Origin of the sequence: Streptomyces sp. NPDC002884 (assembly GCF_040295245.1) — a bacterium.
In the GTDB taxonomy this organism is placed as follows: domain Bacteria; phylum Actinomycetota; class Actinomycetes; order Streptomycetales; family Streptomycetaceae; genus Streptomyces.
On the sequence record NZ_JBEOVB010000001.1, the window covers coordinates 1 to 57671 of the forward strand.

Sequence of the window (57671 nt, forward strand, 5' to 3'; positions counted from 1 at the left end):
GGCCCCCCCGGCCGGGGCCGCGCACCTGCCCGGGGGGGGGGCCCTGCCGGTACCGGCAGGGCCCCCTCGCGTGCCTGTTGCGGGGAGCGGCGGCCCGCTCCCCCGCCGTGGCTAGTGCGCCGCCGACTCCCAGTCCGCGCCCGCGCCGACCGACACGTCCAGCGGGGCCCTGAGCTGGACGGCGCCGGCCATCTCACGGCGGACCAGCTCCTCGACCGCCGCACGCTCACCGGGGGCGATCTCCAGCACGATTTCGTCGTGGACCTGGAGCAGCATGCGGGAATCCAGGTCCGCCGCGCGCAGGGCCGCGTCCACCTTGAGCATGGCGATCTTGACGATGTCCGCCGCCGTGCCCTGGATCGGCGCGTTGAGAGCCATGCGCTCGGCGGCCTCACGGCGCTGCCGGTTGTCGCTGTTGAGGTCGGGCAGATAGCGGCGGCGGCCGAAGACCGTCGCCGTGTAGCCCGTCGCGCGCGCCTCGTCGACCGCGCGGCGCAGATAGTCCCGTACGCCGCCGAAGCGCTCGAAGTAGGCGTCCATCAGGCCACGGGCCTCGCCCGCGTCGATGTTCAGCTGCTGGGACAGGCCGAACGCCGACAGACCGTACGCCAGGCCGTAGGACATCGCCTTGATCTTGCGCCGCATCTCCGCGTCCACCGCGGTGGGCTCGACGCCGAAGACCTGGGAGGCGGCCGTGGTGTGCAGGTCCTCGCCGGAGGTGAACGCCTCGATGAGGCCGGCGTCCTCCGACAGGTGCGCCATCACCCGCAGTTCGATCTGGCTGTAGTCGGCGGTCATCAGGGACTCGAAGCCCTCGCCGACGACGAAGCCGCGGCGGATCGCCCGGCCCTCGTCGGTGCGGACGGGGATGTTCTGGAGGTTCGGGTCCGTGGACGACAGCCGGCCGGTCGCGGCGACCGTCTGGTTGAACGTGGTGTGGATACGGCCGTCCGCGGCGATCGTCTTGATCAGGCCCTCGACGGTGACCCGCAGCTTCGCCTGCTCGCGGTGGCGGAGCATGATGACCGGCAGCTCGTTGTCCGTCTGGCCCGCGAGCCAGGCCAGGGCGTCGGCGTCGGTGGTGTAGCCGGTCTTGGTCTTCTTCGTCTTCGGCAGGCCCAGTTCACCGAAGAGGACCTCCTGGAGCTGCTTGGGCGAGCCCAGGTTGAACTCGTGCCCGGCCGCCGCGTGCGCCTCCTTCACCGCCTGCTGGACGGCGCCCGCGAACATCTGCTCCATGGCCTCCAGGTGGGCGCGGTCGGCGGCGATGCCGTGCCGCTCCAGGCGGGCCAGGAGGGCGGAGGTCGGCAGCTCCATGTCACGCAGCAGGTCGGCCGCGCCGACCTCCTCCAGCCGGCCGCGGAACGCCTCGCCGAGGTCCACGATCGTGCGGGCCTGCACCATGAGGGCCTCGGCCTCGGCGCCGTCGTCCGCGCCGAAGGCGAGCTGGCCGTCGGCCGCGGCGGCGGGGGCCAGCTCACGGCCCAGGTACTCCAGGGACAGCGCGTCCAGGTCGAAGGAGCGGCGGCCCGGCTTGACCAGGTAGGCGGCGAGCGCCGTGTCCATCCCGACGCCGGCGACGGACCAGCCGTGCTCGGCGAAGACGCGCATGGCGCCCTTGGCGTTGTGCAGGACCTTGGGGCGGTCCTCGGCGGCGATCCAGGCCGCCCACGCGTTCTCGTCGGCCTCGTCCAGCTCCGCCGGGTCGAACCAGGCGGCCGCTCCCGCGGCGGCGGCCAGCGCGATCTCGGCGACCGAGCCCGCGCCCAGCGCCCACGTGTCGACGGTGGCGACGCCGAGGGTGTCGGTGCCGTGCTCGGCGAGCCAGCCGGCCAGCTCGCCGGTGCCCAGCACCGTGCCGTCCAGCTCGACCCCGCCGGTGACCACCGGCGACGCCTCGGCCTCCTCGCCGCCCGGGTCGACGGCGAACAGCCGCTCCCGCAGCGACGGGTTCCTGATCTCCAGGGTGTCCAGGATCATCACGACGTTCGTGCGGTCGTACGGGGCACGCTCCAGCTCGACGACCGTCTTCGGCAGCTCGACGGTGGTGACCATCTCGGTGAGGCGGCGGTTGAGCTTGACGGCCTCCAGGTGGTCGCGCAGGTTCTGCCCGGCCTTGCCCTTGACCTCCTCGACCCGCTCGACGAGCTCCGCGAACGAACCGAACTGGTTGATCCACTTCGCGGCCGTCTTCTCACCGACCCCGGGGATGCCCGGCAGGTTGTCGGACGGGTCGCCGCGCAGCGCCGCGAAGTCGGGGTACTGGGCGGGCGTCAACCCGTACTTCTCGACGACCTTCTCCGGGGTGAACCGGGTCAGCTCCGAGACGCCCTTCGTCGGATACAGCACGGTGGTGTGCTCGGACACCAGCTGGAAGGAGTCGCGGTCGCCGGTGACGATGAGCACCTCGAAGCCCTCGGCCTCGGCCTGGGTGGCCAGCGTGGCGATGACGTCGTCCGCCTCGAAGCCGTCCACCGCGAACCGGGACACGTGCATCGCGTCGAGCAGCTCGCCGATCAGCTCGACCTGGCCCTTGAACTCGTCCGGCGTCTTGGACCGGTTCGCCTTGTACTCGGTGAACTCCTCGGAGCGCCAGGTCTTGCGGGACACGTCGAACGCGACCGCGAAGTGCGTGGGCGCCTCGTCACGCAGGGTGTTGGCCAGCATCGACGCGAAACCGTAGATCGCGTTCGTCGGCTGGCCGGTCGCGGTGGTGAAGTTCTCCGCGGGCAGCGCGAAGAACGCGCGGTAGGCCAGCGAGTGCCCGTCCATGAGCATCAGGCGGGGCCGGCTGCCGGCGGGGGTGTCGGTCTTCTTCGCTGCTGTCTCTGCCACGCCCCCGATCCTGCCACGCCCCACTGACACTCGGTCCCGGCCACCACGGCTCACGGGGTCCCCGGGCCGCCGGCCGTCCGCCGCAAGCTGTGTTCCCGCCCACCGACCGGACCGCGCGCAAACCCTGCCGGTGCCTCGTGCGAGGATCGTGCGAATGTGCCGCACAGGCGAGTGAGGGAGAGCCCGATGGCAACGAAGCCGCCCAAGGCCGATCCGGTCCAGGACGCTCCGCAGGTCGCCGACCCGAAGCACGTGGCGGCGGGCCTGCCCGCCGTCGGGCACTCCCTGCGAATAGCCCAGCAGCAGATGGGTGTGAAGCGCACCGCCCTGACCCTGCTGCGCGTCAACCAGAAGAACGGCTTCGACTGCCCGGGCTGCGCCTGGCCCGAACCGGAGCACCGGCACACCGCCGAGTTCTGTGAGAACGGCGCGAAGGCGGTCGCCGAGGAGGCGACCCTGCGCCGGGTCACCCCCGAGTTCTTCGCCGCGCACCCCGTCGCCGACCTCGCCGGCCGCAGCGGCTACTGGCTCGGCCAGCAGGGCCGCCTCACCCACCCCATGTACCTCCCCGAAGGCGGAGAGCGCTACGAACCGGTGACCTGGGAGCGCGCCTTCGGCATCATCGCCGAGGAGACCGCCGCCCTCGCCTCGCCCGACGAGGCCGTCTTCTACACCTCGGGCCGCACCAGCAACGAGGCCGCGTTCCTCTACCAGCTCTTCGCCCGCGAACTCGGCACGAACAACCTGCCGGACTGCTCCAACATGTGCCACGAGTCGTCCGGCTCGGCCCTGTCGGAGACCATCGGCGTCGGCAAGGGCAGCGTTCTGCTCGAGGACCTCTACCGGGCCGACCTGATCATCGTCGCCGGGCAGAACCCGGGCACCAACCACCCGCGCATGCTGTCCGCGCTGGAGAAGGCCAAAGCGGGCGGCGCGAAGATCATCAGCGTCAACCCGCTGCCCGAGGCGGGCCTGGAACGCTTCAAGAACCCGCAGACCCCCAAGGGCCTCACCGCGGGCGCCTCGCTCACCGACCTCTTCCTCCAGATCCGCATCGGCGGCGATCAGGCACTCTTCCGTCTCCTCAACAAGCTCGTCCTCGAGACCGAAGGCGCGCTCGACGAGGCGTTCATCGCCGAACACACCCACGGCTTCGAGGAGTTCGCCGACACGGCCCGTGCCGCCGACTGGGCCGAGACGCTCACCGCGACCGGCCTCACGCGCGCGGAGATCGAGGAGACCCTGCGCATGGTGCTCGCCTCCGAGCGCACCATCGTGTGCTGGGCCATGGGTCTCACCCAGCACAAGCACTCCGTGCCGACGATCCGCGAGGTCGTCAACTTCCTTCTGCTGCGCGGCAACATCGGCCGTCCGGGCGCGGGCGTGTGCCCGGTGCGCGGACACTCGAACGTGCAGGGCGACCGCACCATGGGCATCTTCGAGCGGCCCGCGCCCGCCTTCCTGGACGCCCTGGAGAAGGAGTTCGGCTTCGCGCCCCCGCGCGAGCACGGCTTCGACGTCGTGCGCGCCATCCGCGCACTGCGCGACGGCGAGGCGAAGCTGTTCTTCGCGATGGGCGGCAACTTCGTCTCCGCCTCCCCCGACACCGAGGTCACCGAGGCGGCCATGCGGCGCGCCCGGCTGACGGTGCACGTGTCGACCAAGCTCAACCGCTCGCACGTGGTGACCGGCGCGCGGGCGCTCATCCTGCCGACGCTCGGCCGCACCGAGCGCGACGTCCAGGTCGGCCCGAACGGGAAGAGCACGGAGCAGTTCGTGACCGTCGAGGACTCCATGGGCATGGTGCACGCCTCACGCGGCCGCCTCGCGCCCGCGAGCGCCCACCTGCTGTCCGAGCCCGCCATCGTCTGCCGCCTCGCGCGCCGCGTGCTCGGCGAGGACAGCAAGGTGCCGTGGGAGGAGTTCGAGAAGGACTACGCGACGATCCGCGACCGCATCGCGCGCGTGATCCCCGGCTTCGACGACTTCAACGCGCGCGTGGCCCGCCCCGAGGGCTTCACCCTCCCGCACGGCCCGCGCGACGAGCGCCGCTTCCCCACCGCGACCGGCAAGGCCAACTTCACCGCCGCGCCCGTCGAGTACCCGCGGCTGCCCGAGGGGCGGCTGCTCCTGCAGACGCTGCGCTCGCACGACCAGTACAACACCACGATCTACGGCCTCGACGACCGCTACCGGGGCATCAAGAACGGCCGCCGGGTCGTCCTGGTCAACGCCGAGGACGCGCACGCCCTGGAACTCGCCGAGGGCTCCTACGTGGACCTGGTGAGCGAATGGCGCGACGGCGTGGAGCGGCGGGCGCCCGGTTTCCGGGTCGTGCTCTACCCGACCAGCCGGGGCTGCGCCGCCGCGTACTACCCGGAGACCAACGTTCTGGTCCCGCTGGACGCCACCGCCGACACCAGCAACACCCCGGCCAGCAAGTCCGTCGTCGTCCGTCTGGAACAATCGGCCACCGACTGAGCGTTTGCTTAAGTCACGCTGGACTGTGATCGACGAACGGAGCCGGGCCCCATGGGCGAGCAGCAGCACGTGAAGTTCCCGCAAGAGGTCATCGACGAGTACGCGGCCCTCGGCATCGACATCCTGGCCCTGTTCTCCGCAGGGCACCTGGGCACCCGCATGGGCGTCGAGATCATCGAGGCCTCCGCGGACCGGGTCGTCGGCACCATGCCGGTCGAGGGCAACACCCAGCCCTACGGCCTGCTGCACGGCGGCGCCTCCGCGGTCCTCGCCGAGACCCTCGGCTCGGTCGGCTCCATGCTGCACGGCGGCAGCTCCAAGATCGCCGTCGGCGTCGACCTGAACTGCACCCACCACCGCGGAGCCCGCTCCGGCCTGGTCACGGGCGTGGCCACGCCCGTGCACCGGGGGCGGTCCACGGCGACGTACGAGATCGTGATCAGCGACGAGGAGGGACGGCGCGTGTGCACCGCGCGGCTCACCTGTCTGCTGCGGGACGTACGGGCCGGCGACGCGGCACAGGCGCGCCCTGCGGGCTGACGGTCCCGCCGCTCCGGAGGGTCACGCGCGCGTGCCCGTTGCTCACCGCCACCGCGGCGGCCTAGCGTCGGGGCATGACCACGGCAGGAGCCCCCCGGGCGGGGGCGGCGGGGCGGCTGCTCGGACCGGCGTGGCCGGCGGCCTTGTTGGCGGGCCTGCTGGCGACCGGCTGCGGAGTCCCGGGGAGCGCCGGCGCGAGCGGCACCCCGTCACCGCCCCCGCCCCCGTCATCGCCCCCGTCCCCGTCCCCGTCCGCCGTCTCGCCCGTGGAGCTGTGCACCCGCATCGTCGCCCACTGGTCCCGCGAGGTCCTGGACAGCACCACCTACGGGGACTACCAGTCGATGGGGCTGTCCAACGGGCAGTACGAGATCCTGCGGACCGTCGTGGACGCCGCGCGGGTCGCGAAGAAGAGCCAAGGGGCCGACGCGGCGGACGAGTTGATCGACCGCGCGGCGGGCGAGGGCTGCGCGGACCGGTACCGCTCCGGCGGCCCGACGGGGGGTCCCTGGCAGTGAGCGGCGTAGGCCCCGTGGAGCCCGGTGAGGGCACGCACGCGTGGGACGTCCACGAGTACGGCCGCACCACCGACGCCGGCCGAACCACCGGCTCCGGCAGCGCCGCCGGAGCCGGCCGCGTCCCCGCTCACGCCGACGCTCTCGACGCGGGCGCTCCAGCTCCAGCTCCAACTCCCGTCGTCCGCCTGCTCCGTGGGCTCGCCCGCCGCCACGCCGCCCACCGCCGGGCCGCGTCGGCCGCCCTCGCCGCGGCGGTGCTCCTCGCGGGCGGCGGCTACCTCTGGGCGACCCGGCCGCACGACACCGAACAGGCGGCCCCCGCACCGCCGTTCCCGTCCCAGGTGGTGGACGTCAGCTACCTCGGCGAGGTCGCCGTGCCGCCCGGCACCCGCCCTCACACCTTCGCCTTCGAAATGCTGGTCGGCGTGGACTCCGGCCCGCCGGTCACCGTGACGCGACTCGCCCAGCCGTACACCGGGCTTTCCCTGACCTCGACCCCCCGGGCGCCCTTCAGGACAAAAGCGGGTTCCGTCCGCAAGGTCGTCGTCACCATGCACGTGACGGAATGCGGAAAAGTGCCGAAGAACGTCGGACTCCCTTTCGTAGACGTAACTCTACGTAATGCGCGCGCAATACAAGTCCACAGTTTCATCCTCGGCACGCGCTATGCGCACGACCTCTCCGAGGCCCTACAAGTCGCCTGTAGCAACGAATCCGGTCATCAGCAAAACGCCTGAGACGCCTGAACGTACCCGGGTTCGTCCTGCACGTTCTCAACATGCGGACAGGGCGAATCGGCCGGAATTCAGCTGTTCCACCCACCAAGTACCGCTCTGCATTACCTCGTGTCATAACAAGAGCGTCACAGCATCGGCCAGACCCTCCTCCCCGTCAGCTTCACCCGCTTAGAGTCACGCCCAGTCACCGCGCGGCTGGAATACCCCTTCGGCTCAGCGCTCGACTCGGCCTCTTCCAGGGGGGAGGGCCGCCCAGGGAAAGGACTGGAACGTGCGTCAACGTTCGCTCATCGCCATTACCGCCGCGCTGTCCGCGGGAGCTCTCACCCTCACCGCCTGCGGCTCGCGTGACAGCGACGACAAGGGCTCCGACTCCGCCGACGGCACCGTCGTCACCATCGGCGTCGACGCCCCGCTGACCGGCGACCTGTCCGCGCTGGGCCTCGGAATCAAGAACTCCGTCGACCTCGCCGCCAAAACGGCCAACAAGCAGAAGTACGTCGACGGCGTCACCTTCAAGATCGTCGCCAAGGACGACCAGGCGCAGCCCTCCGCGGGCCAGCAGAACGCCACCGCCCTCGTCGCCGACAAGAGCGTCCTCGGCGTCGTCGGCCCGCTGAACTCCTCCGTCGCCGAGTCGATGCAGAAGGTCTTCGACGACGCCAAGCTGGTCGAGGTCTCCCCGGCCAACACCAACCCGGCGCTCACCCAGGGCACCGACTGGGCGACCACCAAGAAGCGCACCTACTCGTCGTACTTCCGTACCGCGACCACGGACGCCATCCAGGGCCCGTTCGCCGCCCAGTACGTCTTCAACGACGCGAAGAAGAAGAAGGTCTTCGTCATCGACGACAAGAAGACCTACGGCGCCGGCCTCGCCGGTACCTTCACCGCGGAGTTCAAGAAGCTCGGCGGCACCATCGCCGGCACCCAGCACATCAACCCGGACAGCAAGGACTTCTCCGCGGTCGCCACCGAGGTCAAGAACTCCGGCGCCGACGTCGTCTACTACGGCGGCGAGTACCCGCAGGCCGGCCCGCTCAGCAAGCAGATCAAGGCCGCCGGAGCCAAGATCCCCGTCGTCGGCGGCGACGGCATCTACGCCGAGGACTTCATCAAGCTCGCCGGCGCCGACGCGGCCGGCGACCTCGCCACCTCCGTGGGCGCCCCGGTCGAGGAACTCCCCTCCGCCAAGGAGTTCGTGGCCAACTACAAGGCAGCCGGCTACAAGGAGGAGTACGCGGCCTACGGCGGCTACTCCTACGACTCCGCCTGGTCGATCATCGAGGCCGTCAAGAAGGTCGTCGACGACAACGACGGCAAGCTCCCCGACGACGCCCGCGCCAAGGTCACCGCCGCCGTCCAGAACGTCTCCTTCGACGGCGTGACCGGCAAGGTCTCCTTCGACGAGTTCGGCGACGCCACCAACAAGCAGCTCACCGTCTACGCCGTCGAGAACGGTGCCTGGAAGGCCGTCAAGTCCGGCACCTACACCGGCTGACACTCCCCACCCGCACCACAGCCGAGCCGCGCGGGGCGCTGTTCCACAAGCGCCCCGCGCGGACTCGCATCCGGCCCCCCGTCGAAACATCCGAACCGTCTCGGAGGACATGCGGTGAACGAACTGCCGCAGCAGCTGGTCAACGGCCTGCTACTGGGATCCATGTACGGCCTTGTCGCCATCGGCTACACAATGGTCTATGGCATTGTCCAGCTCATCAACTTCGCCCACGGCGAGATCTTCATGACCGGAGCGTTCGGCGCTCTCACGGTCTACATGTACATACTGCCCGACGGCACATCCATGGCCATCGCCCTGCCACTGATGCTCGTCGGAGCCGTGATGGTCTCCGTGACCGTCGCCGTGGGAGCGGAACGGTTCGCCTACCGTCCCCTCCGCAACGCACCCCGCCTCGCCCCGCTCATCACCGCGATCGGCCTCTCCCTCGCCCTCCAGCAGGCCGTCTGGGCCTGGTACCCCGAGGCCAAGTCCGCCCGCGTCTTCCCCCAGATCGACGGCGGCCCCTTCGAGATCGGCAACGTCACCATCCAGACCGGTGACGTCTTCCTCCTCGTCGCCGCCCCGATCAGCATGGCCGTCCTCGGCTACTTCGTCATGAAGACCCGCACCGGACGCGGCATGCAGGCCACCGCCCAGGACCCCGACACCGCGAAGCTCATGGGCGTCAACACCGACCGCATCATCGTGATCGCCTTCGCCCTCGGCGCCACCTTCGCAGCCGTCGGAGGCGTCGCCTACGGCCTCAAGTACGGCCAGATCTCCTTCACCATGGGCTTCCTCCTCGGGCTCAAGGCCTTCACCGCGGCCGTCCTCGGCGGCATCGGCAACATCTACGGGGCCATGATCGGCGGCATCGTCCTCGGCATCGCCGAAACCCTGGCCACCGCCTACATCGCCGACATCCCCGGCATGGGCCAGTTCGGCAGCAACGCCTGGGCCGACGTCTGGGCCTTCGTACTCCTCATCCTCGTGCTCCTGCTGCGGCCACAAGGCCTGCTGGGCGAGCGCGTCGCGGACAGGGCGTGACACCGATGACGACACAGACCACCACCGCCGAAGCGCTCGGCAAGCCCGCTTCCGCACCGGCCGGCCTCATCGCCATCCCGGCGCACATCGCCCGCGGCCTCGCCACCGGCGGCGGCATCCTCAGCATCATCTCCACCTTCCTCGCCTGGACCTGGACCTCCGCCTTCCCCGGCGACCTCACCGTCTACGGCTACCCCGGCGGCCTCCAGGTCCTCGTCCTCATCGGCGGCGCCCTCACCACCCTCTTCGCCCTCTCCTCCTACGGCGTCAAGGGCCTCGGCTGGCTCGCCCCCTCCGGCGCCGACGGCGCCATCAAGTTCGCCGCCCTCGCCACCTTCGCCACCAGCTGGTACACGGTCATCGCGATCAGCGCCGACCTCGGCGGCGTCGTCAACCTCGAAATCGGCGGCTACCTCGTCGCCATAGGCAGCCTCGCCGCCTTCCTCGGCGCCCTCGCCCTGCCCTTCGAGCACCCCGAAGCCGACCCGATCGACCCCGACGACACCCCGTGGGAGCACCGCAAGCACAAGGCCGCCCACCAGTGGGACACGGTCAAGGCCGCCTTCGCCTCCGGCACCGCCAAGCCCGTCGGCAAGCTCCCCTCGTACGCCGAGATCCTCATCATCGTCGCCGTCCTCGGCCTCGGCCTCACCGTCTTCACCTACGGCATCGGCACCGAGTACGACGAACTCTTCGTCGGCTTCCTCATCACCGCCGGCTTCGGCTTCGCCGCCCTCAACAAGTCCGGCCTCGTCGCCCAGGCGAGCCAGATCACCGCCCGGCACCAGAACATCACCACCTGCGGCGCCTTCGTCGCCGCCGCACTCTTCCCCTTCACCCAGACCGACGACCAGTACGCGACCGTCGGCGTCTACATCCTCATCTTCGCCACCGTCGCCCTCGGCCTGAACATCGTCGTCGGCCTCGCCGGACTCCTCGACCTCGGCTACGTCGCCTTCCTCGGCGTCGGCGCCTACGCCGCCTCGCTCGTCTCCGGCTCCCCCAGCTCCCCGTTCGGCGTGCACTTCCCCTTCTGGGCCGCCGCACTCGTCGGCACCGGCGCCTCGCTCGTCTTCGGCGTCCTCATCGGCGCCCCCACCCTGCGACTGCGCGGCGACTACCTCGCCATCGTCACCCTCGGCTTCGGCGAGATCTTCCGCATCACCGCCAACAACCTCGACGGCACCTCCGGCCCCGACATCACCAACGGCTCCAACGGCATCTCCTCCATCCCGAACCTGAACATCCTCGGGTTCGACTTCGGCGCCGTCCACGACATCGCCGGCTTCTCCATCGGCCGTTTCGCCAACTACTTCTTCCTGATGCTGATCATCACCGCCATCGTCGTGACCGTGTTCCGACGCAGCGGCGACTCCCGCATCGGCCGCGCCTGGGTCGCCATCCGCGAAGACGAGACCGCCGCCCTCGCCATGGGCATCAACGGCTTCCGCGTCAAGCTCATCGCCTTCGCCGTCGGCGCCTCCCTCGCCGGACTCGCCGGCACCGTCCAGGCCCACGTCACCTACACCGTGACCCCCGAGCAGTACGTCTTCGCCGGCGCCATCCCGCCCAACTCCGCCTTCCTGCTCGCCGCCGTCGTCCTCGGCGGCATGGGCACCATCAGCGGCCCCCTCATCGGCGCCTCCCTGCTCTTCCTCATCCCCAACAAGCTCCAGTTCCTCGGGAACTACCAGCTCTTCGCCTTCGGCCTCGCACTCATCCTGCTCATGCGCTTCCGCCCGGAAGGCATGATCCCCAACCGGCGTCGCCAGCTCGAGTTCCACGAAGACGCGGAAGCGCCCACCGTCCTCACGAAGGCAGGGGCCTGACCACCATGACCACCGACACCACCACCCAGCACGCCCCTGTCGGCGAAACGGTGCTCGACGCCCGCGGCGTGACCATGCGATTCGGCGGCCTCACCGCCGTCCGCAACGTCGACCTCACCGTCAACAGCGGTGAGATCGTCGGCCTCATCGGCCCCAACGGCGCCGGCAAGACCACCTTCTTCAACTGCCTCACCGGCCTCTACATCCCCACCGAGGGAGAGGTCCGCTTCAAGGGCAACGTCCTGCCGCCCAAATCCTTCAAGGTCACCGCCGCCGGCATCGCCCGCACCTTCCAGAACATCCGCCTCTTCGCCAACATGACGGTCCTGGAAAACGTCCTCGTCGGCCGCCACACCCGCACCAAAGAAGGCTTCTGGTCGGCCATCCTCCGCCTCCCCGGCTTCCACCGGGCCGAAGCCGCCTCCCGCGAACGCGCCATGGAACTCCTCGAGTTCGTCGGACTGGAGAAGAAGGCCGACCACCTCGCCCGCAACCTCCCCTACGGCGAACAGCGCAAGCTGGAAATCGCCCGCGCACTGGCGAGCGAACCCGGACTCCTCCTCCTGGACGAGCCCACCGCCGGCATGAACCCCCAGGAAACCCGCGCGACCGAAGAACTCGTCTTCGCCATCCGCGACCAGGGCATCGCCGTCCTCGTCATCGAGCACGACATGCGCTTCATCTTCAACCTCTGCGACCGCGTCGCCGTCCTCGTCCAGGGCGAGAAGCTCGTCGAAGGCGACAGCGCCACCGTGCAGGGCGACGAACGAGTGGTCGCCGCCTACCTCGGCGAACCCTTCGAAAACGCCCCCGGCGAAGAAGAACTAGCCGAAGTCGAGGCCGCCGAAGCGAACGCCGAAAGCGCCGCCACCCCGACGGACGCCGCGCCCGGCAAGGAGAACGACCGATGACCGCACTGCTCGAAGTCGAAGACCTCCGAGTCGCCTACGGCAAGATCGAAGCCGTCAAGGGCATCTCGTTCAAGGTCGAGGCCGGCGAAGTCGTCACCCTCATCGGCACCAACGGCGCCGGCAAGACCACCACGCTGCGCACCCTCTCCGGACTCCTCAAGCCCGTCGGCGGCCAGATCAAATTCAACGGCAAATCGCTGAAGAAGATCCCCGCCCACAACATCGTCTCCCAGGGACTCGCCCACTCCCCCGAGGGGCGGCACATCTTCCCCCGCATGACGATCGAGGACAACCTGCGCCTCGGCGCATTCCTGCGCAGCGACAAAACAGGCATCGACAAGGACATCCAGCGCGCCTACGACCTCTTCCCCATCCTGGGAGAGCGCCGCAAGCAGGCCGCCGGCACCCTGTCGGGCGGCGAACAGCAGATGCTCGCCATGGGCCGCGCCCTCATGTCCCAGCCCAAACTGCTCATGCTGGACGAGCCCTCCATGGGCCTCTCCCCCATCATGATGCAGAAGATCATGTCCACCATCGCCGAGCTCAAGTCGCAGGGCATGACGATCCTGCTCATCGAGCAGAACGCCCAGGCCGCCCTGTCGCTCGCCGACCACGGCCACGTCATGGAGATCGGCAAGATCGTGCTCTCCGGCACCGGCCAGGACCTCCTCCACGACGAGTCCGTCCGCAAGGCGTACCTCGGCGAGGACTGAACCGCCCCTCGCATACGACGAGGCCCGCGCCCCTTCTCCGGGCGCGGGCCTCGTCGTCTGCTCCGGCCGGGTGGCTCAGCCCTTGGACGACTTCTTCTCGTCGGCGTCCTGGATGACCGCCTCGGCGACCTGCTGCATCGACATCCGCCGGTCCATCGACGTCTTCTGGATCCACCGGAACGCGGCCGGCTCCGTCAGCCCGTACTCCGTCTGGAGAATCGACTTCGCCCGGTCCACCAGCTTGCGCGTCTCCAGCCGCAGCGTCAGGTCCGCGACCTCGTTCTCCAGCTCCCGCAGCTCCGTGAACCGCGAGACGGCCATCTCGATCGCCGGGACGACGTCACTCTTGCTGAACGGCTTCACCAGGTACGCCATCGCACCGGCGTCACGCGCCCGCTCGACGAGGTCGCGCTGCGAGAACGCGGTCAGCATGAGGACGGGCGCGATGCGCTCCTCGGCGATCTTCTCGGCCGCCGAGATGCCGTCCAGCTTGGGCATCTTCACGTCGAGGATGACCAGGTCCGGCTTGTGCTCGCGGGCGAGCTCGATGGCCTGCTCACCGTCACCGGCTTCGCCGACGACGCTGTAGCCCTCCTCCTCCAGCATCTCTTTGAGGTCGAGGCGGATCAGCGCCTCGTCCTCGGCGATGACGACACGGGTCGTCAGCGGAGGCACGTGCGACTTGTCGTCGTCGGGCGCGTCTACGGGCTGGGGCGACTCGGGGGCGGTCACGGGGGCTCCTCGTTCAGGGCACATGGGTACTGCTCACAAGAGCCTACCTAGCTGCGGTAAGGTAGTGACACAGCGGGTGACCGCTGACCTTCATTTCGAAGGGGCCCCGGTAGCCCAGCGGTAGAGGCCATGGATTCAAAACCCATCCAGCGTCGGTTCGAATCCGACTCGGGGCACTTTTCCTTGGTTCCCAAGGTCACGACAGAAAAGCGGATGTTCCCGTTCTCGTGAACATCCGCTTTTTGCTGCGTGTCGTCGCGAGCACGCTCACAGAGTGGGCACATGTACGACGTCAGTACACGCAAGCGAGCAATCGCGCTGGTTGCACAGGGCCGCAGTCTGAACTCCGTCAGCCGAGAAACAGGCATCTCGCGCGCCGCGATTCGCTCATGGCAGGAGCGACTTGAACCGCTGCCCCGAATGGCGGCCCCGTTTCCCGACCCGCCGAGCGACCGAGTCGCTTACTCGTACCTGCTCGGTCTCTATCTGGGTGACGGATGCATCAGCCCTCATCCCCGCGGCGGCCACTACCTCCGCATCGCGTGCGCGGATGCCTGGCCGGGCCTCATCGACGCCTGCGAAGCCGCCGTCCGCACGATGAGCACTGACCCGGCTGTCCGACCCCTACTTGGGGCTGTCGTCCTCTCCGACGTGGTGGACGCGGACCAGGTTGGTCGAGCCCGACACGCCGGTGAGTGAACCCGCCGTGATGACCACCACGTCGCCCTTCTGGCAGCGGCCGTACCTCAGGAGCAGCTCGTCCACCTGGTCGACCATCGCGTCCGTGGAGTCCGCGTGCGGGCCGAGGAACGTCTCGACGCCCCAGGTGAGGTTCAGCTGGGAGCGGGTCGCCGGTTCCGGGGTGAAGGCGAGGAGGGGGATCGGGGAGCGGTAGCGGGAGAGGCGGCGGACGGTGTCGCCGCTCTGGGTGAAGGCGACGAGGAATTTCGCGTCGAGGAAGTCGCCGATCTCGGCGGCCGCGCGGGCGACGGCGCCGCCCTGGGTGCGGGGCTTGTTGTTGTGGGTCAGGTCGGGGAGGCCCTTGGCGAGGATGTCCTCTTCGGCAGCTTCGACGATCTTGGCCATGGTGCGGACGGTCTGGACGGCGTATTTGCCGACGCTGGTCTCGCCGGAGAGCATGACCGCGTCGGTGCCGTCGATGACCGCGTTGGCGACGTCGGAGGCTTCGGCGCGGGTCGGGCGGGAGTTCTCGATCATGGAGTCGAGCATCTGGGTGGCGACGATGACGGGCTTGGCGTTGCGTTTGGCCAGCTTGATCGCGCGTTTTTGGACGATGGGGACCTGTTCGAGGGGCATCTCGACGCCGAGGTCGCCGCGGGCGACCATGATCCCGTCGAAGGCGGCCACGATGTCGTCGATGTTCTCGACGGCCTGGGGCTTCTCGATCTTGGCGATGACGGGGAGGCGGCGGCCTTCGTCGTCCATGATGCGGTGGACGTCGAGGATGTCGCGGCCGCTGCGGACGAAGGAGAGGGCGATGACGTCGAAGCCGGTGCGGAGTGCCCAGCGGAGGTCTTCTTCGTCCTTTTTGGAGAGGGCGGGGACGGAGACGGCGACGCCGGGGAGGTTGAGGCCCTTGTGGTCGGAGATCACGCCGCCCTCGATGACGCGGGTGTGGACGCGTGGTCCGTCGATCCGGGTCACTTCGAGGCAGACCTTGCCGTCGTCGACGAGGATGCGTTCGCCGGTGGTGACGTCGGCTGCGAGGCCGGCGTAGGTGGTTCCGCATCGTCGGCGGTCGCCCTCGACGCCTTCTTCGACCGTGATGGTGAAGGTGTCGTCGCGTTCAAGGAGTACGGGGCCTTCGGTGAAGGTGCCGAGGCGGATCTTCGGGCCTTGAAGGTCGGCGAGGAGGCCGACGCTGCGCCCGGTCTCGTCGGAGGCCTTGCGGACGCGGTGGTAGCGCTCCTCGTGCTCGGCGTGGCCGCCGTGGCTGAGGTTGAAGCGGGCTACGTCCATTCCGGCGTCGACCAGGGCTTTGAGCTGGTCGTACGAGTCGGTGGCGGGGCCCAGGGTGCAGACGATTTTCGCTCGGCGCATGTTTCGAGCTTATGTCTTACCGGTGGGTAGGGAATTTGGAGGGCGTGGCCGCTCAACAACCTTTGGGTGAAGGGTTGTTGTCAGCTGCTGTCAAGCAATAAATTGTGCGGGCTGCCGCTCTGATGAGCACATTTCCGTTTTCCGGATTCCGTGGCCGCCTCAGGATTCTTCGGTTTCCCCGAATGGGTGTATTCACAGGCTCGGCGGATTCATCGTGAACTGTGCGCTGACCTCGGCCCGGACCTGCATCCGCTGTGGTTCGAGGTCGAGGGGTTCGGGTGTCGCGGTCTCGGTGTCGGCGGCGGCCATGGAGAAGCGGACGGCGCGGCGGTCGAAGGCGGCGCGGGGGTGTCCGCCCGCTGTGCCGGTGTCGGCGAGTTCGAGGAGGGCGGCGACGGTGGTGCCGAGGGCTTCCGCGTATTCGTTGGCGCGTTGTACGGCTTCGTGTACGGCTTGGCGGCGGGCTCGGCGGTGGACGGGTGAGGTGGGGCGGAGTTCCCACCAGGGGCCGTCGATCCTGGTGAGGTCGAGGTCGGCGAGGCGGGTGGTGAGTTCGCCGAGGGCGGTGAAGTCGGTTAGTTCGGCGGTGAGGTGGATGGTGCCGTGGTAGGTGCGGACGCGTTCGCCGCGGCCGCGGTGGGTGAGTTCGGGGGTGAGGGACACGGCGCCGGTGGAGAGGTTCTCGACCGCGTCGCCGTAGGACTTGATCAGGTCGAGGGCGGTGGTGTTGCGGCGGGTGAGGTCGTCGAGGGTGGTGCGGCGGTCGCGGCCGCGGGCGGTGATGGTGATGCCGATGCGGGCGATCTCGGGGTCGACTTCGAGTTCGGCTTCGCCGCGGACCGTGAGGAGGGGGGCGTCGGGTGTGCCGTACGGGGGATTCCGTGGGGAGGTCATACGTCCTACCTTGTCATGGCTTTCCCTGGTCCCTGGCGGGAGTTGACCGTGCTGGTCACCAGATCGAAACCTCCTGGACCTGTTGCCGTCGGTCGTGCCCGGGTCAGAATCTACGCGCGTCGTTGGCCTTTCCCCGAGGAGCATGAGACATGCCGTTGAATCGCCGGAAGTTCCTGAAGAAGTCCGCTGTGACCGGGGCGGGGGTGGCGATCGCGGGTGCTGCAGCGGCTCCGGCGCGGGCCGCCGAGGCGAAGAAGCCGGGGAAGCCGGTCAAGCAGCCGAAGCGGTACGCGCTGACCGTGCTGGGGACGACCGACCTGCATGGTCACGTTTTCAACTGGGACTACTTCAAGGACGCGGAGTACAAGGACGCGGCCGGCAACGCGCAGGGGCTGGCGCGTATCTCGACGCTGGTGAACCAGATCCGCAAGGAGAAGGGGCGCGAGAACACGCTGCTGCTGGACGCGGGTGACACGATCCAGGGCACTCCGCTGACGTACTACTACGCGAAGGTGGACCCGATCACCGCCAAGGGTGGTCCGGTGCATCCGATGGCGCAGGCGATGAACGCGATCGGGTATGACGCGGCGGCGCTGGGCAACCACGAGTTCAACTACGGCATCGAGACGCTGCGGAAGTTCGAGTCGCAGTTGCGGTTCCCGCTGCTCGGGGCGAACGCGGTGGACGCGAAGACGCTGAAGCCGGCGTTCCAGCCCTATGTGATCAAGACGTTCTGTGTGAAGGGTGCGCCGCCGGTGAAGGTGGCCGTCCTCGGGCTGACGAACCCGGGTATCGCGATCTGGGACAAGGCGTATGTGCAGGGCAAGCTGGCGTTCCCGGGGCTCGAGGAGCAGGCGGCGAAGTGGGTGCCGAAGCTGAAGTCGCTGGGTGCGGACGTGGTGATCGTGTCGGCGCACTCGGGTTCGTCGGGTACGTCGTCGTACGGTGACCAGTTGCCGTATGTGGAGAACTCGGCGGCGTTGGTGGCGCAGCAGGTGCCGGACATCGACGCGGTTCTGGTGGGTCACGCGCATGTGGAGATCCCGGAGCTGAAGGTCGTGAACGCGAAGACCGGGAAGACGGTCGTGTTGTCGGAGCCGCTGGCGTATGCGGAGCGGTTGTCGGTGTTCGACGTGGAGCTGGTGTTCGAGAAGGGGCGGTGGACGGTCGAGTCCGTTGCTTCGAAGGTGCTGAACTCCAACACGGTCGCGGACGATCCGAAGATCACGAAGTTGCTGGGTGACGAGCACGCGAAGGTCGTGGCGTACGTCAATCAGGTGGTGGGTTCGGCGACGGAGACGTTGACGACGGTGGAGGCGCGGTACAAGGACGCTCCGATCATCGACCTGATCACGAAGGTGCAGGAGGATGTCGTCAAGGCGGCGCTGGCCGGTACGTCGTATGCCTCGTTGCCGGTGATCGCGCAGGCGTCGCCGTTCTCGCGTACGTCGGAGATCCCGGCCGGCGAGGTGACCATCCGGGATCTGTCGAGCCTGTATGTGTACGACAACACGCTGGTGGCGAAGTTGCTGACGGGTGCGCAGGTGCGGGCGTATCTGGAGTACTCGGCGCAGTACTTCGTGCAGACGGCGGCGGGTGCGGTGGTCGACACGGAGAAGCTGACGAACGCGGCGGGGCGTCCGGACTACAACTACGACTACGTGTCGGGTCTGGTGTACGAGATCGACATCGCGCAGGCGGCGGGTTCGCGGATCAAGAACCTGACGTTCGGCGGGGTGGCGTTGGACGATGCGCAGCAGTTCGTGCTGGCGGTGAACAACTACCGGGCCAATGGTGGTGGCGCGTTCCCGCATGTGGCGTCGGCGCAGGAGCTGTGGGCGGAGTCGACGGAGATCCGTACGCGGATTTCGGAGTGGGTGACGGCGAAGGGTGTGCTGGATCCGAAGGACTTCGCGTCGGTGGACTGGAAGCTGACGCGTGAGGGTACGCCGGTGTTCTAGGGGTTCTTGAGCTGTGTCGCTCCGCGGGGCGGTGTTTCATGCGGTGGTCCGGTCGGCCACTGGGTGAGCACCGCCTTTCGCGTTCGGGCGTCGGTCGACGAGGGGGGTGAGGGTGGGGGCTTGTCGGGCTTGGGGGACTCGGGGTTGGTGTTGTTCGAGTCCGAAGGTGGTGAAGGCGGTGCGGGTGGGGAGGGGGTGGGTCTCTTTGCCGGTGAGGGTGTTGAGGATGGTGGCGCTGCGCCAGGCGGCGAGGCCGAGGTCGGGGGCGCCCACGCCGTGGGTGTGGCGTTCGGCGTTCTGGACGTAGACGTTGCAGCCGGTGGCGGTGACGGAGGGGTCGAGGACGAGGCGGAAGTGTTCGTCGACGCGGGGGCGTTCGCTGTTGTCGCGGCGGATGTAGGGGTCGAGGCCGGCGAGGATGCGGTCGAGGGAGCGTTCGCGGTGGCCGGTGGCGAGGACGACGGCGTCGGTGGTGAGGCGGGTGCGGGTGTTCTGCTGGATGTGTTCGAGGTGGAGTTCGATCTTGGTGGTGGCGATGCGTCCCGCGGTGCGGACGCGGACGCCGGGGGTGAGGACGGTGTCGGGCCAGCCGCCGCCCAGGGTGCGGTCGTAGAGCTCGTCGTGGATGGCGGCAAGGGTGGTGGCGTCGATGCCTTTGTGGAGTTGCCATTGGGCGGTGGTGAGGCGGTCGCGGGTGTTTTCGGGGAGGGCGTGGAAGTAGCGGGTGTAGTCGGGGGTGAAGTGTTCGAGGCCGAGTTTGGAGTACTCCATGGGGGCGAAGGCGGCGGTGCGGCCGATCCAGTGGAGTTGTTCGTGGCCGGCGGGGCGGTGGCGGAGGAGGTCGAGGAAGACTTCGGCGCCGGACTGGCCTGATCCGACGACGGTGATGTGGCCGGCGGCGAGGAGGGTGTCGCGGTGGGTGAGGTAGTCGCAGGCGTGGACGACGGGTACGCCGGGGGCGTCGACGAGGGGGCGCAGGGCGTCGGGGATGTGGGGTTCGGTGCCGATGCCGAGGACGACGTTGCGGGTGTGGGTGCGGCCGAGGGCTTCGGCTTCGCCGGCGGTGTCGAGTCGGGTGTGGTCGACCTCGAAGACGTCGCGTTCGGGGTTCCAGCGGACGGCGTCGACCTGGTGGCGGAAGTGGAGTCCGGGGAGTTGGTCGGCGACCCAGCGGCAGTAGGTGTCGTATTCGGCGCGGGGGGTGTGGAGGCGCTCGGCGAAGTAGAAGGGGTAGAGGCGTTGGTGGGTTTTGAGGTAGTTGAGGAAGGTCCAGGGGCTGGTGGGGTCGGCGAGGGTGACGAGGTCGGCGAGGAAGGGGACCTGGACGCGGGCGCCGTCGATGAGGAGGCCGGGGTGCCAGTCGAAGCGGGGGCGTTGTTCGTAGAAGACGGCATCGAGTTCGGCGAGGGGGTGGGCGAGGGCGGCGAGGGAGAGGTTGCAGGGGCCGATGCCGATGCCGACGAGGTCGCGGGGGGTGTCGGTGCCGGGTTGTGGGGGTGTGTTCATCGGGGGGTGTGTCCTTCCACCAGGTCGAGGAGGGCGGCCAGGTCGTGGGGGCGGGTGTGGGGGTTGAGGAGGGTGGCTTTGAGCCAGAGCCGGCCGTCGAGGCGGGCGCGGCCGAGGACGGCGCGGCCTTGGGTGAGGAGGTGGCGGCGGGTGGCGGCGACGGTGGTGTCGGTGGCTTCTGCGAGGCGGAAGAGGACAGTGCTGATGGTGGGTGGGGCGTGGAGTTCGAAGCGGGGGTGGGCGGTGACGAGGGCGGCGAACCGGTGTGCGTGGGCGCAGACCTGGTCGACGAGGGTGCCGAGGCCGGTGCGGCCGAGGGTTTTGAGGGTGACGGCGATCTTGAGGGCGTCGGGGCGTCGGGTGGTGCGCAGGGAGCGGCCGAGGAGGTCGGGGAGGCCGGCTTCGGTGTCGTCGTCGGCGTTGAGGTAGTCGGCGTGGTGGTGGAGGGCGGTGAGGTCGTGTGCGTCGCGGGCGGCGAGGAGTCCGGCGGCTACGGGTTGCCAGCCGAGTTTGTGCAGGTCGAGGGTGACGGTGTCGGCGGTGTCGAGGCCGGTGAGTGCGGGGCGGTGTCGGTCGCTGAAGAGGAGGCCGCCTCCGTAGGCGGCGTCGATGTGGAGGCGGGCGCCGTGGGTGGTGGTGAGGGCGGCGATGGCGGGGAGGGGGTCGATGAGTCCGGCGTCGGTGGTGCCGGCGCTGGCGGCGACGAGGAGGGGGCCGGGGCGGGTGGTGAGGGTGTGGGCGAGGGCGGTGGGGTCGAGGGTGCCGGTGGGGGTGGGGATGATCACGGGTTCGGGGAGGCCGAGGAGCCAGGCGGCGCGGGGCAGGGAGTGGTGGGCGTTGGCGCCGCAGACGAGTCGGAGGGTGGGGCCGTGGGTCTCGCGGGCGAGGAGGAGGGCGAGGTGGTTGGCTTCGGTGCCGCCGGTGGTGACGATGGCGTCGGCCATGCCTGCTTGGGCGGCGAGGGTCCGTGTGAGGAGTGCCTCCAGTTCGGAGGCGGCCGGTGCCTGGTCCCAGGAGTCGAGGGAGGGGTTGAGGGCGGAGACGGCGAGGTCGGCGGCGGTGGCGACGGCGAGGGGTGGGCAGTGCAGGTGGGCGGCGCAGAGGGGGTCGGCGGGGTCGGCGGCGCCTTCGGCGAGGGCGTGGACGAGGGTGGTGAGGGCGTGGGGGTCGCCGTGTTCGGGGAGCAGGTCTCCTACGGCGTGTCGTAGTCGGGCGGCGACGGTGTGGGGTCCGCCTGCGGGCAGTGGTCCGCCGCGGGCCCGGGTGCCGGTGGTGAGGGCGTCGAGGACGGTCGCGAGCAGCGGCCGGAGGGCGTCGGGGCCTTCGGGTCCTGAGGCGAGGGGCGGGATGCTCACGGGGCTCCTCCGGGGTGCGGGGCGGGTGGCCGCGGCGGGGAGTGTCAGCTTGTCGGGGATTGCGGGGTCGCGTCCGGAACATCCGGTGAGGGAACCCTTACGGGGGACGTGTGTCGTCGGCCGTGTCTTCAGCCCCGGTGCGGGAGATGGCACCGGGGCTGGCGTGAGCGCCGCTGGGGGCTGCCACCGGCGTGGCCGTGTCTTCAGCCCCGGTGCGGGAGATGGCACCGGGGCTGGTGCGAGCGCTGCTGGGGGCTGCCGCCCCCAGGCCCCCGCTTCGGCCCTGAACGGGCCTCGTCCTCAATCGCCGGACGGGCTGGATGGTGCGGGCCGGCGCTGGGAGGTGCGGGCCCGGCCTTGGATGGTGCGGGCCCGGCCCTGGATGGCGCGGACCGGCCATGGATGGTGCAGGTCCGGCCATGGATGGTGCGGACCGGCCCTGGGAGGTGCGGGCCCAGTCCTGGAAGGTGTCGGACCGGCCCTTGGAGGTGCGGGCCGGTGCCTCCGTGGGGCGGGGGGCGTGTCTGCCTGGGGCGTTAGGCCTTCCTTACTCGCAGCGCGCGTGACAGGTCGTCGAGTTGGTCGGTGAGTTTGCGGCGCAGGGCCGGGATGGGGCCGGCGTCGGCGAGGCATGCTTCGCCGAGGCGCAGGGTGTCGGGGTCGACGGCGTGGGCGGGGAAGGCCCAGCGGCCGGCGGCTTCGGCGATGGCGGGGCCCCGGCGGGCGGCGAGGGTGACGGCGTCCTGGTAGAAGCGTGGGACGTAGTCGGCGACGAGGTCGCTCTGTTCGGGCTGCCAGAAGCCCTGGGCGGTGGCGGTGAAGAGGTAGTTGGAGAGGGTGTCGTCGTCGAACATGGCGGCCCAGGCGGTGCGTTTGGCGTCCGCGTCGGGGAGGGCGGCGCGGCAGCGGGCGGCGCCTTCCCGGCCGGTGGCGGAGGGGTCGCGGTCGAGTTCGGCGGCGATGGCGCTCTCGTCGGTGGCGCCGAGGACGGCGAGCCGGGCGAGGACGCGCCAGCGCAGGTCGGGGTCGAGTTCGGGGCCGCCGGGGACGGTGCCGTCGGCGAGCCAGGCGGCGATGGTGTCGGGGTGGGCTGCGACGGCGATGAAGTGGCGTACGGCGATGAGGCGCAGGCCGGGGTGGTCGCCGTCCTCGGTGCGGCGGATGAGGTCGCGGCAGAGGGCGGAGAGGGTGGCGACGGCGGCGGGGCGCTGTTCGGGGGTGACGTAGCGGTCGGCGACCTGTCCGGAGGCGAAGGCGAGGACGCCCTGGACGAGGGCGAGGTCGGTCTCCTTGGGGAGGTGGGCGCGGGCCGCTTCGAGGTAGGCGGTGGGGGCGAGGTCTCCGTCGCGGACGGCGTCGCGCAGGGCGTTCCAGACGACGGCGCGGGTGAGCGGGTCGGGCAGGCCGGACAGGCGGGTGCGGACGGTTTCGGAGGAGGCGGGGTCGAAGCGGACCTTGGTGTAGGTGAGGTCGCCGTCGTTGAGGAGGACCAGGGCGGGGCGTTTGCCGATGGGCTGGGGTGCGCTCTGCGGGATGTCGACCTCGAGGCGTTCGCGCAGGGTGAGGCTGCCTTCGTCGCCGAGGTCGAGGTCGTAGAGGCCGGCGGCGACGCGGTGCGGGCGGCTGCCGTGGTGGGTGACGGTGAGGGTGTGGTCGCCGTTGCTGCCGTCGATGGTGGGGGTGAGGGTGTCGACGCCGGTGGTGCGCAGCCAGGCGTCGGCCCAGGCGTGGACGTCACGGTCGGTGTGGGCGGCGAGGGAGTCGATGAAGTCGGCGAGGTTGGCGTTGGCGAAGCGGTGGCGGGCGAAGTGGGTGTTGATGCCGGCGAGGAAGTCCTTCTCGCCGAGCCAGGTGACGAGTTGCCGTAGGGCCGAGGCGCCCTTGGCGTAGGAGATGCCGTCGAAGTTGAGGAGGGCGGAGGCGGTGTCGTCGACGTTCTCGGGGGCGACGGGGTGGGTGGAGGGGCGCTGGTCGGCGTCGTAGCCCCAGGCTTTGCGGACGACGCCGAAGTCGGTCCAGGTGTCGGTGAAGCGGGTGGCTTCGGTGAGGGTCTGGTAGCCCATGTATTCGGCGAAGGACTCGTTGAGCCAGATGTCGTCCCACCACTGGAGGGTGACGAGGTCGCCGAACCACATGTGGGCCATCTCGTGGGCGATGACCATGGCGCGGGTCTGGCGTTCGGTGTCGGTGACGGCGGAGCGGTAGACGAATTCGTCGCGGAAGGTGACGAGGCCGGGGTTCTCCATGGCGCCGGCGTTGAACTCGGGGACGAACGCCTGGTCGTAGGAGTCGAAGGGGTAGGGCTCCTCGAACTTCTCGTGGTAGCGGTCGTAGCACTGCTGGGTGATCTCGAGGAGTTCGTCGGCGTCGGCGTCGAGGTGGGGGGCGAGGGAGCGGCGGCAGTGGAGGCCGAAGGGGAGTCCGCGGTGTTCGGTGGTGACGGAGTGCCAGGGGCCGGCGGCGACGGCGACGAGGTAGGTGGAGATGAGGGGGGTGGGGGTGGCCTGCCAGCGGCCTTCGCCGAGGTGTTCGGTGATGCCGTTGGAGAGGACGGTCCAGGTTTCGGGGGCCTTGACGGACAGCTCGAAGACGGACTTGAGGTCGGGCTGGTCGAAGGCGGCGAAGACGCGCTGGACGTCTTCCATGAACAGCTGGGTGTAGAGGTAGGTCTCGCCGTCGGTGGGGTCGGTGAAGCGGTGCATGCCTTCGCCGGTGCGGGAGTAGCTCATGCTCGCCCGGACGCGCAGTTCGTGGTCGCCGGCGGTGAGGTTGTCGAGGGGGAGCCGGTTGTCGTCGAGCGTCCCGGGGTCGAGGGGCTCGCCGTCGAGGGTGACGGAGTGCAGGGCTGCGGGCCTGAGCTCGACGAAGGTGTCCCCGTTGGCGCGCGCGGCGAACCGGATGACGGTGCTGGACTCGAAGGTCTCGTCGCCGGTCGTCAGGTCGAGCTCGATGGTGTAGCGGTGGACGTCGAGGAGCTTGGCACGGCTCTGCGCTTCGTCGCGCGTCAGTACGGACATGGACGACATGCTGCCTGATGCCGCCGACCGGGCACAGGGGCGGATCGGTACGTGCCCTATGTCCCTTCTCGCGCCGGAGCGCCGTTCCGCTCGGGTGGTGCGGCGGGCGTGGCGGGCGGCGCTGACGGAGGGTGTCCGGCCGGTGACGCGGGGCGCCCGCCGCGCGGGTCAGCGGGGTGTGGGGGTGGGGCCGTTGACGGTGTCCTCGGCGATGCGCTCGTGGTGGCGGATCACCTCGGCGATGATGAAGTTGAGGAATTTCTCGGCGAACGCGGGGTCGAGTTTGGCGTTCTCGGCGAGGGTGCGCAGCCGGGCGATCTGGCGGGCCTCGCGGGCCTGGTCGGCGGGCGGCAGCTGGTGGCGGGCCTTGAGGTGGCCGACCTGCTGGGTGGCCTTGAAGCGTTCGGCGAGCATGTGGACGACGGCGGCGTCGATGTTGTCGATGCTGTCGCGCAGCCGGTCGAGCTCCTCGCGGACGGCGGGGTCGACGCCCGCGGGTCCGGGGGTGTTGCTGGTGGTCATGGGCGTTCACCCTAGTGCGTCCGCGGGTCCTGCCTCGGGGGTGGCCTGCCCTTACAGTGGAGTGGGGTTCTCGGCCTCTTGGGGGTGCGGGCGTGGCGAACGGCGGGCCGGTCGAGCACGGGTATCCGCATCTGGAGACGGTGCGGGGGGCTGTGACGGCGTTGTACAGGCGGTTGTCGTACGACACCATCCATCAGTTCGCGTCGAGTGTGGTCCCGGCGGACGTGGCGTTCTGCGACTCGGACGATCTGCATCTGGGGGTGCAGCGGGTGGCGCGTGAGCTGGTGCGGCACTTCCGGTTGCCTCAGGCGCGGATGATCGTGGCGTTCCGTGCGATGGAGCATGCGGCGAACGTCGAGCTCACGGCGGGTCCGGAGTACTTCGTGGAGTTGAACGACCGGTTCCGTACGCATCGGCGGGACATCGGTGCGGCGTTGGCGCACGAGATCATGCATGTCTATCTGCATCGGGTGGGCCTGTCGTTCCCGGGCACGCGGGACAACGAGATCCTGACGGACACGGCGACGACGTATCTGGGGGCGGGCTGGCTGCTGCTGGACGCGTACCGGGAGGATGCCGCGTCCTCGCAGAAGCTGGGGTATCTGACTCCGGAGGAGTTCGGGTATGTGCTGGCGAAGCGGTCGCTGGTGTTCGGTGAGGATCCGTCGGTGTGGTTCACGAGCGCGCAGGCGTACACGGCGTACGGGCGGGGTCTCGAGCGGGCCCGGCACGACGAGCGGCAGCCTCCGCTGACGGCGGCGGGGTGGGCGGGGCGGCGGCGTTACGCGCGTGATCGCCGGCAGGCCCGGGACCGTCCGTCGGCGGGGGCCGTGGACAGCCCGTACAGCTTCGCTCCGGACGCGCCGGGGGCGTTGCGGGTGACGTTCGCGTGCCCGACCTGTCACCAGCGGATCAGGGTGCCGGTGCGGGGTCGGGTGCGGGCGCGGTGCGCGTTGTGCCGGACGGTGCTGGAGTGCGACACGTAGGCGGGTTGCGGGGGCTTGCGTCCGTGCGTGGGGGTCTTCAGGGGGCGTGCGTCCCGTAGACGGTGCCCGGCGGCGTCGCGTGTGTGAGGAGTTTCTGTACGGCTTCTCCGGCTTCGGCGGCGGTCCACCGGGTGCCTTTGTCGGTGGTGGGTCCGGGGCGCCAGCCCTCCATGACGGTGATCCGGCCGCCGTCCGCCTCGAAGACGCGTCCGGTGACGCCCTGGCTCGCGGTGGAGCCGAGCCAGACGACCAGCGGGGAGACGTTCTCGGGGGCCATCGTGTCGAAGCCGTTCTCGGGGGCGGCCATGGTCGCGGCGAAGGTGTGCTCGGTCATGCGGGTGCGGGCGGCGGGTGCGATCGCGTTGACCTGGACGCCGTAGCGGGCGAGTTCGGCGGCGGCGACGAGGGTGAGGGCGATGATCCCGGCTTTGGCGGCGCTGTAGTTGCCCTGTCCGACGGAGCCGAGCAGTCCCGCGCCGCTGCTGGTGTTGATGATGCGGGCGGCGGGCGGGCGGCCGGCCTTGGTTTCGGCGCGCCAGTGTGCGGCGGCGTGCTTGAGGGTGAGGAAGTGGCCTTTGAGGTGGACGCGCAGGACGGTGTCCCAGTCGTCGTCGGCCAGGTTGACGAGCATGCGGTCGCGCAGGAAGCCGGCGTTGTTGACGAGGGTGTCGAGGCGGCCGTATGTGTCCAGGGCGGTGTCGACGAGGGTTGCGGCGCCTTCGGGGGTGGCGATGTCCGCGGCGTGTGCGACCGCTTCGCCGCCGGCCGCGCGGATCTCTTCCACGACCTGTGCGGCGGGGCTGTGGGGGCCGGGTGCGCCGTCGAGTCCGACGCCGAGGTCGTTGACGACGACGCGGGCGCCCTCGGCGGCGAACGCGAGGGCGTGGGCGCGTCCGAGGCCGCGTCCCGCGCCGGTGACGACGACGACGCGTCGGTGGCAGATTCCGCTCATCTGGCGTCTCCTTTGTTGGCGGTTGCGGCGTCGAGGAAGGCGGGCCGTTCGCCGCCTCCGTGCAGGAGCAGGCTCGCTCCGCTGATGTAGCGGGCCGCGTCGGAGGCGAGGAAGACGGCCGCGGCGCCCACGTCGGCGGGGAGGGCGAGCCGGCCGAGCGGGACGGTGCGGGCGACGGCTTCGACGCCGTCCTCGCCGCCGTAGTGGAGGTGGGTCAGTTCGGTGCGGACCATGCCGACGACGAGGGTGTTCACGCGTACCTCCGGGGCCCATTCGACGGCCATGGAGCGGGCGAGGTTCTCCAGGCCGGCCTTGGCCGCGCCGTAGGCGGCCGAGCCGGGCGAGGGGCGGCTGCCGCTGACGCTGCCGATCATGACGATCGAGCCGTTGGCGTGCTTGAGGTGGTCGTACGCGGCGAGGGACACGGTCAGGGGGGCGAGGAGGTTGAGTTCGATCACGCGCGCGTGCCGTTGGGCGTCGGCGTGCGTGAGGGGGCGGTAGGGGGCGCCGCCCGCGTTGTTGACGAGGATGTCGAGCCGGGGCAGGTCGGTGAAGAAGCGGCGTACGGCGTCGGTGTCCCGTACGTCGAGCGGTGCGAACTCGGTTGCTTCGAGGGGTTGTTCCGGTGGCCGGCGGGCGCAGACCACGACTCGGGCGCCCGCGCGGGCGAGGGAGCGCGCGATGCCGGCGCCCACTCCGCGGGTCCCGCCGGTGACGACGGCGACCTTCCCGTCCAGCTCCATTCGCTGCTACCTTCCACCTAACAAACGTTTGGTGGAAAGGTAGCTGATGCTTCCATGGGTGTCTCCACCTCGTCCCCGGAAAAGGGACCGGAAAAGCGGCCGGAGAAGGGAGTCGCGCTCGTCACGGTCGACTTCCCGCCGGTGAACGCGCTGCCGGTGAGCGGCTGGTTCGCCCTGGCCGACGCAGTGCGCGCGGCCGGCCGCGATCCCGGCACCCGGTGTGTGGTGCTGGCCGCCGAGGGGCGCGGGTTCAACGCGGGCGTGGACATCAAGGAGATCCGGGCGCAGGGGGCGAGCGCGCTCGTCGGCGCCAACCGCGGCTGCTACGAGGCCTTCGCCGCGGTGTACGAGTGCGAGGTCCCGGTGGTGGCGGCGGTGCAGGGCTTCTGTCTGGGCGGCGGCGTCGGCCTGGTGGGGAACGCGGACGTGATCGTGGCGAGCGAGGACGCCGTGTTCGGGCTGCCCGAGCTGGACCGGGGCGCCCTGGGCGCGGCCACGCATCTGGCCCGGCTGGTCCCCCAGCACCTCCTGCGCGCCCTGTACTACACCTCGCGCACGGTCACGGCGGCCGAACTGCACGGGCACGGCTCGGTGTGGCGGGTGGTGCCGCCGGGTGAACTGCGCGCGGCGGCGCTGGAGCTGGCCGGGGAGATCGCCGCGAAGGACGGTGAGCTGCTGCGCCTGGCCAAGGCGGCCATCAACGGCATCGATCCGGTCGACGTGCGCCGCAGTTACCGCTTCGAGCAGGGCTTCACCTACGAGGCGAATGTCTCCGGGGTGGCCGACCGGGTCCGGAACACCTTCGGCGAGGAGAGAGACGGAGGCAGGCGTGGGTGACAAGACGATGACCGCCGAGGAGGCGGTCGCCCGGCTGCGCAGCGGAATGACCCTCGGCATCGGCGGCTGGGGCTCCCGCCGCAAGCCGATGGCGCTGGTCAGGGCGCTGCTCCGGTCGGAGGTGACCGACCTGACCGTCGTGTCGTACGGCGGCCCGGACGTGGGCATGCTGGCGGCGGCGGGCCGGATCCGGAAGCTGGTCGCCGCGTTCGTCACCCTCGACTCGATCCCGCTGGAGCCGCACTACCGCGCGGCCCGCGAGCGCGGGGCCTTCGAACTGACGGAGGTCGACGAGGCGATGTTCATGTGGGGTCTGACCGCGGCCGCGAACCGGCTGCCCTTCCTGCCCGTGCGGGCGGGCCTCGGTTCGGACGTGATGCGGGTCAACCCCGGTCTGCGGACGGTGACTTCGCCGTACGAGGACCAGGAGACGTTCGTGGCCATGCCGGCCCTGCGGCTGGACGCGGCCCTGGTGCACGTCAACCGGGCCGACCGGCTGGGCAACGGGCAGTACCTGGGCCCGGATCCGTACTTCGACGACCTTTTCTGCGAGGCGGCGGACGCGGCGTACGTCAGCTGCGAACGGGTCGTCGACACCGCCGAGCTGACGAAGGAGGCGGCGCCGCAGTCGCTGCTGATCAAGCGGCACACGGTGACGGGGGTGATCGAGGCCCCGAACGGGGCGCACTTCACGTCCTGCGCTCCCGACTACGGCCGGGACGAGGCGTTGCAGAAGCGGTACGCGACGACGCCCTGGCCCGAGTTCGCGGCGCGGTTCCTCGCCGGGGACGAGCGGGCGTACCGGGCGGCCGTCGGGGAGGAGTCATGAGCGGGGTGACGCGCGCCGAGTACTGCGTGATCGCCTGTGCGGAGGCGTGGCGCGGCGCGGGCGAGATCCTGGCCGGCCCCATGGGCCTGATCCCCTCCGTCGGCGCCCGCCTCGCCCGGCACACGTTCGCGCCGGACCTGCTGCTGACCGACGGCGAGGCGCTGCTGGTCGGTCTCGACGGCACCGTCGAGGGCTGGCTGCCGTACCGGCAGCACCTGGCGCTGGTCACCGGGGGGCGGCGGCACGTGATGATGGGCGCGAGCCAGATCGACCGGTACGGCAACCAGAACATCGCGTGCATCGGCGACTGGGCGAAGCCCACGCGGCAGTTGCTCGGGGTGCGGGGCGCGCCGGTCAACACCCTGAACAACCCGACGAGTTACTGGGTTCCGAGGCACTCCCGGCGGGTCTTCGTCGAGCGGGTCGACATGGTGTGCGGGGTCGGGTACGACCGTGCGGCCGGCGCGCGGTACCACCGCGTTCCGCGGGTCGTGTCCGACCTCGGTGTCTTCGACTTCGCCACGCCCGACCGGTCGATGCGGCTCGCCTCGCTGCATCCCGGGGTGAGTGTCGGGCAGGTCCGGGAGGCGACGGGGTTCGGCCTCGTGGTCCCGGACGAGGTGCCGTGCACCCGTGAACCGACGGCGGACGAACTACGCCTGATCCGTGAGGTGATCGACCCGGGGAACACCCGGGCCCGGGAGGTCTCCGTCTGATGGAAACGGCGCTCACCCGGCTGGTCGGGGTCCGTCATCCGATCGTGCAGACCGGGATGGGATGGGTGGCGGGCCCGCGTCTGGTGTCGGCGGCGGCGGACGCGGGGGCGCTGGGCATCCTGGCGTCCGCGACCATGACCGTCGACCGGTTGCGGGCGGCGGTGCGCGAGGTGCGGTCGCGGACGCCGGAGCCGTTCGGCGTCAATCTGCGGGCCGACGCGGCGGACGCCGGCGACCGGGTGCGGATCATCCTCGACGAGGGCGTGCGGGTCGCGTCCTTCGCGCTCGCGCCCTCCCCGGAGCTGATCGCCGAGCTCAAGGAGGGGGGTGTCGTCGTCATCCCGTCCATCGGGGCCCGCCGGCATGCCGAGAAGGTCGCCGCGTGGGGTGCCGACGCGGTGATCGTGCAGGGCGGGGAGGGCGGCGGACACACCGGCGACGTGGCGACGACGGTACTGCTGCCGCAGGTGGTGGACGCCGTGGACATCCCGGTCGTGGCGGCGGGCGGCTTCTTCGACGGGCGGGGCCTGGTGGCGGCGCTGGCGTACGGGGCGGCCGGGGTCGCGATGGGCACCCGGTTCCTGCTCACCTCGGACTCGCCGGTCCCGGACGCGGTGAAGGCGCGGTACCTGGCGGCGACGGTCCGGGACGTGACCGTCACCCGGGCGGTGGACGGCCTCCCGCACCGCATGCTGCGCACGGCGCTGGTCGACGCCCTGGAGGACGCGGGCCGGGCCGGGGCCCTGGTGCGGGCGGTGCGTCACGCGGCCGCGTTCCGGAAGCTGTCCGGGCTCACCTGGCGGGAGATGGTCCACGACGGCCTGGCGCTGCGCCACGGCAAGGACCTCGCCTGGAGTCAGGTGCTGCTCGCCGCGAACACGCCGATGATGCTCAGGTCCGCGATGGTGGAGGGGCGTACGGACGCGGGGGTGATGGCCTCCGGGCAGGTCGCCGGGGTGATCGACGACCTGCCGTCGTGCGCGGAGCTGGTGGCGAGGGTCATGAGGGAGGCGGACGAGGCGTTCGGCTCCCTGGAACGGCTCAGGGCCTCGCGCTGATCGTCGTGCGTGCGGTCGTCACGGGCTCGCGCCGACCGTCACCCGCACGGCCGTCACAGCCGCTCGATGATCGTCACGTTGGCCTGGCCGCCGCCCTCGCACATCGTCTGCAGGCCGAACCGGCCGCCGGTGCGTTCCAGTTCGTGCAGCAGGGTGGTCATCAGCTTGGCGCCGGTCGCGCCGAGCGGGTGGCCGAGGGCGATCGCGCCGCCGTTGACGTTGACCCGCTCCGGGTCCGCGCCGGTCTCCTTCAGCCAGGCCAGGACGACGGGCGCGAACGCCTCGTTGATCTCGACGAGGTCGATGTCGTGGATCGACAGGCCGGTCTTCTTCAGGGCGTGCGCGGTGGCCGGGATCGGGGCCGTCAGCATGCGGATCGGGTCCTCGCCGCGCACGGAGAGGTGGTGCACGCGCGCGCGGGGCGTCAGGCCGTGCTCACGCACCGCCCGTTCGGAGGCGAGCAGCAGGGCCGCCGCGCCGTCGGAGACCTGCGAGGAGCAGGCGGCGGTGACGGTCCCGCCGTCGATGACGGGCTTCAGCGCGGCCATCTTCTCCAGGGAGGTGTCCCGGCGCGGCCCCTCGTCGGCGGTGACCTCCCCGTGGGCGACGGTCTCGCGGGCGAAGCGGCCCTCGTCGATCGCGCGCGCCGCCCGCTGGTGCGAACGCAGGGCGAACTCCTCCTGGTCGCGGCGGCTGATGCCCCACTTCGCGGCGATCGTCTCGGCGCCGGCGAACTGGTTCACCGGCCGGTCCCCGTACCGCGCGCGCCAGCCCTCGCTGCCCGCGAAGGGGCCCTGGGTGAAGCCGAGGGGCACGGCGGCCTGCCGGGTGGCGTAGGCGATCGGGATCTGCGACATGTTCTGCACGCCGCCCGCGACCACCAGGTCCTGGGTTCCGGACAGCACGCCCTGCGCGGCGAAGTGCACGGCCTGCTGCGAGGAACCGCACTGCCGGTCCACGGTCACGCCCGGCACCTCCTCGGGCAGTCCGGCGGCCAGCCAGCAGGTCCGCGCGATGTCCCCGGCCTGTGGTCCGACCGTGTCCAGGCAGCCGAAGACGACGTCCTCGACGGCGGCCGGGTCGATCCCGGTCCGCGCGACGAGTTCCTTGAGCACATGCGCGCCCAGGTCGGCCGGATGGACCGTGCTCAGTCCTCCTCCGCGCCGTCCGACGGGCGTACGGACCGCTTCGACGATGTAGGCCTCGGCCATGGCAACTCCCTCACAGGAACGGGCTATGCACGTACGGCGATCCCGTCCAGCACCATCGACAGGTACTGCCGGGCGATCTCCTCCGGGCTGTGCTGTCCGCCGGGCCGGTACCAGGACGCGGCGACCCACACGGTGTCGCGGACGAACCGGTAGGCGAGGCGGATGTCCAGGTCGGTGCGGAAGACCCGGTCCGTGACGCCGCGCTCCAGCGTGGACAGCCACGCCTTCTCGAACCGGCGCTGCGACTCGGCGAGGAACGCGAACCGTTCCTGCGTCACGAGCTGCTTGCTCTCCTTCTGGTAGATCGCGACGGCGGCGCGGTGCCGGTCGATCTCCCGGAAGGACTCGGTGACGAGGGCGGCGAGCGTCTCGCGGGGGCCGAGCTCGGCGCCCAGGACGGTGTCGTAGCCGTCCCAGAGCTCGTCGAGGAAGGTCCGCAGGATCTCCTCCAGCATCGACTCCTTGGAGTCGAAGTGGTAGTAGAGGCTGCCCGCGAGCATGCCCGCGTGGTCGGCGATCTTCCGGACGGTGGTGGCGTTGTAGCCCTGTTCGGCGAAGACCTCGGCGGCGGTGTCGAGGAGTTCGCGGCGACGCGCGGGCGCCGCGGTCACCTGGGGCTTCTTCTTGGTCGGCACGGACACATTGTGGTCTGCTCCGGCCGTCAGGCGTGCTGGCCGCTGACGGAGACGACCTCGCCCGTCATGTACGAGGAGTAGCCCGACGCCAGGAACACGATCACGTTGGCCACCTCCCAGGGTTCGGCGTACCGCCCGAAGGCCTCCCGGGCGGTGAGTTCCTCCAGCAGTTCGGCCGAGGTCACCTTGACCAGGTGCGGGTGCATGGCGAGGCTCGGCGAGACGGCGTTGACCCGTACGCCGAAGCGGGCCGCCTCGATCGCCGCGCAGCGGGTCAGCGCCATCACGCCCGCCTTCGCGGCGGCGTAGTGCGCCTGTCCGGCCTGGGCGCGCCAGCCGACGACGGAGGCGTTGTTGACGACGACTCCCCCGCCGCTCTCGCGCATGAGCCGCAGGGCGGCCCGGGTGCACCGGAAGGTGCCGCCCAGGGTGACGTCCAGGACGCGTGACCACTGTTCGTCGGTCATGTCGACGAGTTCCGAGGTCCCGCCGAGGCCCGCGTTGTTGACGACGACGTCCAGTCGCCCGTGTTCGCGCACCGCCGTGTCGAACAGGGTCCGCACCTGGCTCTCGTCGGTGACGTCGCAGGGCAGGGCGGCGACCGACGCCTCGCCGAACTCCTCGGCCAGTTCGGCCCGGCAGGCCTTGAGGCGCCGTTCGTGGGCGTCGCTGATCAGGACGCGCGCGCCCTCCTCCAGGAAGCGGCGCGCGGTCGCTCCGCCGATGCCCGCGCCGGCCGCCGCGGTGATCACGGCGGTGCGGCCGTCGAGCAGCGCGTGCCCGGGAACGTACGGCGGACCCTCGACGTTCGTCATGACGGCACGCTAACCTACCAAACACTTGTTAGGGAAGAACGGGCGCGCAGGACCCGCGCAGGACGCCTGCGGACTCGTTCACGCAGGACGCACGCGCAACACCCGCACCGAGGACGCACCCGAAGGCCGCGCACCCGAGGAGGGCACCCGTGGACCTCGCACACTCCCCCGCCGACGAGGCGTTCCGCGCCGAGGCCCGGGCCTGGCTGCGCGCCCGGGTGCCGTCCGGGCCACTGCCTTCGCTGGAGACCGCCGAGGGCTTCGCCGCGCACCGCGCGTGGGAGGCCGAACTGGCGTCGGGCGGCTGGTCGGCGGTGAACTGGCCGACGCGGTACGGCGGGCGGGACTGCGGGCTGATGCGCTGGCTGGTCTTCGAGGAGGAGTACTACGCGGCGGGCGCCCCGGGCCGCGTCAACCAGAACGGGGTGAGCCTCCTCGCCCCCACCCTGCTCGACCACGGCACCGAGGAACAGCGGGCCCGGGTGCTGCCCGCGATGGCCACCGGCGAGGTCGTCTGGGCGCAGGCCTGGTCGGAGCCCGAGGCCGGCTCGGACCTGGCGGCGCTGCGCGCCAGGGCGGTCCGGGTGGACGGCGGCTGGCGGCTGAGCGGCAGCAAGACCTGGTCCTCGCGCGCGGCCTTCGCCGACCGCGCCTTCGGCCTGTTCCGCACCGACCCCGACACCGAGAAACCCCATCAGGGGCTCACCTACCTCATGTTCGACCTGCGGGCCCCCGGGGTCACCGTCCGCCCCATCGGCCGCCTGGACGGGAAGCCGGCGTTCGCCGAGCTGTTCCTGGACGAGGTGTTCGTGCCGGACGCGGACGTGATCGGGGAGCCGGGCCGGGGCTGGCGGATCGCGATGTCGACGGCGGCCAACGAACGCGGGCTCACCCTGCGCTCCCCCGGCCGCTTCCTCGCCTCGGCGGACCGCCTGCACGCCCTCTGGGTGGACCGGGGCAGCCCGGAGGCCGCCGCGGCCCGCGTCGCCGACGCGCTGATCGGCGCCCGCGCGTACCAGCTGTTCACGTACGCGGCCGCCGCCCGCTTCCTCGCCGGGGAGCTGCTCGGCCCGGAGTCGAGCCTGAACAAGGTCTTCTGGTCGGAGTACGACATCGCGCTGCACGAGACGGCGCTGGATCTCCTCGGCGCCGAGGGAGCGGAAGGGGAGGCGGCCGACACCGACTGGTCGGAGGGGTACGTCTTCTCCCTGGCCGGCCCGATCTACGCGGGGACCAACGAGATCCAGCGCGACATCGTCGCCGAGCGGCTGCTCGGCCTGCCGAGGGGACGCCGTCGATGACTTCGCCCAGGCCGGCTCCGCCGGCGATGAGCTTCCTCCTGGACAGCGAACAGCGGGCGTTCGCCCGGTCGCTGGACGCGATGCTGAGCGCGGCCGACACCCCCGCCGTGATCCGCGACTGGAGCCGGGGCGAGCGGGCGAGCGGCCTCGCGCTGTGGTCGCGGATCGCCGAGGCCGGTGTGTTCGCCCTGGCGGTCCCGCAGGCGTACGAAGGGCTGGGGCCGCGGCCGGTCGACCTGGCCGTCGCCTTCGTGGAGCTGGGGCGGCACGCGGTGCCGGGCCCGCTGGTGGAGACGGTCGCCGCGGCGGCCCTGCTGCGCGATCCGGGCCCCGCGAAGCGGTTCCTCCCCGCCCTGGCCGCGGGCGGGTCGCTGGCCACACTGGCGCCCGGGGGCTCGTACGCCCTGGACGGCGACGCGGCGACGATACGGCTGGCGGCGGCCGCCGACGGTCTCCGGCTGGCTCCCGGGCACGGCCCGGTGCGCCCTTCCCTGGACCCGGCCCGTCGCCTCACCCGCCTGCTGCCGGGCGGCGAACTGCTCACCCCGGACCCGCCCGTGGAGCACGCCCTGCGCTGGGCCCGTCTGGCCACCGCCGCGCAGGCTCTCGGGGTGGGTCTGGCGCTGCTGGAGCGGACCGTGGCGTATGTCGGGCAGCGCGTGCAGTTCGGGGTGCCGGTCGGCTCGTTCCAGGCGGTCAAGCACCGGCTGGCGGACGCGAAGATCGCGCTGGAGTTCGCCCGCCCCCTGGTCCTGGGCGCCGCCGTGACGATGAGCCCGGCGGATGTCGCCGCCGCGAAGGTGAGCGCCTGCGAGGCGGCGTACACGACCGCGCGCACCGCGCTCCAGCTGCACGGCGCGATCGGCTACACGGCGGAGTACGACCTGTCGCTCTGGCTCACCAAGGCCCGTGCCCTGCGTACGGCCTGGGGCACTCCGGGCGACTGCCGGGCGGAGGTCCTGCGCGGCCGCGCGTAGCCTCGGCCGGTCACTGCCTCAGCCGGTCACCTTGGCGACGAACGCGGCGAGGTTCGCCACGGTCCGCCCGATCTTCTCCTCGAGTGTGATCGTCTCGGGCAGCCGGGCCCCGACTCCCGCGTCCCGCTTGCCCCGCACGTACAGCGAGCAGGCGAGGTCGCTGCAGATGTAGGCCCCCACCGAGTTGCCCTGCTGGCCGGCCCTGCCCGCCTTCGGCGCGACCATCAGGGAGACTCCGCCGGAGTGGGTGGTCAGGCACATCGTGCACATGCTGCGTCGCGTCTGCCAGGAGCCGGAGGCGGAGGAGCGCAGCGCGAGGGCCGTCGGCCGGCCGGCCAGTTCGAGGGCGAGGTAGGCCCGGTCGGGGGCCTGGGGGTCCCGCCAGCCGAGGTAGTCCAGGTCCTCCCAGGGCCGGTCGGCCAGGTCGCGCGGGACGGCCAGGCGCTTGGCCTCGCCCTTGGTGCAGTTGACGAACGCGGCACGGATCTCTTGCTCGGTGAGCGGCTTCATATAACGCAGGCTAATTTGCCTAAAGCTTTTAGGCAAACGCATAATAGTCATCGGCTGCGGGGCGGCCGGGAGCCACCGGGAGCGACACGGGAGGACGAGCATGGGGCGTGTGGGGCTGAGCACGGATCGCCTGGTCAGGGCGGGCGCGGAGCTGGCCGACGAGGTCGGCTTCGACCAGGTGACCGTCTCGGCGCTCGCCCGGCGCTTCGACGTCAAGGTCGCGAGCCTGTACTCGCACGTGAGGAACTCCGACGACCTCAGGACCCGGATCGCCCTGCTCGCCCTGGAGGAGCTCGCCGACCGGGGCGACCTCGCGCTGGCCGGGCGGGCCGGCAAGGACGCCCTGACCGCCCTGGCCGACGTCTACCGCGACTACGCCCGCGAACACCCCGGCCGCTACGCCGCGGCCCAGCTGCGACTCGGCCCCGAGGCGGCGGCCGCGAGCGCCGGCCCGCGGCACGCCCGCATGACCCGGGCGATCCTGCGCGGCTACGACCTCGCCGAGCCGGACCAGACCCACGCCGTCCGGCTCCTGGGCAGCGTCTTCCACGGCTACGTCAGCCTGGAGCTCGGCGGCGGGTTCAGCCACAGCGCACCCGACACCCAGGAGACCTGGACCCGGATCCTCGACGCCCTCGACACCCTGCTGCGCAGCTGGCCGCCCGGGAACTGACCGGCCCCTCAGTGGCCCCCGCCGGTCAGTTCGCGACGCTCCTCCGGCGTCGGCTTCGGGATGTGGGTGTCGGCCCCGAACAGGGCACGCGCCAGCCGCGCCCGTACCCGCTGGGACACCGTGACCGGCCGCCGCACACCGTTGTGGTCGACGAGCGGCCCGATCTCGTACGGCGGACGCTGCTCGTGCTGGGTGAGGGTGAACAACTGGGCCTGGCTCAGGGGTTCGTGGACCTCCACGTACTCGCCGTGCGGCAGGCGCTTGACGGTTCCCGTCTCGCGGCCGTGCAGCACCTTGTCCCGGTCCCGGAGCTGCAGGCCCAGACAGATCCGCTTGGTGACCGTGAAGGCGACGACCGGGGCGACGAACACGGAGACCCGCACGAACCAGGTGATCGCGTTGATGGACAGATGCAGATGCGTGGCCACGATGTCGTTGCCGCCGCCGATCAGCAGCACCGCGTACAGCGCCAGCCAGGCCACTCCGAGGCCGGTGCGCACGGGCGCGTTGCGCGGCCGGTCGAGGATGTGGTGCTCCCGCCGGTCACCGGTGATCCACGCCTCGACGAACGGGTAGACGCCGATGGCGAGCAGGATCAGCGGGAACAGCGTGAACGGGATGAGGACACCGGGCACCAGGGTGTGGCCCCAGGCGTTGATCTCCCATCCCGGCATCACCCGGATCAGCCCCTCGGAGAAGCCGAGGTACCAGTCCGGCTGCGCGCCCGTCGTCACCAGGTCCGGGCGGTACGGTCCGAACGCCCACACCGGGTTGATGCTCGCGATCGCGCCCATGACCGTCAGCACGCCGAAGACCAGGAAGAAGAACCCGCCCGTCTTCGCCATGTAGACGGGCATGAAGGGCATGCCGACGACCGACCTCCCGTCGCGGCCGGGCCCGGGGTACTGCGTGTGCTTGTGGAAGAACACCAGGACGAGATGGGCGACGACGAGCCCCAGCATGATCCCGGGCAGCAGCAGCACATGGATCGGGAAGAACCGGGAGATGATGTCGTGCCCCGGGAACTCCCCGCCGAAGAGGAAGAACGACAGGTACGTCCCGATGATCGGGACGGACAGGATCGCGCCGTCGGCGAACCGGACGCCGGTGCCGGAGAGCAGGTCGTCGGGGAGCGAGTAGCCGGTCAGTCCGGTGAGGATGCCGAGGAACAACAGGGTCCAGCCGAAGATCCAGTTGACCTCTCGCGGCTTGCGGAACGCGCCGGTGAAGAACACCCGCATCATGTGCACGAGCATGCCGGTGACGAACACCAGGGCCGCCCAGTGGTGGATCTGCCGGATCAGCAGCCCGCCGCGCACGTCGAAGCTGATGTCGAGCGTCGACTCGTACGCCTTCGTCATCGTGACGCCGTTGAGGGGGACGTAACTGCCGTCGTAGACGACCTCGGCGCTGCTCGGCTCGAAGAAGAGCGTGAGGTAGACGCCGGTGAGAAGCAGGACCAGGAAGCTGTAGAGGCAGATCTCGCCGAGCATGAAGGACCAGTGGTCCGGGAACACCTTGCGCAGGTTGGTCTTCGCCAGCGCGTACAGCCCCAGCCGCTCGTCGGCCCAGTCGGCGAGCCGCTCGCCCTTGGCGGACTCGCCGGGCCTCGAAGTCCCGCCGCCCGACGCCCCGTTCACCGATCGCGCGTCGTCACCCATACGTCGCCGCCTCCCGCCCGGATCAACCCCAGGGTGGCACGGCGGACCGGCTGAGCCAACGGTGCGGACAGCCCGCCCGCGGGACGCGGCGGCGGCGGTTCGGGCGGCCGACGGGGCTACGCGGCCGCCGTCACGGGGTGAGGCCGACGACCGCCGTCGGGCCGTGCGCGTGCAGCGTCGCGTCCTCCCCGGTCAGCAGAAGGGCGTCGTGGCGGGCGAGCCGCACCCCGTCGACGTCGGCGGACCCGCCCTCGCCGAGGGAGACGATCAGGGCGTGCGCCGCCCGCAGGCGGAGCCGGCCGCGTACGACCGCGACGGCCGGGGCCGAAGCGCCCCTGCGCCACATCACGTTGAGGTTGACCACGGGCCCGTCCAGCAGCCGGCAGTCGGTGGGCTCGTCGCCGGGGAGGTCCTGGGGCACGTGCCGTGCGTCGACGAGCCGTCGCCGCCCGCCCACGGTCAGGTCCATGCCCGCGCCCTCGACCAGCGTCAAGGTCCGCTCCACTTCGGGGAACACGGAGAACGGGCCGTCCGCCGCGACCTCGGCGAGGCTGACCCGCCAGGTGAAGGCGGCCATGCCCGCGCCCGCCGGGGAGCAGGTGATCTCACGGGTCACCCCGCCGCCGTTCTTCCAGGCCGTGGCCGCACGTCCGGCGGCGGGCAGCAGGAGGGTCACCGGACGATCCCCCGCGCCCTGGCCGCGCCGAGCCAGGCCGGGAACTCCCCGACCAGCCGGTCGTACAGCTCCGCGTCCGACACCTTCCGCGGATCCGGACCGGCGTGGAAGAAACCGGCGTTGTCGACCGTCCGCTTCGCCGGTACGGGCAGTTCGTCGAGCTTGCGCAGAAAGTCGAACTGCTTGCTGCCCCGGTCGCCGAAGCCGATGAACTGCCAGAACAGGGGCAGCTTCGACGCCTTGCAGAGGTAGCGTTCGGCGGCGAGTTTGTTGATCGGGCCGCCGTCGGTCTGGAAGACGACGAGCGCGGGGTCCGTCGACCCGCTGTCGAGGTAGTGGTCGATGACGGCGTCCATGGCGAGGTGGTAGCTGGTCCTGCCCATGTGCCCGAGCCCGGCCACGATCCGGTCCACCCGCCCCCGATGGTCGGCGAGGGCGATGTCGGTGACGGCGTCGACGTCGGTGGAGAAGAAGACGACCGGCACCCGGCCGTCGTCGTCGAGGTGCGCGGACAGGCCCAACACCCGGTCGGCGAGCGCCTGCACGCTGCCGTCCTGGTAGTACGGCTTCATCGACCCCGAATAGTCGACGACGAGATAGACGGCCGCCCGCTGCCCGTCGAGACCGTGCTTCGTGAGGGAAACCCCGGCGCTCTTGTAGAGGTTGACCAGCGCGGGTGCGGTCTCCTGGACCTTGGTGAGACTGATCGCGACCATGGCGCACAGCCTCCCACACCCACCGCCCTTCGCCCTTTTGTTCGTTCGCCTACTAATAAGGATGAAATGACAAGCAACACGACATTCCCGCTCTAGGGTGTGCGGCATGAAACGTGCCGCCGCCCTGGTCTGCGCCGCCGTAGCGTCGACGGTGTACCTGTTCACTCCCGCCCGGCTCGCCCCGCCCGCCCAGCCGACGACCGGCGTCCCGGCGGCCTCGCCCGGCCTCACCGCCCCGCCCCAGAAGGAACTGGCCCAGAAGATCGTGGCGAGCGCCGAGAACGGGACCCTGAACTGGCGCACCGCGTACGGCTATGTCGAGGACATCGGGGACGGACAGGGCTACACGGCGGGTCTGATCGGCTTCTGCACCGGCACCCACGATCTGCTCACCCTCGTCGAGCGCTACACGCGCGCCCACCCGGACAACGCCCTCGCTCGCTATCTCCCCGCCCTGCGCCGGGTCGACGGCACCGCCTCGCACGCCGGTCTGGACCCCGGCTTCCCGGCCGCCTGGCGGGCCGAGTCGAGGGTGCCCGCCTTCCGGGCCGCGCAGGACGTCGAGCGCGACCGCGTCTACTTCGACCCGGCGGTCCGCCGGGGCCGCGTCGACGGCCTGGGCGCGCTGGGCCAGTTCATCTACTACGACGCCCTGGTCTTCCACGGTCCCGGCCCGGGCCCGACCAGCTTCGACGGCATCCGTGCCCGCGCGATGCGGCAGGCCCCGACCCCCGCGCAGGGCGGCAGGGAGACCGACTATCTCGACGCCTTCCTCGACGCCCGCCGCCTGGCCATGCTGACCCGGCACCCCGGAGTCGACACCTCGCGCGTCGACACGACCCAGCGCCGTTTCCTGCGCGAGGGCAACCTCGGCCTGCGCCCGCCGCTGCGGTGGCAGGTGTACGGGGAGACGTACCGGGTGCCGTAGAGCGGTCGTGCGGACATGCGGCGGCGCCTGCCCGGTCGTCCGGTCGGGGACTGTGGGGCAGGCGCCGTCTGTGTTCCGTACGCCTTTGTACGGGACGTATGGGGGCCCTCGGGGCCGGGCCGTCAGACCAGCAGCGAGCGGTCCGTCGGGCGGATCGGGGCCGGGAGCTCACTCGCGCCGGTCAGGAACCGGTCGACGCCGCGGGCGGCCGAGCGGCCCTCCGCGATCGCCCACACGATGAGCGACTGGCCGCGGCCGGCGTCACCGGCGACGTACACGCCCGGGACGTTGGTGCGGAAGTCGGCGTCGCGGGCGATGTTGCCGCGCTCGTCGAGCTCCAGGCCGAACTGCTCCACCACGCCGTTCTCACGGTCGGTGCCGGTGAAGCCCATCGCGAGGGTGACCAGCTGGGCGGGGATCTTGCGCTCCGTGCCCGGCTTCGGGGTCAGCCTGCCGTCGATGAACTCGACCTCGCTGAGGTGCAGCCACTGGACGTTGCCGTCCTCGTCGCCCTCGAAGTGGGTGGTGGAGACGGAGTAGACCCGCTCGCCGCCCTCCTCGTGCGCGCTCGTGACCTTGTAGAGCATGGGGAAGGTCGGCCACGGCTGACCCGGGTTCCGCTCCTCGCCGGGCCTCGGCATGATCTCCAGCTGGGTGACCGAGGCCGCGCCCTGACGGTGGGCGGTGCCCACGCAGTCGGCGCCGGTGTCGCCACCGCCGATGACCACGACGTGCTTGCCCTCGGCCGAGATCGGGGGCGCCACGAAGTCGCCCTCCTGGACCTTGTTGGCCAGCGGCAGGTACTCCATCGCCTGGTAGACGCCCTTGAGCTCACGGCCGGGGACCGGAAGGTCGCGGGCGGTCGTGGCACCGGCGGCGATGACGATGGCGTCGTAGCGCTTCTTCAGGTCGGTCGCCTTGAGGTCGCGGCCGATCTCGATCCCGGTACGGAAGCGGGTGCCCTCCGCGCGCATCTGCTCGATACGGCGGTTGATGTGCCGCTTCTCCATCTTGAACTCGGGGATGCCGTAACGGAGGAGGCCTCCGATGCGGTCCGCGCGCTCGTAGACGGCGACGGTGTGGCCGGCCCGGGTGAGCTGCTGGGCGGCGGCCAGGCCCGCCGGGCCCGAGCCGATGACCGCGACGGTCTTGCCGGACAGGCGCTCGGGCGCCTGCGGGGCGACGTCACCGGTCTCCCACGCCTTGTCGATGATCGAGACCTCGACGTTCTTGATGGTGACGGCCGGCTGGTTGATGCCCAGCACACACGCCGACTCGCACGGAGCGGGGCACAGCCGGCCCGTGAACTCCGGGAAGTTGTTCGTGGCGTGCAGCCGCTCGGAGGCCGCGGTCCAGTCCTCGCGGTAGGCGAAGTCGTTCCACTCGGGGATCAGGTTCCCCAGCGGACAGCCGTTGTGACAGAACGGGATGCCGCAGTCCATGCACCGGCCGGCCTGCTTGCCGATGATCGGCAGCAGCGAACCGGGGACGTAGACCTCGTTCCAGTCCTTCAGACGCACGTCGACCGGACGGGACTTGGCGACCTCACGGCCGTGGTTCAGGAAGCCCTTCGGGTCAGCCATTGGTCGCCGCCTCCATCATCTTCTCGGTGATCTCGGACTCGGAGAGTCCCGCCTGCTCGGCGGCGTCCTTGGCGGCGAGCACTGCCTTGTACGTGCTGGGGATGATCTTGCTGAAGCGCTCCGCGGAGGCGTCCCAGTCGACGAGCAGCTTCGCGGCGACCGTCGAACCGGTCTCCTCGGCGTGACGGCGCACCACGTCGTGCAGCCACTGCTTGTCGGCCTCGTCCGGCGTCTCGACGGCGCCGAGGTTGCCGGCGTTGACGTTGTCGCGGTTCAGGTCGATCACGTAGGCGACGCCGCCCGACATGCCGGCCGCGAAGTTGCGGCCCGTCTCGCCGAGGACGACCGCGTGACCGCCGGTCATGTACTCGCAGCCGTGGTCGCCCACGCCCTCGGAGACGACCGTCGCGCCGGAGTTGCGGACGCAGAAGCGCTCACCGGTGCGGCCGCGCAGGAACAGTTCGCCGCCGGTCGCGCCGTAGGCGATGGTGTTGCCCGCGATCGTCGAGTACTCGGCGAGGTGGTCGGCGCCCCGGTCCGGGCGGACGACGACCCGGCCGCCGGAGAGGCCCTTGCCGACGTAGTCGTTGGCGTCGCCCTCCAGGCGCAGCGTGACACCGCGCGGGAGGAAGGCGCCGAAGGACTGGCCGGCGGAGCCGGTGAAGGTGATGTCGATGGTGTCCTCGGGCAGGCCCGCGCCACCGAACTTCTTCGTCACCTCGTGGCCGAGCATGGTGCCGACCGTGCGGTTGATGTTGCGGATGGAGACCTGGGCGCGCACCGGCTGGGCGTCGGTCGCGGAGTCCGCGGCCAGGGCGTCGGCGGCCAGCTTGATCAGCTGGTTGTCGAGCGCCTTCTCCAGGCCGTGGTCCTGCGAGATGACCTGGTGCAGCGCCGCGCCCTCGGGCAGGGCGGGCACGTGGAACAGCGGGGCCAGGTTCAGGCCCTGTGCCTTCCAGTGGTCGACGGCGCGCTCGACGTCCAGGACCTCGGCGTGGCCGACGGCCTCCTCGATGGTGCGGAAGCCCAGCTCGGCGAGGATCTCGCGGACCTCCTCGGCGATGAACTTGAAGAAGTTCACCACGTACTCCGCCTTGCCGGCGAAGCGGTCGCGGAGCACCGGGTTCTGGGTGGCGATACCGACCGGGCAGGTGTCCAGGTGGCAGACGCGCATCATGACGCAGCCGGAGACGACGAGCGGCGCGGTCGCGAAACCGAACTCCTCGGCGCCGAGCAGCGCGGCGATGACCACGTCACGGCCCGTCTTCAGCTGGCCGTCGGTCTGCACGACGATCCGGTCGCGCAGGCCGTTGAGCAGCAGCGTCTGCTGGGTCTCGGCGAGGCCGAGCTCCCAGGGACCGCCCGCGTGCTTGAGGGAGGTGAGCGGGGAGGCGCCGGTTCCGCCGTCGTGGCCGGAGATGAGCACGACGTCCGCGTGCGCCTTGGACACACCGGCCGCGACCGTGCCGACGCCGACCTCGGAGACCAGCTTCACGTGGATCCGCGCCTGCGGATTCGCGTTCTTCAGGTCGTGGATCAGCTGGGCGAGGTCCTCGATGGAGTAGATGTCGTGGTGCGGCGGCGGGGAGATCAGACCGACACCGGGGGTGCTGTGCCGGGTCTTGGCGACCCACGGGTAGACCTTGTGGCCGGGCAGCTGGCCGCCCTCGCCGGGCTTGGCGCCCTGGGCCATCTTGATCTGGATGTCGTCCGCGTTGACCAGGTACTCGGACGTGACGCCGAAGCGGCCGGAGGCGACCTGCTTGATGGCGCTGCGCCGGGCCGGGTCGTAGAGCCGGTCCGCGTCCTCGCCGCCCTCACCGGTGTTGGACTTGCCGCCCAGCTGGTTCATGGCGATGGCGAGGGTCTCGTGCGCCTCCTTGGAGATGGAGCCGTACGACATGGCGCCGGTGGAGAAGCGCCGGACGATCTCGCTGACCGGCTCGACCTCGTCGACGGAGATCGGCTGCCGGTCCGAGGTGAAGCCGAAGAGGCCGCGCAGCGTCATGAGGCGCTCGGACTGCTCGTTCACGCGGTCCGTGTACTTCTTGAAGATGTCGTAGCGGGCCGTGCGCGTCGAGTGCTGGAGGCGGAAGACCGTCTCCGGGTCGAACAGGTGCGGCTCGCCCTCGCGGCGCCACTGGTACTCGCCGCCTATTTCCAGGGCGCGGTGGGCCGGCGCGATGCCGCTGGCCGGGTACGCCTTGGCGTGGCGGGCGGCGACCTCCTTGGCGATGACGTCGATGCCGACGCCGCCGATCTTGGTGGCGGTGCCGTTGAAGTACTTCTCGACGAAGGCGTCGTCGAGTCCGACGGCCTCGAAGACCTGGGCGCCGCGGTAGGAGGCGACGGTCGAGATGCCCATCTTGGACATGACCTTCAGGACGCCCTTGCCCAGCGCGTAGATCAGGTTGCGGATCGCCTGCTCGGGCTCGAGGCCGTTGATGAAGGTGCCCGCGCGCAGCAGGTCCTCGGCGGACTCCATCGCCAGGTACGGGTTGACGGCGGCGGCGCCGAAGCCGATCAGCAGGGCGACGTGGTGGACCTCGCGGACGTCGCCGGCCTCGACGAGGAGGCCCACCTCGGTGCGCTGCTTGGTGCGGATGAGGTGGTGGTGGACGGCCGCGGTGAGCAGCAGCGACGGGATCGGGGCGTGCTCGGCGTCCGAGTGGCGGTCCGACAGGACGATGAGGCGGGCGCCGTTGTCGATGGCGGCGTCGGCCTCGGTGCAGATCTCCTCGATGCGCGCGGCCAGCGCGTCACCGCCGCCGTGCACCCGGTACAGACCGGAGAGCGTCGCGGCCTTGAAGCCGGGCATGTCGCCGTCGGCGTTGATGTGGATGAGCTTGGCGAGCTCGTCGTTGTCGATGACCGGGAACGGCAGGGTGACCGTCCGGCACGACGCGGCGCTCGGCTCGAGCAGGTTGCCCTGCGGGCCCAGCGACGAGCGCAGCGAGGTCACGAGCTCCTCGCGGATGGCGTCCAGCGGCGGGTTGGTGACCTGCGCGAACAGCTGGGTGAAGTAGTCGAAGAGCAGCCGCGGGCGCGCGGAGAGCGCGGCGATCGGCGAGTCCGTGCCCATGGAGCCGAGCGGTTCGCCGGCGGTCTTGGCCATCGGCGCGAGGATGACGCGCAGCTCTTCCTCGGTGTAGCCGAAGGTCTGCTGGCGGCGGGTGACCGAGGCGTGGGTGTGCACGATGTGCTCGCGCTCGGGCAGGTCGGCCAGCTCGATCTCGCCGGCTTCCAGCCACTCGGCGTAGGGCTTCTCGGCGGCGAGCTGGGCCTTGATCTCGTCGTCCTCGATGATGCGGTGCTCGGCGGTGTCGACGAGGAACATCCGGCCGGGCTGGAGGCGGCCCTTGCGGACGACCTTGGCGGGGTCGATGTCGAGGACGCCGACCTCGGAGCCGAGGACGACGAGGCCGTCGTCGGTGACCCAGTAGCGGCCGGGGCGCAGGCCGTTGCGGTCGAGCACGGCGCCGACCTGGGTGCCGTCGGTGAAGGTGACACAGGCCGGGCCGTCCCAGGGCTCCATCTGCGTGGAGTGGAACTCGTAGAAGGCGCGCCGGGCCGGGTCCATGGACTCGTGGTTCTCCCACGCCTCCGGGATCATCATCAGCACGGAGTGCGGCAGCGAGCGGCCACCGAGGTGGAGCAGTTCGAGCACCTCGTCGAAGGACGCCGAGTCGGAGGCGTCCGGCGTACAGACCGGGAAGATCCGCTCGATGGACTTCTCGTCCTTGCCGAAGAGGTCGGAGACGAGCTGCGACTCGCGGGCGCGCATCCAGTTGCGGTTGCCCTTGACGGTGTTGATCTCACCGTTGTGCGCGACGAAGCGGTACGGGTGCGCGAGCGGCCACGACGGGAAGGTGTTCGTCGAGAAGCGCGAGTGGACGAGCGACACGGCCGAGGCGAAGCGGCGGTCGGACAGGTCCGGGAAGAAGGGCTCGAGCTGGCCGGTGGTCAGCATGCCCTTGTAGACGATGGTCCGCGCGGACAGCGACGGGAAGTAGACGCCGGCCTCGCGTTCGGCGCGCTTGCGCAGCACGAACGCCTTGCGGTCGAGGTCGATGCCCGTGCTGGCGTTGTCCGTGACGAAGATCTGGCGGAAGGCCGGCATCGTCGAGCGGGCGGTGGCGCCGAGCAGCCCGGGGGCGACCGGGACTTCGCGCCAGCCGAGGACGGTGAGGCCCTCGTCGGCGGCGATCGTCTCGATCTGTGAGACGGCGTCCTGGAGGCCTTCCTCGGGGAGGAACGCGATACCGACGGCGTAGCCGCCGGCCTCGGGGAGCTCGAATCCGGCCACCTCGCGGAGGAAGGCGTCCGGGACCTGGGTCAGGATGCCCGCACCGTCGCCGGAGTCCGGCTCGGAGCCGGTGGCGCCGCGGTGCTCGAGGTTGCGCAGAACGGTGAGCGCCTGCTCGACCAGCGTGTGGCTCGCCTCGCCGGTGAGGTTGGCCACGAAGCCGACGCCACAGGCGTCGTGCTCGTTGCGGGGGTCGTACATACCCTGCGCAGCAGGGCGAGCATCCATGAAGGACCAGTTCTGGCCATTCGCGGAATGCTGGGACGGCTGGCGCGGCGTACGCATCGGCTCTCCCGTCGTCGTCTCAAGTGGCATATCTGCTGGCGAAGGGACGACGTTGGCCCTCTGCGTAACGCAAAATTTCGTGCAGGTTACATGATGGAGCGGTTCTCGGGAACCGGATACTCCGTTCCAACATGCGGACGCCACGGAGTCGCAACGGGGGTATCGCGCACGTGGCTGAAAGTATGTGGGGACCGAACGGGACGAGATCGATCAGATCGGTGTCCGCCGGTCCGGAAGGCGAGGGGAGCGGCTTCGTTCACCCCGCGAGTGCGCCTCAGGCGTCATTGCCCACAGCGCTTACGGCTCATGCCCGCTGGTTAAGCACTCGAAACCAGTCAGTAACGGCTACTTATGCGGCCCATCGCATAAGTACCATCCGCACTATCCTACGGCCGTTCCGATCCAGCTGCCCAGGGCGTACGTCACACCGGCCGCCGCGCCACCGAGGGCGAGCTGCCGCAGCCCGCTGTACCACCAGGTGCGCGCGGTCACCCGGGCCACCACGGCCCCGCAGCCGAACAGCCCGAACAGTGCGAGCAGCACGGCCGGCCAGAGCGAAGCGGCGCCCAGCAGATAGGGGAGTACGGGCAGCAGCGCGCCCAGCGCGAACGCGCCGAAGCTCGAACCGGCGGCGAGCAGCGGCGAGGGCAGATCGGAGGGGTCGATGCCCAGTTCCTCGCGGGCGTGGATCTCCAGGGCCTGCTCGGGATCGCGCGACAGCTGCTGGGCGACCCGCCGGGCCAGCTCGGGCTCGACCCCGCGGGCCTCGTACAGCGCGGCGAGCTCGGCCTCCTCGTCCTTGGGGTGCTTTCTCAACTCCCGCCGTTCGACCTCGAGTTCGGCCTCGACGAGCTCACGCTGCGAGGCGACGGAGGTGTACTCGCCGGCGGCCATGGAGAAGGCGCCCGCGGCGAGACCGGCGAGTCCGGTGATGACGACGGTCCGGTGGCCCACCGAACCGCCGGCGACACCGGTCATCAGGGCGAGGTTGGAGACCAGGCCGTCCATCGCGCCGAAGACGGCGGGCCGCAGCCAGCCCCCGGTGACGTCCCGGTGCGTGTGGTTGTCGCGATGCGCCTCGTGCAGCGCGGCTTCGGTGTCGATGATGGCCACAAGATCCCCCAGGGTGTTCCGGAAGGCCCCAGCAAGCTGAGGCAAAGCTAAGTCTGGACTGATTCCACTTTTTGACAACGCCAAATATATGCCGGGGGATTCCCGCCCGCCAGGAAGGAAAGGCTGGGCTAACCTGCGGTTTTACCTTCGAATGCTCATACGATCGGGAGTCTGCACAGATGTCGACCGGGTGACATGGGAGGCTCCCAGGCTGAGGTCAACCGCCGATGGTGGGACACATCCGCAAAGCGCTCCGCGCCCCGTGCGGAGCCTCTTGAGGAGAGGCCTCGTATGGCATCGATCGCCTGCATCCCCTCGGTCCCGGCGCCGGGGGACGCCGCCGACCTGCGCGAACGGGCCCGCGGCGCCCTGCTCGGCCTGGCCGTGGGAGACGCCCTGGGAGCCCCCGCGGAGAACATGAAGCCCTCCGAGATCCGCGCCCGCTGGGGCCGCATCACGGGATACGTCGCCGACCGGCCGGCCGGCACCGACGACACCGAGTACGCGATCTTCTCGGGCCTGCTGCTGGCCCGCCACGGCTCCGCGCTCACCCCGGCCCATGTCGAGGCGGCCTGGCACCAGTGGATCGCCGACCTCGACGAGGGCCCCTTCCGCGGCGCCGGCTTCAGCGAACGCGGCACCCTGGAGAACCTCCGCCGAGGCCTGGCGGCGCCGATCTCGGCGCAGCACCGGCACGCCTGGAGCGACGGCCTGGCGATGCGCGCGGCCCCCTTCGGCGTCTTCGCCGCGGGCCGTCCGGCGGAAGCGGCCCGCCTGGTCGCGATCGACGGCGCGGTGAGCCACGACGGCGAGGGCATCTACGGCGGCCAGGCGGTCGCGGCGGGAGTGGCGGCGGCGATGGCGGGAGCGCCGGCGATCTCGGTGGTCGCCTCCGCCCTGGCCGTGGTCCCCGAGGACTCCTGGACGGCGCGTTCCCTGCGCCGGGCGGTGGCGGTGGCCCACCGGGGCGAACGGGCGGTCCGCTCCGCCGTCGTCGTCGGCGGCTACCCCTGGACCGACCTCGCCCCCGAGGCCGTCGCCCTCGCCTTCGGCGCCTACGCGGCCGCCGACGGAGACTTCCGCGAAGCCGTCCTGACGGCGGTGAACATGGGCCGCGACGCGGACACGACGGCCGCGGTGGCGGGCGCCCTGGCCGGTGCGACGCAGGGCGTGTCGGCGATCCCGGCGGAATGGGCGGCGGCGATCGGCCCGGCCCGGGGAAGCTGCCTGCCGTCCATGGCGGGCCACCACGTGCTGGACGTGGCGGAGTTGCTGGTGCCGGGCGAGGGCGGCAAGTGGGGCGAGGGCATGGTCGTGGAGGAACTCGTGCCGAACCTGATGGGCCTCGCCCGGTTCCCCCTGCCGGACCCGACCGCCTTCACCCTGGCGGCCAACGACGGCGCGGAGGTACGACCGTGAGACCACCCGGACCACTGGACGAGGGAATGACGGCCGGAACGCTCACGACGGCTCCGGACGAACTCGCGGCCACCGACGGCGAGGACACTCGCCAGGCGCCGCCCGCGCCCGGCAACGGGAGCCGCACGCCGTGCGCGGACGGGAGCACAAGGGCCGCGGGCGAAGCCGAGGCCGTCGAGACCGCCCGTCCGGCGAGGGCGCGCCGTATCGAGGGCCTCCTGCTCGGCCTCGCCGCGGGCGACGCCGCCGGCTGGCCCGCCGCCCGCCACCGAGCCGCCCGCATGCCGGAGTGGACCCGCCGGCTGACCCGCGAACTCGACACCTTCGCCGAGCACAACGCGACGACGACCCTCCCCGTCCCCATCGCCCTCAACCAACCCCCCGAGCCCCTCCGCCTCGGCCCCTCCGACGACGCCGAGTGGGCGGCGTTCGCGGCCGAGGCGGTCCTGCGGGCCGGGGACGACACCGCTCTCGGCGACCTCAGCCGGGAACGCCGGATGCGCGCCGCCATCGACCTCACCTGGAACGCCGTCGCCTGCGAGGTCGCGGCGGCCGCCGACCGCGCGCCCGAGGTCGAGTCCGCCGTCCTCCCCCTGCGCGCCCGGATCTCCGTCCGCGCCGGCCTCGGCAACCTCGCCGCCGGTCTGCGACCGCCCGCCACCGGCCACGACAACCCCCACTACTTCGACGACGCGGCCTGCGTACGCGCCTGCGTCCTGGCCGTGGCCCACCCCGGCGACCCCCGACTCGCCGCCGAACTCGCCGAGTTCGACGCCCGCTACACCCAGGACGGCGACGGCGTGCACGGCGCGCGCGCGATGGCGGCGGCACTCGCTCTGGCCCTCGTCGGCGCGGACCCCGGGGCCTGTGTGGCGGCGGCGCTCGCCGAACTCCCCGAGCACACCGAGATCGGCCGCAACGCCCGGCACGCCCTCGCGCTGGCCCATGGCGCCGACAGCGCCTTCGCGCTCATCCCCCTCCTGGAGCACCAGATCGTCGACCACGTCTACAGCTACGGCATCGCGGCGGCGGAGACGGTCCCGGTGGCCCTGGCGCTGGTGACGGCGTCCGGCGGCCGTATCGGCGAAGCGGTACCGGCGGCGGCCTGTCTCTCCCGGGTCGCCGACTCGGCCCCGGCCCTGGCGGGCGCGCTGACCGGCGCGTTGGGCGGTGGCGCCGCCGTCCCCGACTCCTGGCGGGACAGCTGCCGTGTCCTCTCGGGCTGTGTACTGCCCCGGCTCACCGGCACCGACCTGGTGGAACTCGCCGAACTCCTGGAAACCACGCAACCGACCCCTCCAGGAGGATGATTCGGGGCATGACGCCCAAAGCACAAGAAAGCCACGGCGGAACCCTGGAAGACCGCATCACCGCCGCCCTCGTCGGGGCGGCCGTAGGCGACGCGCTCGGCGGCCCCGTCGAGGGCTACTCCCCCGAGCAGATCCTCCAGCGCCACGGCAGCCGGGTCCACGGCGTCGTCGGTCCCTGGAACGGCGACGACTGGCGCACCGCCCGCCCCATCGCCCCGTACCACAAGGGCGACGGCCACGTCACCGACGACACCTTGATGACCCACGCGCTGATCAGGGTCTACGCCACGGTCCGCGATCACCTGGACGCCTACACGATCGCCGACCACCTGGTCCCGGACCTGCTGACGACACCCCGCTGGATCCCCGAGCTGGAGGCGGAGGCACTCCCCCTCCAGCGGATCTTCCTGGCGGAGAAATGGCTGGTGGCAAGGCTCCACTACGGTCATATGGACCCGCGCGAGGCAGGCGTCGGCAACATCGTCAACTGCGGTGCGGCGATGTACATGGCCCCGGTGGGACTGGTCAACGCAGCCAACCCGGCGGGCGCGTACGCCGAGGCGCTGGACATCGCCGGCGCCCACCAGTCGTCGTACGGCCGTGAGGCGGCGGGAGTCTTCGCGGCGGCGGTGGCGGCCGCGTGCACGCCGGGCGCGACGGCGGACTCCGTCGTCACGGCCTGTCTGGCCTTGGCGCAGGACGGGACCCGTACGGCGATCGAGAAGGTCTGCGAAGCGGCGGCCCGGTACACCGACTTCGAGTCGGCGCTGGCGCCGCTGCGGGAGGCGGTGACGCCGTACGACACCGTCGGCCCCGACTACCGCCGGCCCTCGCTGGCCGCCCGCCGCCCCTCCCGCCTGCACGCCATCGAGGAACTCCCCGTCGCCCTGGGCATGTTGCTGGTGGCCGACGGCGACTACCGGCAGGCGGTCCTCGGCGCGGTCAACTACGGCCGCGACTGCGACTCGATCGCGACGATGGCGGGAGCGGTGGCCGGCGCCCTCGGCTCGCCGGTCCCCGACGAGTGGTCGAAACAGGTCGCCGAGGCCAGCCGTCTCGACCTCCGGGAGCCCGCGGTGACGCTCACCGAGGTCACCCGGGAGATCTTCGAGCGCGACGTCCACCACCGCCGTACCCACGAGTCGGCGTTCTCCGCGATCGGAGGCCCGCGATGCTCCGACTGACCTGGGTCCAGCCCGAGGACCTCCTCGGCCACGAACTGCACCAGGCGGCGCAGGACGGCCGGGAGCCGTGGGCGATCGCCGCACGCTGGAAGGCGGCCGGCGGCTGCGAGGCCCCGCCCCGGGCCGGCGCGTCCCCCCAGCGCGCCTCGCGCTATCTGCGCCTCCTCGCGGACGACCTCCTGGACGAACTGGCCGACCTGCCCAGCAGGTTGACGGAACACGAGCCGACCGGGCTGGAGCGGATCAGGGCCCTGTGCCCGCAGTGGCCGAGCCGACCGGCCGGTGCGCGTGCGCAGACCCCCACCCCGGCCGGTCTGGAAGCGGCCTGGCTGGGCCGGGCCGTCGGCTGCCTGCTGGGCAAACCGGTGGAGAAACTCCCCCTGGACGCCGTCCGCCGACTCGCCCGCTCCACCGGAAACTGGCCCCTCACCGGCTACTTCACCGCCCGCGGAGTCCCCGAGCCCCTCCTCGAGGCGCACCCCTGGAACCGCCGCTCCGCGACCACCTCCCTCGCCGAGAACATCGACGGCATGCCCGAGGACGACGACCTCAACTACCCGCTCCTCAACCTCCTCCTGCTCCAACGGCACGGCAGGGACTTCACCACCATGGACGTGGCCCGGCTCTGGCTGGACGAACTCCCCGCGGGCCGCACCTTCACCGCCGAACGCCTCGCCCTGCGCAACCTCCTCGCCGGCATCGAGCCCCCGCTCACGGCCCGCCACCGCAACCCCTTCCGCGAGTGGATCGGCGCCCTCATCCGCGCCGACGTCCACGGCTGGACCAACCCCGGGGACCCGGCCGCCGCGGCCGAGCAGGCCCACCGCGACGCCACCCTCACGCACACCGCCAACGGCGTCTACGCGGCGATGTTCACGGCGGCCACCATCGCCGCCGCCGCGACCGGCAGCCAGGACATCCACGCCTGTCTGCGCACCGGCCTGACCGTCGTCCCGCCCCGCTCCCGCCTCGCGCGGGCCGTCACCCACGCCGTCCGGCTCGCCGGAGAACACCCCGACTTCGACACCGTGGTCGACGAACTCCACACCGCCCACAAGGCGCACCACTGGGTCCACGCCATCCCCAACACCGCCCTGATCGCCGCCGCCCTCACCCACGCGGACGGCGACTTCACCGGCTCCGTCGGCCGCGCCGTGTCCGGCGGCCTGGACAGCGATTCGGCCGGCGCGACGGCCGGTGGGATCGCCGCCCTGCTCACCGGCGACCCGGCCGCCCTGCCCGACCACTGGACGGCCCCCCTCAAGAACCGCCTGGCCACCTCCGTCGCCGACCTCAACGGCGTCGGCTTCGACACCCTGGCCCACCTCACCTGGTCCCTCATCCCCCGGGAGGCTTCCCAGCCATGACCGACATCGTCGTGCTCGGCAGCACGAACATGGACCTCGTCGCCTACGTCGAGAAACCCCCGCAGCGCGGGGAGACCGTGACGGGACGGGAGTTCCGTACGATCCCCGGCGGCAAGGGCTCCAACCAGGCGGTCGCCGCCGCCCGCGCGGGCGCCACCGTGTCGATGATCGGCGCCGTCGGCAACGACGCCTTCGGCACCCGGCTGCGCTCCACCCTGGAGCACTCCGGCGTGAACACCGACCATCTGCGCACCGTCGAGAGCCCCTCCGGCACCGCGCACATCGTCGTGGACGACGAGGGCGGCAACGCGATCGTGGTCGTCCCCGGCGCGAACGGCACCGTCGACCATCTCGTCCCCGGCGACGAGGTGCTCATCTCCTCCGCCGACGCGCTCCTGCTCCAGCTCGAAGTCCCCCTCGCCGCGGTCGTCGCAAGTGCCCGGGCGGCCCGCGCCCACGGCGTCCGGACGATCCTCACCCCGGCCCCCGCCCAGCCGCTGCCGCCCGAACTCCTCGCGGTCACCGACCTGTTGGTCCCCAACGAGCACGAGGCGGCCACACTCACCGGCCGCACCGACCCGCGCGAGGCGGCCACCGCACTGCTGGACAGCGTGCCGGAGGTGGTCATCACGCTCGGCTCGTCCGGCAGCCTGTACGCGGCCCGGGGAGCGCAGCCGCTGACCGTGCCCGCCCCGCGCGTCACCGCCGTCGACTCGACCGGCGCGGGCGACACCTTCGTCGGCGCCCTCGCGGTCGCGCTCGGCGAGGGGCAGCCCGTACGGGAGGCGCTGGCCTGGGCGTCCGCGGCGGCGGCCCTGTCGGTCCAACGGCCGGGCGCCTCCGCCTCCATGCCCTACCGCTCCGAGATCGAGACGCAGTACGCGTCATGACCGAGCAGACGACAACGGCCGAGCGGACGACCGAGCGGATCGCTCCCCTGCACGGTGTCCGCGTCCTCGACCTGGCCACCCTCTTCGCGGGACCCCTCGCCGCCACCATGCTCGGCGACTTCGGCGCGGAGGTCATCAAGGTCGAGCACCCCGGTCGGCCGGACCCCTCCCGGGGCCACGGCCCGTCGAAGGACGGTGTGGGCCTGTGGTGGAAGCTCCTCGGCCGCAACAAGCGCACCATCACCCTCGACCTCTCCAGACCCGGCGGCCGCGCCACGCTGCTGCGCCTCGCCGCCACCGCCGACGTGATCATCGAGAACTTCCGCCCCGGCACCCTGGAGAAGTGGGACCTCGGCTGGGACGCGCTGTCGGCGGCCAACCCCCGCCTGGTCCTCACCCGGGTCACCGCCTTCGGCCAGTTCGGCCCCTACGCGCACCGCCCCGGCTTCGGCACCCTCGCCGAGGCGATGAGCGGCTTCGCGGCGATCACCGGCGAACCGGACGCGTCCCCGACCCTCCCGCCCTTCGGCCTGGCCGACTCGATCGCCGGTCTGGCCACCGCCTACGCCGTCATGACGGCCCTCGCCGCCCGCGACCGCACCGGCGAGGGACAGGTCGTCGACATGGCGATCATCGAACCCATCCTCACCGTCCTCGGCCCCCAGCCGCTCTGGTACGACCAGCTGGGATACGTCCAGGCCCGCACCGGCAACCGGTCCGCCAACAACGCGCCGCGCAACACCTACCGCACGGCCGACGGGAGCTGGGTCGCCGTCTCGACCTCGGCCCAGTCGATCGCGGAGCGCGTGATGCGCCTGGTCGGCCGCCCCGACCTGATCGACGAGCCCTGGTTCGCGACCGGCGCCGACCGGGCCGCCCACGCCGACCTGCTCGACGACGCGGTCGGCAGCTGGATCGCCGCCCGCAGCCGCACCGACGTCCTGGCCGCCTTCGAGAAGGCGGAGGCGGCGATCGCCCCGATCCAGGACGTACGGGACGTGATGGAGGACCCCCAGTACCAGGCCCTCGACACGATCACCGCGGTCGACGACCCGGAACTGGGCCGGATCCGCATGCAGAACGTTCTCTTCCGGCTCTCCTCGACCCCCGGCGCGATCCGCTGGGCCGGCCGCCCGCACGGCGCCGACACGGAGGAGGTCCTGACCGAACTGGGTCTGACCAAGGCCGAGCTGACGGCCCTCCGCGAGGCGGGCGCCCTATGAAGAAGACCCCGCTGACCTGGCTCTATGTCCCAGGTGACCGCCCGGAGACCGTCACCAAGGCCCTGGCCTGCGGCGCCGACGTCGTCATCGTCGACCTCGAGGACGCGGTCGCCCCGGACCGCAAGGAATACGCCCGCACGGCCACCGCCGAACGCCTCCGCGAGCCCCAGCCGGTCCCGGTGCACGTCCGGGTCAACGCCCTGGACAGCCCCTTCGCCGCGGCGGACCTCCGCACGATGGCCGCCCTGCCCGGGGTCTCCGCCCTGCGCCTGCCGAAAGTGACCTCCCCGCACCAGATCACCCGCGTCGCCGAGACCGTGCCGCCCGCGGACCGTGGAGTCACCCCCCTCCACGCCCTCCTGGAAACAGCCCTCGGCATCGAACACGCCTACGCCATCGCCTGCGCCCACCCCTCGCTGCGTGGCATCGCCCTCGGCGAGGCGGACCTGCGCGCCGATCTGGGCGTCCGCGACGACGCGGGCCTCGACTGGTCCCGCGCCCGTGTCGTGGTCGCCGCCCGGGCCGCCGGTCTGGCGCCGCCACCCCAGTCGGTGCACCCCGACATCCGCGACCTGGAGGGCCTGGCCACCAGCTGCGCCCACGGCCGCACCCTCGGCTTCCTCGGCCGCGCCGCCATCCACCCCCGCCAGCTCCCGATCATCGAACGGGCCTATCTGCCCACCCAGCACGAGCTGGAGGAAGCCGAGACGATCGTGAAGGCGGCGGCCACCGAGCAGGGCGCCCAGGCACTGCCGGACGGCCGCTTCATCGACGCGGCCGTGGTGGCGATGGCACAGCGCACCCTGTCCCTGGCAGCCCGCGGGGACTGAACCCTCGCCGGCACGCACAGACGACGAGGGCGCCCGGCAGACCCCGGGCGCCCTCGTCGTCGTACGAACGACCAGCCGTCAGCTCTTCTTGCCGGCCGACTCGGCCCCGTCCTTGACCTCGTCCTTCACACCGACCGCGTCGTCGGCCTCGACATCGGCGGAGGGCTTGGCATCAGCGGAAACCTCGGTGCCCACGGAGGGCTTGGTGCCGGTCGAGACCTTGCTGTCGGTCGAGACCTTGCTGTCGGAGTCGGCCTCGGCGTCCGCCTCGCCCTTCGCTTCGGCGTCGGTCCCGGCCTTGGCTTCGCCGTCGCCCTTGGCGTCGGTCTTCGCGTCGGTCTTCGCGTCGGTCTTCGCGTCGGTCTTCGCGTCGGCGCCGGCCTCGGCAGCGTCCTCGGCCTCGGCCGCGTCCTTCGGCTTGTCCTCGCCGTCGGCTTCCGTCCCGCCGTCGGAGGCACCCGCACCCGGCTCGACCACCGCTTCGCGCCCGGGCCGCTTCTTCGCCGAGATCACCATGTAGGTCACCGCGAGCAGGAACACGACCAGCGCGGTCCAGTCGTTCAGCCGCAGGCCCAGGATGTGGTGGGCGTCGTCGACCCGCATGTACTCGATCCACGCGCGGCCCACGCAGTACGCGGCGACGTACAGCGCGAAGGCCCGCCCGTGCCCGAGCTTGAAGCGGCGGTCGGCCCAGATGACGAGGAGGGCGACACCGACGCACCACAGCGACTCGTACAGGAACGTCGGGTGGTAGTAGCCGGGCACCCGGCCGTCCGC

47 protein-coding genes, 1 tRNA gene and 1 pseudogene (1 of these 49 running past the window's edge) are annotated in these 57671 nt (G+C 71.2%); 28 read left to right on the plus strand and 21 right to left on the minus strand.

Features of this window, described 5'->3' with window-relative positions:
- Positions 1–111: 111 nt before the first annotated feature.
- Positions 112–2835: a DNA polymerase I gene (polA, locus tag ABT070_RS00005; RefSeq protein ID WP_351752346.1), complete on the minus strand. Its 2724-nt coding sequence runs from the start codon at positions 2833–2835 to the stop codon at positions 112–114.
- Between the two features lie 186 nt (positions 2836–3021).
- Here polA and ABT070_RS00010 point away from each other — a divergent pair, with 186 nt between their 5' ends.
- The 9 genes from ABT070_RS00010 (at position 3022) to ABT070_RS00050 (ending at position 13112) form a co-directional block, all read left to right on the plus strand.
- On the plus strand, positions 3022–5316 hold the full coding sequence (locus tag ABT070_RS00010) for an FdhF/YdeP family oxidoreductase (protein WP_351752348.1): 2295 nt from the start codon (positions 3022–3024) through the stop codon (positions 5314–5316).
- 51 nt (positions 5317–5367) lie between these two features.
- Positions 5368–5856, plus strand: a complete 489-nt coding sequence (locus ABT070_RS00015) for a PaaI family thioesterase (RefSeq protein WP_351752351.1) — start codon at positions 5368–5370, stop codon at positions 5854–5856.
- Positions 5857–5930: 74 nt separating this feature from the next.
- Positions 5931–6374, plus strand: coding sequence for a hypothetical protein (locus tag ABT070_RS00020; RefSeq protein ID WP_351752353.1), 444 nt, complete (start codon positions 5931–5933; stop codon positions 6372–6374).
- On the plus strand, positions 6371–7111 hold the full coding sequence (locus ABT070_RS00025; RefSeq protein WP_351752356.1) for a Tat pathway signal sequence domain protein: 741 nt from the start codon (positions 6371–6373) through the stop codon (positions 7109–7111). The genes ABT070_RS00020 and ABT070_RS00025 overlap by 4 nt, the downstream gene beginning before the upstream one ends.
- A gap of 271 nt (positions 7112–7382) precedes the next feature.
- Positions 7383–8612: a branched-chain amino acid ABC transporter substrate-binding protein gene (locus ABT070_RS00030; RefSeq protein WP_351752359.1), complete on the plus strand. Its 1230-nt coding sequence runs from the start codon at positions 7383–7385 to the stop codon at positions 8610–8612.
- 114 nt (positions 8613–8726) lie between these two features.
- Positions 8727–9659 (plus strand): branched-chain amino acid ABC transporter permease, encoded by a 933-nt coding sequence (locus ABT070_RS00035; RefSeq protein ID WP_351752361.1) that lies wholly within the window; start codon positions 8727–8729, stop codon positions 9657–9659.
- A gap of 5 nt (positions 9660–9664) precedes the next feature.
- On the plus strand, positions 9665–11488 hold the full coding sequence (locus tag ABT070_RS00040; protein WP_351752364.1) for a branched-chain amino acid ABC transporter permease: 1824 nt from the start codon (positions 9665–9667) through the stop codon (positions 11486–11488).
- 5 nt (positions 11489–11493) lie between these two features.
- Complete coding sequence (locus ABT070_RS00045; RefSeq protein WP_351752367.1) at positions 11494–12399, plus strand: ABC transporter ATP-binding protein; 906 nt, start codon at positions 11494–11496, stop codon at positions 12397–12399.
- A complete protein-coding gene (locus tag ABT070_RS00050) occupies positions 12396–13112 on the plus strand; it encodes an ABC transporter ATP-binding protein (RefSeq protein ID WP_351752370.1) in 717 nt (238 codons plus the stop codon). The genes ABT070_RS00045 and ABT070_RS00050 overlap by 4 nt, the downstream gene beginning before the upstream one ends.
- Positions 13113–13187: 75 nt before the next feature.
- On the opposite strand, the gene ABT070_RS00055 is transcribed toward ABT070_RS00050, so the two are convergent.
- Positions 13188–13844 carry an ANTAR domain-containing response regulator gene (locus ABT070_RS00055; protein WP_189916700.1) on the minus strand — a complete coding sequence of 219 codons (657 nt, stop codon included), beginning with the start codon at positions 13842–13844 and terminating at the stop codon, positions 13188–13190.
- 103 nt (positions 13845–13947) lie between these two features.
- Here ABT070_RS00055 and ABT070_RS00060 point away from each other — a divergent pair.
- Positions 13948–14020: transfer RNA gene (locus ABT070_RS00060), tRNA-Leu, on the plus strand.
- 106 nt (positions 14021–14126) lie between these two features.
- Positions 14127–14447: pseudogene (locus tag ABT070_RS00065) on the plus strand (helix-turn-helix domain-containing protein); the annotation flags it as partial.
- A 21-nt stretch (positions 14448–14468) separates the two neighbouring features.
- Here ABT070_RS00065 and pyk read toward each other — a convergent pair.
- Both pyk and ABT070_RS00075 read right to left on the minus strand, forming a co-directional pair.
- Positions 14469–15905 (minus strand): pyruvate kinase, encoded by a 1437-nt coding sequence (gene pyk / locus ABT070_RS00070; protein ID WP_351752372.1) that lies wholly within the window; start codon positions 15903–15905, stop codon positions 14469–14471.
- 192 nt (positions 15906–16097) lie between these two features.
- Positions 16098–16799 carry an SIMPL domain-containing protein gene (locus tag ABT070_RS00075; protein ID WP_351752375.1) on the minus strand — a complete coding sequence of 234 codons (702 nt, stop codon included), beginning with the start codon at positions 16797–16799 and terminating at the stop codon, positions 16098–16100.
- 149 nt (positions 16800–16948) lie between these two features.
- On the opposite strand from ABT070_RS00075, the gene ABT070_RS00080 reads away from it, so the two are divergent.
- Positions 16949–18760 carry a bifunctional metallophosphatase/5'-nucleotidase gene (locus ABT070_RS00080; RefSeq protein ID WP_351752376.1) on the plus strand — a complete coding sequence of 604 codons (1812 nt, stop codon included), beginning with the start codon at positions 16949–16951 and terminating at the stop codon, positions 18758–18760.
- Positions 18761–18796: 36 nt separating this feature from the next.
- On the opposite strand, the gene ABT070_RS00085 is transcribed toward ABT070_RS00080, so the two are convergent.
- The 4 genes from ABT070_RS00085 to ABT070_RS00100 form a co-directional block, all read right to left on the minus strand.
- Complete coding sequence (locus ABT070_RS00085) at positions 18797–20266, minus strand: lysine N(6)-hydroxylase/L-ornithine N(5)-oxygenase family protein (RefSeq protein WP_351752379.1); 1470 nt, start codon at positions 20264–20266, stop codon at positions 18797–18799.
- A complete protein-coding gene (locus ABT070_RS00090) occupies positions 20263–21621 on the minus strand; it encodes a pyridoxal phosphate-dependent decarboxylase family protein (protein ID WP_351752381.1) in 1359 nt (452 codons plus the stop codon). Before ABT070_RS00090 ends, ABT070_RS00085 begins: the two co-directional genes overlap by 4 nt.
- A 536-nt stretch (positions 21622–22157) precedes the next feature.
- A complete protein-coding gene (pepN, locus tag ABT070_RS00095) occupies positions 22158–24638 on the minus strand; it encodes an aminopeptidase N (RefSeq protein WP_351752384.1) in 2481 nt (826 codons plus the stop codon).
- A 168-nt stretch (positions 24639–24806) separates the two neighbouring features.
- Positions 24807–25160, minus strand: coding sequence for a chorismate mutase (locus ABT070_RS00100; protein ID WP_351752386.1), 354 nt, complete (start codon positions 25158–25160; stop codon positions 24807–24809).
- Between the two features lie 92 nt (positions 25161–25252).
- Between ABT070_RS00100 and ABT070_RS00105 the strand changes: the two genes are divergently transcribed.
- Complete coding sequence (locus ABT070_RS00105; protein WP_351752389.1) at positions 25253–26146, plus strand: hypothetical protein; 894 nt, start codon at positions 25253–25255, stop codon at positions 26144–26146.
- A gap of 37 nt (positions 26147–26183) precedes the next feature.
- On the opposite strand, the gene ABT070_RS00110 is transcribed toward ABT070_RS00105, so the two are convergent.
- Positions 26184–27098 (minus strand): SDR family oxidoreductase, encoded by a 915-nt coding sequence (locus ABT070_RS00110; RefSeq protein ID WP_351752392.1) that lies wholly within the window; start codon positions 27096–27098, stop codon positions 26184–26186.
- Positions 27095–27841: an SDR family oxidoreductase gene (locus ABT070_RS00115; protein ID WP_351752395.1), complete on the minus strand. Its 747-nt coding sequence runs from the start codon at positions 27839–27841 to the stop codon at positions 27095–27097. Before ABT070_RS00115 ends, ABT070_RS00110 begins: the two co-directional genes overlap by 4 nt.
- 54 nt (positions 27842–27895) lie before the next feature.
- Between ABT070_RS00115 and ABT070_RS00120 the strand changes: the two genes are divergently transcribed.
- The 4 genes from ABT070_RS00120 to ABT070_RS00135 are packed head-to-tail and all read left to right on the plus strand — an operon-like array spanning position 27896 to position 31281.
- Entirely contained in the window at positions 27896–28678 is a 783-nt protein-coding gene (locus ABT070_RS00120; RefSeq protein ID WP_351752397.1) for an enoyl-CoA hydratase family protein, read from the plus strand.
- Positions 28671–29507, plus strand: a complete 837-nt coding sequence (locus ABT070_RS00125) for a CoA transferase subunit A (protein ID WP_351752400.1) — start codon at positions 28671–28673, stop codon at positions 29505–29507. The genes ABT070_RS00120 and ABT070_RS00125 overlap by 8 nt, the downstream gene beginning before the upstream one ends.
- Positions 29504–30223: a CoA-transferase subunit beta gene (locus tag ABT070_RS00130; protein ID WP_351752403.1), complete on the plus strand. Its 720-nt coding sequence runs from the start codon at positions 29504–29506 to the stop codon at positions 30221–30223. The genes ABT070_RS00125 and ABT070_RS00130 overlap by 4 nt, the downstream gene beginning before the upstream one ends.
- Positions 30223–31281 carry an NAD(P)H-dependent flavin oxidoreductase gene (locus tag ABT070_RS00135; RefSeq protein WP_351752406.1) on the plus strand — a complete coding sequence of 353 codons (1059 nt, stop codon included), beginning with the start codon at positions 30223–30225 and terminating at the stop codon, positions 31279–31281. Before ABT070_RS00130 ends, ABT070_RS00135 begins: the two co-directional genes overlap by 1 nt.
- A gap of 53 nt (positions 31282–31334) precedes the next feature.
- On the opposite strand, the gene ABT070_RS00140 is transcribed toward ABT070_RS00135, so the two are convergent.
- Genes ABT070_RS00140 through ABT070_RS00150 form a run of 3 tightly spaced genes read right to left on the minus strand, consistent with a single transcriptional unit; the run spans position 31335 to position 33942 of the window.
- Positions 31335–32492: an acetyl-CoA C-acetyltransferase gene (locus ABT070_RS00140; RefSeq protein WP_351752408.1), complete on the minus strand. Its 1158-nt coding sequence runs from the start codon at positions 32490–32492 to the stop codon at positions 31335–31337.
- Between the two features lie 23 nt (positions 32493–32515).
- Positions 32516–33127 carry a TetR/AcrR family transcriptional regulator gene (locus tag ABT070_RS00145; protein ID WP_351752410.1) on the minus strand — a complete coding sequence of 204 codons (612 nt, stop codon included), beginning with the start codon at positions 33125–33127 and terminating at the stop codon, positions 32516–32518.
- A gap of 26 nt (positions 33128–33153) precedes the next feature.
- The gene (locus ABT070_RS00150; RefSeq protein ID WP_351752413.1) at positions 33154–33942 is read right to left on the minus strand and encodes an SDR family oxidoreductase; all 789 of its coding nucleotides are present in this window, start codon (positions 33940–33942) and stop codon (positions 33154–33156) included.
- Between the two features lie 149 nt (positions 33943–34091).
- Between ABT070_RS00150 and ABT070_RS00155 the strand changes: the two genes are divergently transcribed.
- A complete protein-coding gene (locus ABT070_RS00155) occupies positions 34092–35243 on the plus strand; it encodes an acyl-CoA dehydrogenase family protein (protein ID WP_351752416.1) in 1152 nt (383 codons plus the stop codon).
- Between the two features lie 26 nt (positions 35244–35269).
- Positions 35270–36220 carry an acyl-CoA dehydrogenase family protein gene (locus ABT070_RS00160; protein ID WP_351754369.1) on the plus strand — a complete coding sequence of 317 codons (951 nt, stop codon included), beginning with the start codon at positions 35270–35272 and terminating at the stop codon, positions 36218–36220.
- Between the two features lie 18 nt (positions 36221–36238).
- Here ABT070_RS00160 and ABT070_RS00165 read toward each other — a convergent pair whose 3' ends face one another.
- A complete protein-coding gene (locus tag ABT070_RS00165) occupies positions 36239–36730 on the minus strand; it encodes an FBP domain-containing protein (protein WP_351752418.1) in 492 nt (163 codons plus the stop codon).
- A 100-nt stretch (positions 36731–36830) separates the two neighbouring features.
- Between ABT070_RS00165 and ABT070_RS00170 the strand changes: the two genes are divergently transcribed.
- Positions 36831–37403, plus strand: coding sequence for a TetR/AcrR family transcriptional regulator (locus tag ABT070_RS00170; RefSeq protein ID WP_351752421.1), 573 nt, complete (start codon positions 36831–36833; stop codon positions 37401–37403).
- An 8-nt stretch (positions 37404–37411) separates the two neighbouring features.
- On the opposite strand, the gene qcrB is transcribed toward ABT070_RS00170, so the two are convergent.
- From qcrB to ABT070_RS00185, 3 genes are all read right to left on the minus strand, one after another.
- Positions 37412–39064 carry a cytochrome bc1 complex cytochrome b subunit gene (qcrB, locus tag ABT070_RS00175; protein WP_351752423.1) on the minus strand — a complete coding sequence of 551 codons (1653 nt, stop codon included), beginning with the start codon at positions 39062–39064 and terminating at the stop codon, positions 37412–37414.
- A gap of 130 nt (positions 39065–39194) precedes the next feature.
- A complete protein-coding gene (locus ABT070_RS00180; RefSeq protein ID WP_351752426.1) occupies positions 39195–39740 on the minus strand; it encodes a HutD/Ves family protein in 546 nt (181 codons plus the stop codon).
- Positions 39737–40456, minus strand: coding sequence for a vWA domain-containing protein (locus ABT070_RS00185; protein WP_351752428.1), 720 nt, complete (start codon positions 40454–40456; stop codon positions 39737–39739). The genes ABT070_RS00180 and ABT070_RS00185 overlap by 4 nt, the downstream gene beginning before the upstream one ends.
- Before the next feature lie 106 nt (positions 40457–40562).
- Between ABT070_RS00185 and ABT070_RS00190 the strand changes: the two genes are divergently transcribed.
- On the plus strand, positions 40563–41384 hold the full coding sequence (locus ABT070_RS00190) for a chitosanase (RefSeq protein WP_351752431.1): 822 nt from the start codon (positions 40563–40565) through the stop codon (positions 41382–41384).
- Between the two features lie 122 nt (positions 41385–41506).
- Here ABT070_RS00190 and ABT070_RS00195 read toward each other — a convergent pair whose 3' ends face one another.
- From ABT070_RS00195 to ABT070_RS00205, 3 genes are all read right to left on the minus strand, one after another.
- Positions 41507–42967 carry a glutamate synthase subunit beta gene (locus ABT070_RS00195; RefSeq protein ID WP_351752434.1) on the minus strand — a complete coding sequence of 487 codons (1461 nt, stop codon included), beginning with the start codon at positions 42965–42967 and terminating at the stop codon, positions 41507–41509.
- Positions 42960–47558 carry a glutamate synthase large subunit gene (gene gltB / locus ABT070_RS00200; RefSeq protein WP_351752437.1) on the minus strand — a complete coding sequence of 1533 codons (4599 nt, stop codon included), beginning with the start codon at positions 47556–47558 and terminating at the stop codon, positions 42960–42962. The genes ABT070_RS00195 and gltB overlap by 8 nt, the downstream gene beginning before the upstream one ends.
- A gap of 381 nt (positions 47559–47939) precedes the next feature.
- Entirely contained in the window at positions 47940–48671 is a 732-nt protein-coding gene (locus ABT070_RS00205; RefSeq protein ID WP_351752439.1) for a VIT1/CCC1 transporter family protein, read from the minus strand.
- A 291-nt stretch (positions 48672–48962) separates the two neighbouring features.
- Between ABT070_RS00205 and ABT070_RS00210 the strand changes: the two genes are divergently transcribed.
- Genes ABT070_RS00210 through ABT070_RS00240 form a run of 7 tightly spaced genes read left to right on the plus strand, consistent with a single transcriptional unit; the run spans position 48963 to position 56894 of the window.
- The gene (locus ABT070_RS00210; RefSeq protein WP_351752442.1) at positions 48963–50090 is read left to right on the plus strand and encodes an ADP-ribosylglycohydrolase family protein; all 1128 of its coding nucleotides are present in this window, start codon (positions 48963–48965) and stop codon (positions 50088–50090) included.
- A gap of 26 nt (positions 50091–50116) precedes the next feature.
- Complete coding sequence (locus ABT070_RS00215; protein ID WP_351754371.1) at positions 50117–51400, plus strand: ADP-ribosylglycohydrolase family protein; 1284 nt, start codon at positions 50117–50119, stop codon at positions 51398–51400.
- Between the two features lie 8 nt (positions 51401–51408).
- Complete coding sequence (locus tag ABT070_RS00220; RefSeq protein ID WP_351752445.1) at positions 51409–52584, plus strand: ADP-ribosylglycohydrolase family protein; 1176 nt, start codon at positions 51409–51411, stop codon at positions 52582–52584.
- Positions 52572–53951: an ADP-ribosylglycohydrolase family protein gene (locus ABT070_RS00225; RefSeq protein ID WP_351752448.1), complete on the plus strand. Its 1380-nt coding sequence runs from the start codon at positions 52572–52574 to the stop codon at positions 53949–53951. The genes ABT070_RS00220 and ABT070_RS00225 overlap by 13 nt, the downstream gene beginning before the upstream one ends.
- Entirely contained in the window at positions 53948–54841 is an 894-nt protein-coding gene (gene rbsK, locus ABT070_RS00230) for a ribokinase (protein WP_351752451.1), read from the plus strand. Before ABT070_RS00225 ends, rbsK begins: the two co-directional genes overlap by 4 nt.
- Positions 54838–56064, plus strand: coding sequence for a CaiB/BaiF CoA transferase family protein (locus tag ABT070_RS00235; protein ID WP_351752454.1), 1227 nt, complete (start codon positions 54838–54840; stop codon positions 56062–56064). Before rbsK ends, ABT070_RS00235 begins: the two co-directional genes overlap by 4 nt.
- Entirely contained in the window at positions 56061–56894 is an 834-nt protein-coding gene (locus ABT070_RS00240; protein ID WP_351752457.1) for an HpcH/HpaI aldolase/citrate lyase family protein, read from the plus strand. Before ABT070_RS00235 ends, ABT070_RS00240 begins: the two co-directional genes overlap by 4 nt.
- A gap of 78 nt (positions 56895–56972) precedes the next feature.
- Here ABT070_RS00240 and lgt read toward each other — a convergent pair whose 3' ends face one another.
- A protein-coding gene (lgt, locus tag ABT070_RS00245; protein ID WP_351752459.1) for a prolipoprotein diacylglyceryl transferase crosses the window boundary here: on the minus strand, positions 56973–57671 show its 3' portion. The gene runs 498 nt beyond the window's last position; 699 of the gene's 1197 nt are visible here — the last part of the coding sequence; its start codon lies off the right edge, out of view; its stop codon occupies positions 56973–56975.

Coding starts and splice junctions, on each gene's coding strand:
- pyk (WP_351752372.1), bottom strand. CDS start 15,905: ATGCGCCGAGCGAAAATCGTCTGCACCCTGGGCCCCGCCACCGACTCG.
- gltB (WP_351752437.1), bottom strand. CDS start 47,558: ATGCGTACGCCGCGCCAGCCGTCCCAGCATTCCGCGAATGGCCAGAAC.
- ABT070_RS00170 (WP_351752421.1), top strand. CDS start 36,831: ATGGGGCGTGTGGGGCTGAGCACGGATCGCCTGGTCAGGGCGGGCGCG.
- ABT070_RS00225 (WP_351752448.1), top strand. CDS start 52,572: ATGCTCCGACTGACCTGGGTCCAGCCCGAGGACCTCCTCGGCCACGAA.
- ABT070_RS00240 (WP_351752457.1), top strand. CDS start 56,061: ATGAAGAAGACCCCGCTGACCTGGCTCTATGTCCCAGGTGACCGCCCG.
- ABT070_RS00190 (WP_351752431.1), top strand. CDS start 40,563: ATGAAACGTGCCGCCGCCCTGGTCTGCGCCGCCGTAGCGTCGACGGTG.
- ABT070_RS00130 (WP_351752403.1), top strand. CDS start 29,504: ATGAGCGGGGTGACGCGCGCCGAGTACTGCGTGATCGCCTGTGCGGAG.
- rbsK (WP_351752451.1), top strand. CDS start 53,948: ATGACCGACATCGTCGTGCTCGGCAGCACGAACATGGACCTCGTCGCC.
- ABT070_RS00075 (WP_351752375.1), bottom strand. CDS start 16,799: ATGACCTCCCCACGGAATCCCCCGTACGGCACACCCGACGCCCCCCTC.
- ABT070_RS00220 (WP_351752445.1), top strand. CDS start 51,409: ATGACGCCCAAAGCACAAGAAAGCCACGGCGGAACCCTGGAAGACCGC.
- ABT070_RS00210 (WP_351752442.1), top strand. CDS start 48,963: ATGGCATCGATCGCCTGCATCCCCTCGGTCCCGGCGCCGGGGGACGCC.
- ABT070_RS00160 (WP_351754369.1), top strand. CDS start 35,270: ATGAGCTTCCTCCTGGACAGCGAACAGCGGGCGTTCGCCCGGTCGCTG.
- ABT070_RS00050 (WP_351752370.1), top strand. CDS start 12,396: ATGACCGCACTGCTCGAAGTCGAAGACCTCCGAGTCGCCTACGGCAAG.
- ABT070_RS00085 (WP_351752379.1), bottom strand. CDS start 20,266: ATGAACACACCCCCACAACCCGGCACCGACACCCCCCGCGACCTCGTC.
- ABT070_RS00215 (WP_351754371.1), top strand. CDS start 50,117: ATGACGGCCGGAACGCTCACGACGGCTCCGGACGAACTCGCGGCCACC.
- ABT070_RS00020 (WP_351752353.1), top strand. CDS start 5,931: ATGACCACGGCAGGAGCCCCCCGGGCGGGGGCGGCGGGGCGGCTGCTC.
- ABT070_RS00100 (WP_351752386.1), bottom strand. CDS start 25,160: ATGACCACCAGCAACACCCCCGGACCCGCGGGCGTCGACCCCGCCGTC.
- ABT070_RS00140 (WP_351752408.1), bottom strand. CDS start 32,492: ATGGCCGAGGCCTACATCGTCGAAGCGGTCCGTACGCCCGTCGGACGG.
- ABT070_RS00150 (WP_351752413.1), bottom strand. CDS start 33,942: ATGACGAACGTCGAGGGTCCGCCGTACGTTCCCGGGCACGCGCTGCTC.
- ABT070_RS00185 (WP_351752428.1), bottom strand. CDS start 40,456: ATGGTCGCGATCAGTCTCACCAAGGTCCAGGAGACCGCACCCGCGCTG.
- ABT070_RS00010 (WP_351752348.1), top strand. CDS start 3,022: ATGGCAACGAAGCCGCCCAAGGCCGATCCGGTCCAGGACGCTCCGCAG.
- ABT070_RS00115 (WP_351752395.1), bottom strand. CDS start 27,841: ATGGAGCTGGACGGGAAGGTCGCCGTCGTCACCGGCGGGACCCGCGGA.
- ABT070_RS00110 (WP_351752392.1), bottom strand. CDS start 27,098: ATGAGCGGAATCTGCCACCGACGCGTCGTCGTCGTCACCGGCGCGGGA.
- ABT070_RS00045 (WP_351752367.1), top strand. CDS start 11,494: ATGACCACCGACACCACCACCCAGCACGCCCCTGTCGGCGAAACGGTG.
- ABT070_RS00135 (WP_351752406.1), top strand. CDS start 30,223: ATGGAAACGGCGCTCACCCGGCTGGTCGGGGTCCGTCATCCGATCGTG.
- ABT070_RS00235 (WP_351752454.1), top strand. CDS start 54,838: ATGACCGAGCAGACGACAACGGCCGAGCGGACGACCGAGCGGATCGCT.
- ABT070_RS00195 (WP_351752434.1), bottom strand. CDS start 42,967: ATGGCTGACCCGAAGGGCTTCCTGAACCACGGCCGTGAGGTCGCCAAG.
- ABT070_RS00040 (WP_351752364.1), top strand. CDS start 9,665: ATGACGACACAGACCACCACCGCCGAAGCGCTCGGCAAGCCCGCTTCC.
- qcrB (WP_351752423.1), bottom strand. CDS start 39,064: ATGGGTGACGACGCGCGATCGGTGAACGGGGCGTCGGGCGGCGGGACT.
- pepN (WP_351752384.1), bottom strand. CDS start 24,638: ATGTCCGTACTGACGCGCGACGAAGCGCAGAGCCGTGCCAAGCTCCTC.
- ABT070_RS00165 (WP_351752418.1), bottom strand. CDS start 36,730: ATGAAGCCGCTCACCGAGCAAGAGATCCGTGCCGCGTTCGTCAACTGC.
- ABT070_RS00120 (WP_351752397.1), top strand. CDS start 27,896: ATGGGTGTCTCCACCTCGTCCCCGGAAAAGGGACCGGAAAAGCGGCCG.
- ABT070_RS00015 (WP_351752351.1), top strand. CDS start 5,368: ATGGGCGAGCAGCAGCACGTGAAGTTCCCGCAAGAGGTCATCGACGAG.
- ABT070_RS00080 (WP_351752376.1), top strand. CDS start 16,949: ATGCCGTTGAATCGCCGGAAGTTCCTGAAGAAGTCCGCTGTGACCGGG.